The following is a 56,527-nucleotide window of genomic DNA, read 5'->3' as shown; positions in this document are numbered from 1 at the left end:
CGGGCGCCGTCGCATCCGACGACGTACTTCGCTCGGACGGTGCGCTCCTGACCTTCGTGCTCGCCGCTGGTGTACCGGAGCTTGACCGACACCGGGTATTCGCCGTCGCCGGTGTTCTCGAGGTCAAGGAATTCGATGCCGTAGTCCGGCACGATGCGCCCGGGAGAGTTTTTGGCGAATTGCGCAAAGTGGTCCAGCACGCGGGCTTGGTTGACGATCAGGTGGGGGAATTCGCTGATTCCCTGCGGGTCGTCTACGGGGCGAGCCGTGCGAATAATATTTTCGGGGCTGTGCGGATCGGGCTTCCAGAAGCACATCTCGGTCAGGTGATATGCCTCGTCGATGATGCTGTTGGCAAAGCCAAAGGCTTGGAAGGTCTCGACGCTGCGAGCCTGAATGCCGTCGGCCTGGCCGATCTCCAAGCGACCAGGTCGCCGCTCGATGATGCGCGCGTTGACCTCAGGGAATTGCGAGAGCTGAGCGGCAAGGATCATGCCGGCGGGGCCGGACCCGACGATGAGGACGTCCACCGCATCGGGGAGTTCCTCCGGGCGGTCGACGCCGAATCCTGAAGCCTCCTCACGAGTCGGATCGCCAGATACATAGCCGTGATGGTGGAACTGCATGGAGCGGGTCTCCTTCCCCAACCACGATGTTGGAGCCACGATTGCTTCGGTGTGTTCTATATGAGAACGTAGAATTCTCATTCCGAATAGTTTCAGACCATATACGATCTGCGTCACATGTGGCAAGGGTCTCAGAAGGGTGGGTCATGGCGGACTCGAAGGCCAAGGGTGCGGCGTCGCAGACTCTCAGTCGGGGATTGCAGATCCTCGAACTCCTGGATGAAGCCCCTGGTTCGCTAACCATCGACGACGTCGCGGCGGCGCTCGCCGTGCATCGTTCGGTGGCATATCGGCTGATCAGAACCCTTGAAGATCACGGATTTGTGGGGCGCCGCGAGGGTGGTGGCTTGGTGCTCGGTGCACGGCTGGCGGCCCTCGCGGGTGGCGTCGAGCGGGATCTGCAGGCGGTCGCGGTGCCCGAGTTGACCCTTGCGGCGCGCGATTTGGGCATGACGTGTTTCTTGGGTGTGCGCGACCGTGACGAGTGCTTGACTCTGTCGAGCGTTGAGCCACCCAAAGCGATTGCGGTCGTCGCTCAGCGCCCGGGCACGAGTCATCCGCTGCGGCTGGGCGCACCCGGCAAGGTCATCTTGGCTCAAACCGCCGAACATGAGTGGCCGAGCGATGTGACCGACGCTGACCGGGAGCAGGTTCGGCTCGTGCGGGAGCGTGGATGGGTCGAGACGGCCGATGAGGTGATCACGGGGTTGCGCTCCGTGGGGGTCCCGCTGAATCTTCGGGGTGGCCGAGCCGCCGCCGTGGCTACTGTCTTCGTGGGGGATGGTGATCCTCGGGGGATTGCCGAGCGGCTTCAGGAGGTGGCTGAAGCTATTCAGCGGGGGGCTCCCGTGCATTAGGTCAGGTGATGCGCGAAAGGTTGCGCCAACCGAACGTTCGGTTTATGTTGAGTGTGTCCGGCATCACTGTAGTTGTCGGTGTTCGAAAAAGGGACACTCAGCCGCTTCTTCCGGCGGTCAGACATATATGGCCTACTCAAGTTCATATGTGCTTCCGGAGGAAACACCATGCAATCCGTATCCGAAACGATTGCGCGCGCCCTTTCGCGCCACGTTGACCAGTACTTCTGCCTCATGGGCAACGGCAACGCCTATTTCATCGACGCCGTAGAACGCCTAGGCCTCACGCCGACACCCGTCCGCCATGAGACCGCGACCGTGGCCTCCGCGGACGCGTATTACCGCATGACCCGCAAGATCGCCGTCGCCACCGCGACCTACGGAGCGGGCTTCACCAACACCCTGACCTCCCTCGCCGAGGCGGCGCTGGCCCACATCCCGCTCGTGCTGGTGGTGGGGGACCGTCCGACGTCCGGCCCGCGACCCCTCGACGTGCAACAGGATGCCTTGGCCGAGGCGGTCGGGGTGCCGACCTTTACGGTGGGGCGCCACGACGTCGGAACCGTGACGATCCAGGCGCTCGCCGACGCTCGGGACCATTCGCGGCCCGTCGTGCTGGCGATTCCGTACGATCTCTCAGCCGAGCTGATCGGTGAACGGGGCGAAATCATTCCTGCGATCCCGGACCGCGCCACACCGCCGCAGGGTAATGCCTCGGTCCTGCGCGACATCGCCTCCCAGCTCGCTACGGCGGAACGCCCCTTGATCCTCGCAGGTCGCGGAGCGCTTGAGGCCCGAGCGGACCTGCGGGGGCTCGCCGAGACTCTAGGGGCAGATGTCGCCACCACCGTTCCGACTCAGGGCTACTTTCACGCCTTCCAGGACCGGCGGCCGAATTATCGAGATCTGGGGATTTGCGGGGGATTCGCTGCCCCGGTCGCCGCGGAAGAAATCCGTGGGGCCGACGTCGTGCTGGTGGTCGGTGCTGGCCTCAACCAGTTCACCATGGCTCACGGACACGCCTTTGGCGACACCGCCCGCGTGATCCAGATCGACCTCGCCGAAGAACCGACGAATCCGCGCGTGAACCTATCGTGCCGTTCGGACGCGGCGCTCGCTATTCGTGCGATCCGCGAGGAACTGCGGCAGTCGGGGGTTGGCGGACGTCGCGCACGCACCGTGCCGACCGATGCCGAAGCCCAACGTCGGCCCGCCGGTGACGAGGTGGCCCCCGACGGCCTTCTCGACCCCCGCCGGGTCATGAGCCGGCTGAACGACGTACTTCCGCCTGATCGAGTGGTCTTTACCGACGGCGGTCACTTTATGCAGTGGCCGCTGACCTACCTACGCACCCAAGGGCCTGATAGTCACATCACCGTGGGGACCCAATTTCAGTCGATCGGCCTAGGGCTTCCCTCAGCCGCGGGCGTCATCACAGCGGCCGGGGATCGCTTACCCGTGCTGGTCTCGGGTGACGGCGGTGGGCTCATGGGCATTGCCGACGCCGAAACCTTCGTCCGAACGGCCCGCCGCGGCGTCGTGGTGTTCCTCAACGACTCTGGTTACGGCGCCGAGGTGCATCAATACGCTCGCCGTGGAGTTAGCGATGCCGCGATGATGATTCCCGACATCGACTTCGCGGGCATCTTCCAGGCCTTGGGCGCTCGCAGCGCGACCGTCACAAACATGAGGGACCTCGCCGATTTTGAGCAATGGGCTCGTGAAGGCGCCGACGGCGTCTACGTTCTGGACTGCCGCATCACCGGCGATCTCCGGGCCGACTGGATCATCGCCGCGCTCGACGAAGCGCGCCGTCACCATCCGCACGTGGAGGAGATGTTGGGGTTTCAGGCGCCTTCGGCGAGCACCGCGAACCCGGACCCCGCAACAGTCCGGGACGCGGTGCTGACCGACTAACGCCGTACCGCCTTCAGCGGCCGGTCGCGATACCAGGTCACCTCACCGTGCTGGAAGCTTTGCCGCACGCCGCCGTCGGACGTGGGGGTCTCTTCACCGGTGGGGTAGCCGAGCCAGCCATCCTGCCAGCCGTTGCGTTGCCAGTAATCCTGGATCGCGCCATAGGTGGCGTGGGCACCGGTGGATGGTGACCAGTGGATCTCACCGTTGTTGAATACCTGAGAAACCCCGCCCCGCAGGCGAATCTCGTCGGTAGTGGGGTAGCCCAAACGACCGGATTCGTATCCGTGACGTCCATAGGTACCCAAGACCCCTCCGTGGACCTCGTGTACCGCGCCGGTCCGTGCGTCCCAGAACAACGTTCCACCCTGGAAGGTCTGTGACGCGCCTCCGCTTGCCAGTCCGGTGATTTCATCTCCGGTGGGGTAGCCGAGCCAACCTTTTTCCCATCCTCGCTGGGCCCAATACGCCTGAATCGCCCCGCGGTCCACGTGGGCCCCGGTGGACGGCGACCAGTGAATCTGGCCGCCCTGGAAGGACTGTGACGCGCCGCCTTTCAGCTGGTTCTCATCCGTCGTCGGCAATCCGAGGGCGCCGGAGGCACCACCACGGGAGTCGTAGGCACCCTGGATCGCGCCCTTCACGGTGTGGGCTCCGGTCGCGGCGGACCAGTACACCGCCCCGTGCTCAAAGGTCTGCACGCGGGCACCGACGGGGCCGGCGTCGGTCTCCGGGGCGGTGGGTGCGCCGAGCCAGGAGTTTTGCTTCCACTTACCGTCAATGGCCCCGACAGGATGAATGTTCTCCAGCGGGGTCATGTGAATGTAATCGACCTTGTCCACCCGGGCGGGGAAGGGCTGGTCGGCCTTGGGCGGATTGATCCAGGTGGTGTCTTGGGCGAAGGCCAACGAGTCGATGATGGCCTGGTACGGGCGATCATTGAGCGCCGACTGGAACTCCTCGTCGCTCATGCCGAGCGTGGCCGCGGTGGTTTCCGGCGTCTGACCCCAGCTAGAAGGAACCGGCTGGCCATCCAGGAAGTACCGGATCGCGTATCCGTCCCAGGTCATCGAGAATTCGTGCCACGCGCCGGCAATTTGGGTGTCCATCCGGTGGGCATCCCGTTTGGTGCCCGCTCCGCCATTGGGCTGCTTGGTGCAGGTGATGTGTGAGGTGTTGGTGGTGTAGGAGTGCTGACTGAACACTTCCATGGTGTCGAGCTCCGCCAGGGTGGATTTTTCCACGCCCGCCTGGGTGCAGTACGGCTGATCGTTGCGCAGCCACGCGGCGAAGTGGAGGCCGTCGACGACGTCGTCTGACATCCGCGCCCGCACGTCCATGCGGAAGGGAGCGTTGTAGATGAAGCTGGTGTTGATGCGGCCTGAGGTGTACGCCGTCCGAGTGCCCGAAGGGCAGACCGCGCCGCCCGGGCTCACGGTCTCCGCGCTCGGCTCCTGCGAGCCTGACAGGCAGTGGCGTTCGGTGCGAATCTCGAGGTTGCCATCCTTCACCGAGACGTTGTTGGCCGTGTAGATCGTGTTCCCGTTGGCGCCCAGGCTCGATGCCCGGGTCGTGTATACGTTCCACTGGTCCGACGGCAGTTCGGATGGGTCGTTGAAATCGTCGCCGCGGGAGAGGTCATAACTGGGTGCCTTGCGGAAGGTCGTCTCCCAGTGCGTCGTCCCCACCAGAACCGTGGAACTGCCCGCGGACTTGGCGGTCACGGTGATGGGTACGCCGGCCTTGAGCCCGTCAGCTTCGGTGTAAGTGCCGGGTTTGGCGTACGGGAGGCCTTCTTTGGTGATGTTGGCCCCGTCGACGGTGATGTAATACCGAACGCCTTGGTCGGAGGGGATGTAGACGGACTTGGCCGTCTCATTGAAGGTTGGTCCTTTGGGGGTCACCTGCGTGGCGGCCGTCGTCGCCGCCTGTGCGGGAGTCGAGAGGGTTGTCATCGGGGCCCAGGCGAGGGCCAGCGCGAGGGTCCCGGCAGCGGCACAACGAGTGATGGACAGTGCGAGTGAGGAAAGGTGCATGGGGTTCCTTGATGTCAGAGGTTATTTGCGATGAATAACCTGGCAATGACCTGAAAGATACCTCATGGCGCGGTCGGGCGGAAGTCCTAAAAATTCAAAGGACGACGGCGCGGCCGGTTCTGGCCACGCCGTCGTCCGATGAGGTCGCGATGCCCTGCTCTAGGAGTCCTTACGACCGGCGAAAACGAGTGGGCTCACGGACTGAGCCTCCTCGTTGCCGTGCCCCAGCGGGATACCCGTTCGGTCGCGAAGCAACAGGTTGGAGAGGAATCCGAGGACGACGATGCCGCACAAGTAGACGCCAATGGACGCCGTGCTGCCGGTCGCGTTGAGGAGGGACTGGGCGATCATCGGCGCAAAGGCTCCCCCGAGGATCGCGCCGATCGCATAGGAAATTGAGACCCCCGAGAACCGCACCGAGGCCGGGAAGAGCTCGGTGTACGTCGCGGACTGTTGGCCATAGGTCAGGCCCAGGCCGATGGTCAGGATCACGAGTCCGAGGAAGAGCATCCCCAAACTGCCGCTATTGACCAGCGGGAAAAGTGTCAGGATGCCGAGGAATAGGACGACCCAGCCGACCAGGTAGGAGGTCCTCCGGCCGACCTTATCCGAGAACCACCCGCCGACGATGGTGAAGATCAGCCAGGTGACGGCCGATCCGGTCACGGCCAGAAGCACGGGGCCTCGGTCGAATCCGAGAGGGCCCTCAGGGTTCGTTGCGTAGCTCTGGATGAATCCGCCGGTGGTCATATACCCGGCCGCGTTATTACCCGCGAAGATGAGGGCCGCAAAGATCACCAGGACTCCGTGCTTACGGAACAGGAGCCCAATGGGTGCCTTGCGCTCGTCCTTGACCTGCGCAATCTGCTGGAAAACGGGCGATTCTTCGACGCCGTGGCGAATCCAGTAGCCGACGCCGATCAGGACGACGCTCAGCAGGAACGGAATGCGCCACCCCCATGCCATGAACGCTTCGCCTGGCGCGATGGTCGTCATCAGGGCGAGGATGCCCGAAGACATGAGGAGGCCAAGGGGTACCCCGACCTGCGGCGCGGATCCGTAAATTCCGCGACGATCCACGGGCGCGTGTTCGACCGCCATGAGGGCGGCCCCGCCCCACTCGCCACCGGCGGAAATGCCCTGAAGGATCCGCAGCAGAATCAACAAGATCGGAGCCAGAACGCCGATGCTCGAGTGGGTCGGCAGAACCCCAATCAGGGTGGTGGCGGCTCCCATGCCGATCAGCGTGATCATGAGGACTCGCTTGCGGCCCCAGCGATCGCCCAGATGGCCCGCGAGAAATGCCCCGAATGGACGGAAGAGGAAGCTCAACCCGACGCTGAGGAAGGACACGACCAGAGCGGCTTGCGGGCCCATCGGGCCGAAGAAGAGCTTGCCGAAAACGAGTCCCGCCGCCGACGCGTAGAGGAAGAAGTCGTACCACTCAATGCTGGTTCCCACGATGGTTCCCGCGATGACGCGGCGCTGTTCCTTGGCCTGCGCCACGGTTCGGAGGGCCGCCGTGGTGGTTGTGGGGTCATGGTGAAGATCCGACATGCAGACTCCTTTGTCTCGGGTGCCGGTCGCTATGGAATCAACGACGATCACGGAGACTCCCATCACATGCTGTGATCTGGGTAACTTGTGATCTGAGATACGATCATATACGATTTGGGAAGCTAATCAAGAGTTTCAACGAGGAGGCTCCATGGCGGATCCCGCAGCGTTGTCAACGCATAACACCGAGTTTCGAGGCCAAGGCGACTGTGCTGATGTGCCCGTTCGCCCCGGAAAAATCATCGCGGTGCACCTCTCCTACGAATCGCGGGCCGCACAGCGAGGGCGCCGCCCCCAGGCTCCCTCGTATTTCCTCAAGCCCACCAGTTCCCTGGCCGGTTCCGGCGCCGTGATTCAACGCCCGGCGGGTACCGAACTCTTGGCCTTCGAAGGCGAAGTCGCGCTCGTGATCGGGCGCCCCGCTCGCAATGTTCGCCTCGAGGACGCGTGGGATTACGTCGAGTCCGTCACTGCCGCCAACGATTTTGGCGTCTACGACTATCGTGCCGCCGACAAAGGCTCGAACCTGCGCAATAAGGGCCGCGATGGATACACCCCGCTGGGCCCCGATCTCATCGACGCGCGCGACGTCGATCCGGGCCAGTTGCGCGTGCGCACGTGGGTTAACGGAGAACTTGCTCAGAGCGACGGCACCTCCGAGAGTCAAATGATTTTTCCGCTCGCCCAATTCGTTGCGGACCTTTCCCAACACGTGAGCCTCGAACCCGGCGACGTGATCCTGACTGGCACCCCGGCGGGATCGAGCGTCGTGGCACCTGGCGACGTCGTCGAGGTGGAAGTGGACGCCCCGCACGCCAAGGGAACTCCCACCTCCGGGCGGTTGGTAACGCGCGTGGTTGAAGGCCGCGGAGACTTTGATCCGAAGCTCGGTGCCCTGCCGGCCGTGGACGACCGCCAGCGAGAAGAGGCGTGGGGTTCTCGCGAGGCGGCGGGCCTTGCTCCGGAGAATCAGGACGAACCCTCAACCGATGCCACCCCGACCGGACCGCTCCCGGATGACATCCGTGCGCGGCTCCTTCAAACGCCCACCGCGGGACTTTCGGCACAGCTGCGTCAGCGTGGGCTCAACCAGGTCAGCATTGAAGGCGTCCGGCCGGCTCAAGCGGGTACCAAACTCGTCGGGGTCGCTAAAACCCTCCGATTCGTTCCCGCCCGCGAAGACCTTTTCAAGAAATTCGGTGGCGGTTATAACGCGCAAAAACAAGCTTTCGACTCCGTTCAGCCCGGTGAAGTCATCGTGATCGAGGCTCGCGGCGAGGCAGGTTCCGGGACCTTGGGGGACATCCTCGCCCTGCGCGCACGGTCCAACGGGGCGGCGGGCGTGGTCACCGATGGGGGCGTCCGCGATTCGGCGGCCGTCCGCGAGATCGGCTTGCCGGTGTTTTCCACGGCCGCGCATCCGGCGGTTCTGGGCCGGAAGCACGTTCCCTGGGAATCTGATGTCGCAGTGGCCTGCGGAAATGCGACCGTTGTGCCGGGGGACGTGATTGTTGGCGACGACGACGGCGTGATCGTGATTCCCCGTGAGTCACTCGAAGAGGTCCTGAACGCGGCCGAGGCCAAGGAGATTCAGGATGCCTGGGTCGCCGAACGCGTGGCCGAAGGCCATGCCGTGGACGGTCTTTTCCCGCCGACCGGGGAGTGGAAAGAGGCCTACCAGCGGTGGCTCTCCGACCGGGAGACGTCTAACGGTTCCGAGGATGGTCAATCATGACCGAACTCAAGGTTCCCGCCGCCGTCGGCACGAGCAAGGCCGAACGCGCCTATGAGTGGCTTAAGGAGCGGATCGCCCGCCAGGAATTCACCCCCGGATACCGCCTGGTGCTGAACACCATCGGTCGAGAGCTGGATATGTCCGTGGTTCCCGTGCGAGAGGCGATTCGGCGGTTGGAAGCAGAGGGGCTCGTGACCTTCCAGCGCAACGTCGGGGCGCAGGTCGCGATGGTCGACGAGGAACGCTACCGGTACTCCATGGAGAGCCTCGGGATCCTGGAAGGAGCCGCAACCGCCCTCGCTGCGCCGCATCTCACCGCCAAGGATCTGGCCTACGCCCGTGAGTTGAACGAGCAGCTCGCGGCGTCGCTGGACGACTTCGATCCGCACTCCTTCACCGAGACCAACAGGGCCTTTCACCAGGTGCTCTTCGCCAAGTGCCCCAATCTCAGGATGACGGAGCTGGTCGCCGCGGAGTGGGAGCGACTGGGCCACTTGCGGGATTCAACTTTTTCGTTTGTTCCGGGGCGCGCTCGCGAGTCCGTGGCCGAGCACGCGAAGATGCTGGACCTCATCGAAAGCGGGGCCGACGTCGTCGACCTAGAACGCGCTGCCCGAGACCACCGGCACAACACCCTCAAGAGCTACCTCGCCAAACAACGCAGTACGACCTAACTCCAGACTTTTACGGATGTCCTGATCGAAGGGAGCAATCATGATTGCGGAAGAGACACAGCAGCACGCACAGCCCGAAGACCTTCCCGAGGCGATCCGCCACTACATTGGCGGACGCTCGGTGGATTCGGTGGACGGAAGCACCTTTGACGTCATCGATCCGGTAACCAACACGCCGTATATCAAGGCGGCGGCGGGCAAGAAAGCCGACATCGACGCCGCGGTGGCCTCCGCGAAGAAGGCCTTCGAAGAAGGCCCGTGGCCCACGATGCTTCCCCGGGAACGCGCTCGGGTGCTCAACAAGATCGCGGACATCGTCGAAACCCGCGGGGAGCGCCTCGCCGCGATGGAATCTTACGATTCCGGTCTTCCCATCACTCAGGCCCTGGGCCAGGCTCGCCGCGCGGCGGAGAACTTCCGGTTTTTCGCGGACCTGATCGTTGCCCAGCACGACGACGCGTTCAAGGTCCCCGGCCGCCAGGCGAATTACGTCAACCGCAAGCCCATCGGCGTCGCGGGTCTCATTACGCCCTGGAATACGCCGTTCATGTTGGAATCGTGGAAGCTCGCGCCGGCGATTGCGACCGGTAACACCGTGGTGCTCAAGCCGGCGGAATTTACTCCTCTCTCGGCCTCGTTGTGGGCCGGAATTTTTGAGGAGGCGGGCCTCCCCGAGGGCGTGTTTAACCTGGTCAACGGGTTCGGTGAGGATGCTGGCGACGCCCTGGTCAAACACCCGGACGTCCCGTTGATTTCCTTCACCGGCGAATCCGGTACGGGACAAACGATCTTCGCCAACGCCGCGCCCTACCTGAAGGGGCTTTCCATGGAACTCGGCGGCAAGTCCCCGGCCGTAGTCTTCGACGACGCCGACCTCGAAGCCGCGATCAATGCGACCGTCTTCGGCGTCTTCTCCCTGAACGGCGAAAGGTGCACCGCCGGTTCCCGCATCCTGGTGCAGCGGGGAATCTATGACGAATTCGTGGAGCGTTACGCCGCTCAGGCCAAGAGGGTCAAGGTGGGTTTGCCCTCCGACTCGAAGACCGAAGTTGGGGCGTTGGTGCACCCCGAGCACTACGAGAAGGTCATGAGCTACGTGGAGATCGGCAAGTCCGAGGGCAGGCTGATGGCCGGAGGCGGGCGCCCCGAAGGATTTGAGGACGGAAACTTCGTGGCACCCACGGTGTTTGCCGACGTCGCCCCGGATGCGCGGATTTTCCAGGACGAAATCTTCGGACCCGTCGTCGCGATCACGCCCTTCGACACCGAAGAGGAAGCGCTGGAACTGGCCAACAACACGAAGTACGGTCTGGCCGCCTACATTTGGACCAATGACCTCAAGCGGGCACACAATTTCTCGCAGGCCGTGGACGCTGGAATGGTCTGGCTCAACTCCAATAACGTGCGTGACCTGCGGACACCCTTTGGTGGCGTCAAGGCTTCCGGCCTGGGCCACGAGGGCGGGTACCGCTCGATCGACTTCTACACCGACCAGCAGGCGGTTCACATCAATCTCGGCGAGGTCCACAACCCCGTCTTCGGCAAGGCAGAGTAAGCCCACCGAAATCTGTGCGGCGGCAGTCACCCATGGCCGGCCGCCGCACGCCGGCCCTCATTTGGCACACCACCGATTCCATCGATAGAGCAAGGACGCTTGAGATGACCCTCACCAGTACCCCCATCCCCACTCCCTCCGTTCCAGCCCCGGACATCCTCCGGTGCGCGTACATGGAATTGATCGTGACCGATCTGAAGAAGTCTCGCGAGTTCTACGTGGACCTGCTCGGCCTCGTCGTCACGGAAGAAGACGACGAGGCTATTTACCTGCGTCCCATGGAGGAGTTCATCCACCACAACTTGATTCTGCGGCAGGGCCCGGTCGCAGCGGTCCGCGCGTTCTCCTACCGGGTTCGCACCCCCGAGGACGTCGACAAAGCCGAGGCGTACTTCCAGGAGCTCGGTTGCCGAACCGAGCGACGCAAAGAGGGGTTCGTCCATGGCATCGGCGATTCGGTGCGCGTGGAGGATCCGTTGGGATTCCCCTACGAGTTCTTCTACGAGACGGAACATGTGGAGCGACTTGCCTGGCGCTATGAGCTGTATGGCGCGGGTGCTTTGGTGCGCCTGGATCACTTCAACCAGGTCACCCCGGATGTACCACGGGCATGCCGTTACATGGAGGGCCTCGGCTTTCGCATCACCGAGGACATCTCCGATGCGGAAGGCACCGAGTACGCCGCGTGGATGCGCCGCAAATCAACGGTGCACGACACGGCCATGACGGGCGGTGACGGCCCGCGAATGCACCACGTGGCCTTTGCGACGCACGAGAAGCACAACATCCTCTACATCTGCGACAAGATGGGTGCCTTGCGGATGTCGGACCGGATTGAGCGCGGGCCCGGGCGCCACGGCGTCTCGAACGCGTTTTACCTGTACATCTTGGATCCGGACGACCATCGCATCGAGATCTACACGCAGGACTATTACACCGGCGACCCGGACAACCCGGTCGTGCACTGGGATGTGCACGACAATCAGCGTCGCGACTGGTGGGGCAATCCCGTGGTCCCTTCGTGGTACACCGAGGCGTCTCTTGTTCTGGATCTGGACGGCAATCCACAGGAGGTCCGGAAACGTGAGGCCTCTTCCGAGATGGACGTGACTATCGGGGCGGACGGGTTCTCCTACACCCGTCCCGGAGATGAAGACGGAACCTACCGTGGTGAGGCCTCGAAGGGCTTCAAGATCGGTCATCAGCTGTAAGGAGAACAATGCTGGAGAAGAACCAACTCAGCTCCATTGCCGATGATCTGGCGCAGGCTGAGGAAAACCGCACCATGATCCCTCGCCTGACGGCTCGGTATCCCGAGATGACGGTTGAGGACGCCTACGCGGTGCAGAACGAGTGGCGACGTCGGGGTGAGAAAGCGGGACGACGCTTGGTGGGTCGCAAGATCGGTTTGACCTCGAAGGTGATGCAGCAGGCCACCGGCATCACAGAGCCGGATTATGGCGCCATATTCGCCGACCAGGTGTACGAAAGCGGTTCGGTGATCGAGCACGGGCAGTATTCCAACGTGCGCATTGAGGTGGAGCTCGCGTTTGTGCTCAAGGAGGACCTGGACGGCGAGGACGTCACCATTTACGACGTCCTGCGGGCCACCGAATACGTGACTCCGGCGTTGGAGATTCTGAGCTCTCGCGTCGAGATGGAGGGGCGCACCATTGTGGATACGATCAGCGACAACGCCGCTCTCGGGGCGATGGTTCTGGGTGGTCGCCCCATCACTCCCGACGTGACGGACTTACGCTGGGTCGCGGCGATGCTGTACCGCAACGAGACCATCGAGGAGACCGGTGTGGCCGCGGCTGTCCTGAACCACCCGGCCGCCGGGGTGGTGTGGCTAGCCCGCAAGCTCGCGGCTCACGGCGACAAGCTCAAGGCCGGAGAGATCATTCTGGCCGGTTCCTTTACCCGCCCCCTGTGGGTGCATCAAGGAGATACCGTGCACGCCGACTATGGAGATCTGGGGGCCATCACATGCCGTTTCGCGTAGAACTTCCGCAGACCTTCGCCCGCGATGTGCAGGCCGCCGAGAGGCCGCTCGTCGGTATGTGGGTGTGCTCCGGCTCGCCCGTCGCTGCAGAAATCGCGGGTTGTTCGGGGCTGGACTGGGTTCTTATCGACGGCGAGCATTCGCCCATCGGACTGGAAAGCACGGCCTCGTTGTTGCGCGCCGTCGCCCCCTATCCGATCACGCCGATGGTGCGCGTTCCTGTGCTCGACGACGCGACCATCAAGCAGTTCCTGGACCTCGGGACCCAAAACCTGTTGGTTCCCATGATCGATTCGGCCGAGGAAGCGCGTCAGGCCGTGGCGGCCGTTCGTTACCCGACGCGAGGCGTGCGGGGAGTGGGCTCAGCATTGGCGCGAGCCTCGCGATGGGGCGCCGTCGAGGGGTACTTGAGCGCAGCCGAGGAAACGATCTCGCTGACGGTGCAGATTGAGTCGGAAGCTGCGGTGTCGCAGGCTGCGGAGATCGCTGCGGTGGACGGCGTCGACGCCGTCTTTGTGGGGCCGTCGGATCTGGCCGCCTCCATGGACCTGCTCGGTGAACAGACCCACCCGGACGTCACGGCAGCGGTGCTTTCAGTTTTTGAGAAGGTGCGGGCAGCCGGGAAGAAGGTTGGCGTGAATGCGTTCAACCACGAGCAGGCTCGGAAGTATCTCGACGCAGGTGCCTCGTTTGTGCTGGTGGGTGCGGACGTTCAGCTGCTCACTCAGGCCTCGCGGGGGTTGGCGGAGAAGTTCGTTCCGTGACCCCGTGACCCCGGGCGGGGGGCTTAGCGCCACCCGAGTCCCGGTGCCACGTGCGTCAGGATCGACTCCATCACGTGGGCGTTGTAGTCCACGCCGAGCTGATTGGGCACTGTCAGCAACAGGGTGTCGGCTGCCTGGATCGCCTCGTCGTGGCGGAGGCGTTCGATAAGCATGTCAGGCTCGTCGATGTACGAACGGCCGAATACGGAGCGGGTGTTGTCGATGATTCCGAACTGGTCCTCACCGTCGCCCGAGGCCAAGAAATAGCGCTTGTCTTGGTCATTCGTGATCGCGAAAATTGAGCGTGAGACCGAGACTCGGGGCTCAAATCCGTGGTCGTGCTTGGCCCATTCCTTCCGGAATTCCTCAATCTGTTTGCGTTGTTGCACGTGAAACGGTTCGCCGGTTTCGTCGTCTTTAAGGGTTGAGGACATGAGGTTCATGCCGTTCTGGGCAGCCCAACGTGCCGTTGCGTCGGAGCCAGCACCCCACCAGATGCGCTGGCGAAGGCCTTCCGACTGAGGTTCTAGGGGCAAGAGGCCTGGCGGGTTGGGGAACATCGGATGCGGATTGGGCTGGGCGAATTGCCGCCCCGTCATGACGTCTAGCGCCTCCAGGGTGTGACGCCTCGCCATATCCGGGGCGGATTCATGGTCCTGAGGTTCGAAGCCAAAATACTTCCACCCGTCGATGACTTGCTCCGGCGCCCCTCGGGAGAGCCCCAGTTGAAGCCGGCCGCCGGCGATGAGGTCGGCCGCGGCCGCATCTTCGGCGAACGTCATCGGGTTGGAATAGCGCATGTTCGTGTTATGGCTCTCGTTTTCTCGGTCCGCGTCCCTCTACAGGTACCGGCAGACCTGGTCTGGGCTGCATGTGTCGGGGTCCGGGTGCGCGGCGTCGTGCCGGAGGTCGGCGATGGTGCCGTGCAGGGCGGTGAGCTGGGCGATCTGCTGCTCGATCTCGGCCAGGCGCGCGTCGAGGAGGTCTCGCACGTGCTCGCAGGGCGCGTGGCCGCTGTCGCGGATGTCGAGGATTTGGCGGATCTGGGCGAGGGTGAGGCCTGCGGCCTGGCCACGGTGAACGAAGTCGATCCGGGCGACGGCGTCGGGCGCGTAGTCGCGGTACCCGGATGGCGTCCGGTCGGCCGGGGGCAGCAGTCCCTGCTCTTCGTAGAACCGGAGCGTCTTCGAGGTGGTGCCCGCGCGTTCGGCGAGTTCTCCGATGCGCATTGCGGCCTCCGATCATTCGGCAGGGGCCACGCTTGACCTTCCCCTGCACTGGAAGGTCCAGTATGGCTGAAACGGAACAGAAGTCCAAGCCTTGACGGGAGCAGCGATGCCTACGAAGTACGATCTCGCCATCATCGGATCGGGCGGCGGAGCGTTCGCCGCCGCGATTCGCGCGACCATGCTCGGGAAGTCGGTGGTGATGATCGAGCGTGGCACGCTCGGCGGCACCTGCGTGAACACGGGCTGCGTGCCGTCGAAGGCCCTCATCGCCGCCGCCGATGCACGGCACGTCGCCGCCGACGCCGCCGACCGGTTCCCGGGGATCGCGACGACGGCAGGCCCAGTGGACATGCCCGCGCTGATCGCCGGGAAGCAGGCGTTGGTCGAGACGATGCGGGGCGAGAAGTACGCCGACGTCGCCGATTCATACGGGTGGCACGTCCGGCGGGGAGACGCCGGGTTCGCGGGCACCCCGGACGCGCCGGTGTTGGAGGTCACCGCCGCAGACGGAGCGGTCGAGACGATCGAGGCCGAGCACTACCTGGTCGCCACCGGTGCGCGGCCGTGGGCTCCGCCGATCGACGGCCTGGACGAGGCCGGGTACCTGACCTCGACCACGGCGATGGACCTGACCGAGGTCCCCGAGTCGATGCTGGTGCTCGGCGGCGGCTACGTTGCCCTGGAGCAGGCGCAGCTGTTCGCCCGCCTCGGCTCCCAGGTCACCGTGCTGGTGCGGTCCCGGCTCGCGTCGAAGGAGGAGCCGGAGGTGTCCCGGACACTGCAGGAGGTGTTCGCCGACGAGGGCATCCGGGTGGTCCGCCGCGCGGTGCCGACCCGGGTGTCCCGGGACGCGGCGACCGGGCAGGTCGTGGTTACCGCGGACGTGTCCGGCGGCTCGCAGGAGTTCCGCGCCGACCAGGTGCTCGTCGCCCTCGGACGCCGTCCCGTCACCGACGGCTTGAACCTCGATGCGGTCGGGGTGAAGACCGGGGACTCCGGCGAGGTGGTCGTCTCCGACCATCTGCAGTCGTCGAACCCGCGGATCTGGGCCGCGGGCGACGTGACCGGGCACCCGGAGTTCGTCTACGTCGCGGCCCACCACGGCACCCTCGTCGCCGAGAACGCGTTCGCCGACGCCGACCGGTCCGTCGACTACTCCCATCTGCCGCGGGTGACGTTCACCGGACCGGCGATCGGCGCGGTCGGGATGACCGAGAAGGAGGTCGTCGCCGCGGGGATCCGCTGCGACTGCCGCGTGCTGCCCCTGGAGTATGTGCCCCGGGCGGTGATCAACCGCGACACCCGCGGGTTCATCAAGATCGTCGTGAACGCCGATACGAGCGAGATCCTCGGCCTCACCGCCGTCGCCAAGGACGCCGGGGAACTCGCCGCCGCAGGCGTCCACGTGCTCGGCAAGACCATCGCCGAAGTCGCCGACGCCTGGGCCCCCTACCTGACCATGACCGAAGGCATCCGGATCGCCGCGAAGTCCTTCACCACCGACCCGTCACTGCTCTCGTGCTGCGCATGAACGGCAACGCATGCAATCGGGGAGATCTCATCCGGAAGAGGTGCAGACGATGAGCGCCGATCACGACCGCGACGAACGGCGCGCCGGTCCCATCGTCGCCGCAGGGACCGGGCTGCTCCTACTGGCATGCTGCGCGCTTCCGTTGCTGCTCTGCTGCGGCCTGCCGCTCATCGCGGCGGGCGGAGCACTCGCAGGCGTCGGAGGGCTCCTCGGCAATCCCTGGATCATCGGTGCCGGGATCGCCGTCGCGATGGCCGTCACGGCCGGGATGCTCGTCAGGCTACGGCGGCGGCACCGAGGCCGCAGGACTGGCTGCTGCGAAAATCCTTCGACTGCTGATCGGAACCGGTAGCTCGATCGGATCCAGCCATCACCGCCAACGGGGCCACCTCGGCATCCCGCGGCCCTTCCAGGTCTCCACGAGACCGGCGACCCAGCGGACGGACGCGAAGAGTCCGTAGCCGGCCCCGGCGAGGCCCATGGAGACCACGAGCCAGCGACCGATCCCGAGCCACACGCTCCCGTCCACGTCGAGGGCCCACTGAGCGCCCGTGATAAGCCCGGCGACGGCCATCCAAACACCCGCGACGATCACTGCGACCGGCAGCAGCGCGAGGCACATCGACGCGGCGACAGACCAAAGCTGACGGGCCTCCAGCTTCGCCGTTGTGGCGATGATCTTTTCGGCCCGCTCGTTCGCGGCGTCAATCTTGGCTGTTGCCACGGCCCCGGCGTCGGCAGCGGCCCTCTCGATCGACTGCACAGCCTGATCCCGGGCCGTGCTGATCGCGCTCGTCGCCTCGGCGCTGGCTTGGGTGATCGACTCCCGCCAGGCCTTCTGCGCACCGTTCGCGGCCCGCTCGAACTTAGCCCGGCTCTCATCGAGATGCTTGGCGGCAGCCTCGGACTTAGAGGCTGAGCCCTTCAGACTCTCCCCGTTGAGGTTCACGCTCATACCCGCGAGAGTGGACGCGATTCCGGCGAGCAGTTCGCTGTTCTCGTTCGACTCCGGCGGCGGCGACGTTGAGGTCAGCTGATGCGAGATCGCGGAGAGCTGCTTCTCCTGCTCCTCGCTGTCCACCTTCACGAACCCCGCGAGCTTCTTCTGCTGCTCGGTCAGCGTGGCGATCCTCGTATTCTGCGCCTCGACGGCGGCGAGGATCGAGGTCAACAGCTCCATCGTCTCCGGACTGCCGAGCGGCTGCGGCGACTGCACGGGCCCGTTCTGCTGCTTCAGCCTGTCGAGCGCTGCGCTCATGGTCCTGCTCCTTCTGCTGCTGGTGATAGTCGAAGAACGCATGCGCACCCTCTGGGGTGAAGTCCGCCGAGAGGGCGCTGGTGCGCTTACGGCGCTCGGCGCGCCCGGACTCACCTCGGCGGTCCTCGATGTAGAGCGTCCACGTCTCCTTGCCGACGTTCTTGCCCCGCTTGCTCACGGCGGTGTGCAGGCGCATCCGCGGCACCTGCTTCCCGTCGTCGCCAAGCTGCTGGTTCTGCTCCGCGATCACCGATTCGAGGCCGGCCTTGTCCATCGACCGGGGATTGGCCAGAGCGGCGCTCATCCGGTCGCCCATCTCCCGGTCGAGCGACCCCTCGGCGAAGTCCTCGCGGCGCAGCTCCCAGTCCTTCGGCGGGTGCTCCAGCCGCTTTACGACCGAGAGGCCGTGCTCGCGCATCAGCTCGTCGTTTGCCGACTGCACGCCCCGCTGGTTCCCTGCCTTGCGGTCGTGGAACGTGCGGTAGTCCGAGAGCGCCTTCCCGGTGCGGTTGTTGTGGTTGACGACCAAGATGTGGTTGTGCGGCTTGCGGCCACGTCCATCCACATGCGTCACCACGAGGCAGTCCGAGTCCGGGTGCATCCGCTTCGCCAGCAGGTAGCCCAGATCATTCACCCGCTGCACGTGTTCGGGGTTCTTCGGGTCGAACTCCTCGTCGCTGAACGACTGGCGGTAGTGCAGCGCCTCGACCTCGCGCGTCGTGTTCTGCGTGAGCGCCCGAGCGCGCGCCGAGAACGCGCCGGGGCCTCCCGGCACATCGCACGTGATCGCGACGCCCCGCTCGTCCTCCTTGCCCCGGATATAGCGCTCCGTGTCGGCGGCGCTGGCGCTCGGGCTGTAGTGCGTCGTGCTCATGACGCCGTCCGATCACCGAGCAGGGCGCGGACCTCGCGCAGCAGCTCGATCAGCTCGGGCACCTCCGACGACAGCGCCACCGCCTCACCGGCACGTGCTCGGTGGTCCAGGTCGTTGACGTTGATCGCCAGCGGGCGGATCTGCGCGGCCAGCTCGCGCGCGTCCGCCGACACCTGCGCGCGCGCCTCGACGCCGAGCAGGTGCGCGGCCACGGCGGCGTCCAGCTCCTCGCTCCGAGAGGCGTGGAGGGCATCGCGCACGACGGCCCGCACCCACGTGCTCGGAGCCAGCCCGAGCCGCTTCGCACGAGTGCGAAGCGCCGCGAGCGTGGCCTCTCCGAAGTCGGTATCGAGCTTCGCGCGGCCCCCACGACGACGCTTCGCGCCGCCGTGACTCTGCCGCACAGCCTCCGCATCAGCCCGACCCGTGTTCACCTGGGAGTCGGTCTGCTGCTCCACCTGTACGCCAGAGTGGCAAGCAGTAGGCATGTCAGACACATCGCTGACGCTCGTGTCCTCCATGCCTGCTTGCGAGGGGCCTCCGGCCCCCTCGACCCCCTGGAAGAGCGCGTCCAGTTCGGTGCTCATGCGGCACCTCCGATCAGTGCCAGCGGCACGTCCGGACTCCGCACGGCGAGCCCGCTCAGCAGCTCCGCGACCGCGCCGTCCGCGTCGTGGTCGGCCGAGGTCTCCGGACCGTAGGTCAGTTCCCGTGACCCGGCGTTCCGGTGGTACGCGTTCCCGTACATGCCGGGCGTGTGCGCGGCGGCCGGAACGCTGCACTGATGCCACTCGTAGGGCTCGATCCTTCCGATGTGCTGCACGAGGTAGCGGTTGATCTCGTCGGCACGGTAGACCTTCACGACCGAGGCCAGGCGGCGGATGAACTGGTCCAGCGCCTCGTCCACGTTGCCCTTCTGACGGGCGTAGTAGAAGAACTCGACGGGCTCGATCGTCGCCGTGATGACGATGAGACGCGGGGCCACCTCGCCCTTGTTCTTATAGCGCGCCTTCGCCGGGGAGGCGTTGTACGGATCGAGCAGCAGCAGCCAGTCGTTCGCGTCCATCGCCGAGGCGCGCAGATCGTCGAGCAGCAGCACTTCCTCCCCGCGCCAGTCATCGAGGGGGTTCCCCGTGGCGGCCCGGTAGACCTGCCACCGCTCGCCGTGGGCGTTCGCCGCGTTGATCGCCTCGGTGATGAAGTCCGTGGCGAACCGGGTCTTGCCGATACCGGCATCCCCGTGCACGAATACCACGTGCGTCGAGAACTCACCGGCGCGTAGCTTCGCCGCCGCCCGGTACGCGCGGCGTTGACCGTAGGCGGACAGGGCATCGTCGATCTCCCGCTGATGCCGCGAGTAGATGTCGAACAGTTCATCGGTAAGCATGATCTGATCGCGCGTGATCTCGCCCTGGAGCACGCGCTCGCGCATGTCCTCGAAGTTCTCGGCGACGACCTTCTTCTTCACGTGGGCGCGACCCTTGAGCCACGTCTCCCGGCGCTGGGCGTCGATGCCGAGGTAGTCCGGCCCGCGCACCGTGGCGACCTCCGAAGGCGCGTACTGGTGCTTGTCCGCGTACTTCACGTGCGTCAGGTACGAGAGCATGTTGTCGAAGGCGTACCGCCCGCGACCGGGCTTCTCGACGTACTGCGGTTCGACGCCGATGCCAAACGCGAGCCGATCCAGAGGCGCGCTCTTCGCGCGGCTGGCGAACTTGATCACCGCGTGCAGGTGATCCGGCTTCGGCTCGACCACGAGGGTCTTCTCGGTGTCGCTCCAGACCTCGCGCTCGTCCTTGTCGTGCACGATGCCGTAGGCCTCGACGACCTCACAGCCGATCGCCTCGAGCCGCTGCACCACGTAGGCGAGGATCGCCCCGGCTCCCTGCTGGAGCAGCGCGGCCCCGTTCGCGTCCTCGGCGGCCCAGGTCCAGTACGACGGATCGAGGTACTGCGTGAGCCCGATGCTCGTCGGGTTGTTCTCCTGCTTAGCCACGGCGACCACCGCCCAGGACGTCGGAAGGAGCGTGCGGCGCCTTAAATGACCCCCTATTGACCCCCAAATGATCCTGCGGGGTCACGCGGTGGAGCGAAGGCGAAACCGGCAGCTGACCAGGCATGTTGTTGCATGGCGCGGCAATCGACAAGCCCTTGCCGCGCCCGTAGGAACGGATGAGGCTTCCAGAACTCTTGGAGTGCGGAGCACGGATGAGGACGGGCATCACGACGACGGGCAGCCCGCCTCCGGCGGATGCCAGGCCAGGCCCATCGGTCGGGCTGGTCAGGTCAGCGGGAGCGGTGGCGCTGGTGCGTTCGGCGGCGTTCATCGGGCACCACCCTTGCGGTAACGCTTGATGACGGCCTGATGCGTGACGCCGAGGGCGTCGCCGATCTTGGCCCAGGTCACCCCGTCGGCGCGGGCATCGGCGACGGCCATCTCGACGGCCTCCTCCAGCACGGAGCGGAGCACGCCGAGGTCGTAGAGGTGCGCTTCGCTGTCGGCGAGGGTGGGGTCGCCCACACGCCAGCGGAAGCCGTTCACGTGGGCGAAGGCGGCGGAGTTGGCGCTCATCAGCGATCACCACCCATCACGGCGGCGACCGCGGCCCGCTGGCGCGGAGTCAGCGGCGTGCGGGCCAGGCGCTCACCAGCTCGGCGACCGGCGGCGAGGGCGGCAGCGATGACGGGATCGAGCCCATCAGCCTGCGGATCGGGGGTCGAATCCTGGTCGAGCCCAGGGCAGTCCAGCGCAGATGCGCGGGGAGCGTCGATAACGACAGACATCGGAAGTCCTCAAACATGAGTGTGCTTCCGGTTCCCCGCCACGGTAATTGGGCTGTTTGACCGGCTACTCATCCGGGAGTAGTACCGCCAGCTTCAAAGTCTGGCCCCCGGTGGGATCTTCTTGTCTGCAACCATCGTCCCACGAGTCGACTCACCAGTCCACTGACGAGTCGACTCGCGTGTCAGTCGCGACGCGGCTCTATACGAATGAGGTCGGGGTCGAACTTCACGTGACCGGGCGCGATGGGCTCGATGGTCACCGTCACCAGCTCGTCCACGAGCATCCGGCGGCGGTCCACGTCCAACGTCTTCCACTTCGCCTCGACCACCTCGCGGCGCTCCGCGGTGCCGACCGGCTCGTCCACGTCCGCGAGCAACTTCGCCGCCACCGACACCGAACGGTCGAGCAGCTCCGCGTCGATCTCATCGATGCGGGCCTTCACGTCGTTGATCGCCGCCGTGATCTCCAGGACCGGCTGATGGATGTCACGCAGCAGCGGGCTCAGCTCCTTCACCCGCTCGACCAGGGCGTTCCGCTCCGTCAGCAACTCCTCGTGATCTGGCCCATCGTCCTCCTGCGGCATCACGAGGTTGTGCACATCCACCGAGGACAAGCGGGTGAGCACCGCCTCGGTCACCATCGCATCGACGGGCTCGCGCTGGCGGGTGAGATGGAACTGCTCGCCGCAGCGGTACGTCGGCTGCTTGCGACTGTTCGTCCCGGAGACGAGCGTCGCGCCGCACTTCCCGCACAGCCCGATCGTGGACAGAAGGTACTTCGGCTGGTTACCCTGCCTCGCCGACCTTCGCACGTTGTCCTCCAGCTTCGCCACCGCGGCCCGCCACGTTTGCTCGCCGACGATGGGCGGGAACGCGTCGCCCTGCACCGGGTACAGCTCGCCCGACGCGTAGTGCTTGATGTAGCCAGCGTAGAGCGGGTTCGCCAGGAGGTAGCGCACGGCATCGACGGAGAACTCCGACCCGCGGGCGGTGAGATGACCGGCACCGTTCAGATCCTCGCGGATTCGCCGGATCGACAGCGACGGCTCGCCGAGGAACGCGGCGAAGGCCCGCCGGACGGCGTCGGCCTCCACCGGGATCAGCTCGCCCTCTCGCGTCCACCCGAACGCCTTCCAGGCGCTCGTCGGGATGCCCTCGAAGCGTCGGCGCTCGTTCGACCTGATCTGACGCTCCGCCTTACGCCTGGCCTCGAACCGGGCCAGTGCCGCGAGCATCGTCGCTCGGAACTCACCGTCGGCCGTCGAGAGGTCGATCTCGCCGTCCACGGTGACGACCCGCAGCCCCAGGTCAATCAAGGTGTTGAGGTCCTTCGTGCTGCGCAGCAGCCGGTCCATGTCCACGGCGACCACCATCGAGAAGCGGCCCGCGCGGGCGTCGTCCAGCATCTCGGCCCAGCGGGTGCCAGCGCGGCGCTTCTTCGTCGCCGACACGGCGTTGTCCTCGTAGACCTCGACGACGTTCCAGTCCTTGGCCTCGGCCAGCGCCCTGATCTTCCTCAGCTGCGTATCGACCGTCCAGCGGTCGCCCTTGCGGTCCATGGAGGCGCGGACGTACGCGGCCACCTCGTTCGTCTTCCTCAGCGCTACCAGTTCGACCATGCAACCAAGCTTACGGAACGAGTGTCACAACCGCGACATGCTCTAGCGCATGTCGATGACGCCCGTGCCGAGCTCGATCGTGCTGGTCTTCGCGCCTGCTGCAGCGAGCAGGGGAAAGGGCGTGCCGAGTTGTCGGGCGAAATGGTGCACTCGGAAGTAGGCGCCATCGACGCCTAATTCTTCGGCGGCGACGGCCAGGTCGATGCCTTGGGTCAAAGCGTCGCCGGCACTACGGGTTGCTGAGGAGCGGTGTGGAGCCCAGTGGCCGAAGGAGAGGAAGCCGATGCTCTTGCGTGTATTCACATCGATCTCAACCCCGGGCAGGCGCAACCTATTCCGCTTCCACTAGGGCCAACGTCTTGCCTGCCCTGTGGATTTCGAGGGCCTTCGCCTACCAGCGTTGACGGCACGTATATCAGGGTCGCTTCGAAATCGCGGACCTCACCTCCAGGAACGTTGTTACTCTGTGGTCAGCGAGCATGACTGTCCAAGCCATTCGAACCACATCGAGGAACCACATGAAGAGACTCATCGTCGCACCCCATATGGATGACGAAAGCATGGGGTGTGGAGGCTTATTGGCCAAGTATCCGCAAGAGTGCGTCGTCGTGGTGACGGCAAGGGGCAATGAAACCCGACGGCGCGAGTTCCAGGCGGCCATGAGCACTTTGGGTATCACGGAGGTGATCGAGCTCAATCTTCCGGACGGGAGCGTCGGCGAACACATGGCGGATCTCGTCGGCGAACTGGACCGAGTCTGCCGAGACGTTCGGCCCGACGAGCTCTACCTCCCGTTCCCTTCGCTCCATCAAGATCACATTTCCGCGTATGAGGCCGGTATGAGGACGTCGCGTTTGTCGATGTCCCATGATCACTGGAGCACTCCCAGCGTCTACGTCTACGACGTCGCGGTGTACGACGTCAGCCTGTATCCGAGCGACCTCCGCTGGAACGTTTTCGAGCCGCTGACCGAGACTGACGCCGAGCTCAAGGCCGAAGCCTGCCGTTGCTATGAATCCGAAACCCCCGGAGACTCCCATCCGATCAACGCGATCAAGGAACTTGCGGCGGCCGTTGGCAAGGTGCGCGGATTGCCCTTTGCCGAGCAGTATGCACTCGTGAGGCACGTGCGCTCATGAAGGTCACGATTCATCAGCCGGACCTTCTGCCGTACTCCGGGTTCTGGTTCAAAATGGCCACAAGTGATGCCTTCATCGTCTCGAAGCATGATCAGTTCCAGAAGCACGGGTATCAACGTCGGGTGACCATGCGGGATCGCTGGTGCTCGCACATGCTGGAAGGCAAACCGTCGCTCGTGCCGATCACGGACGTCGTCGTTCGGGAGGGCTGGCAACAGCGGCTCGTGGATACCATTTCGGGTAGGTATCGTGGAGCACCCCTGTGGAAACAGCGCGGTGCCGACCTGTGCGAGCGGATCCTTGCCGCTGAAGGGACGCGCCTGGACGAAGTCAATCTTTCCTTGATCTACCTCATCCGTGAACTCCTGGGCCTGACCACGCCGATCCTCTTTACGGACCCGCCGCAAGCTCATGCCAGAGATCGGTTGATTGAGCAGGTTCAGGCTGTGGGTGGGGACGAATACTTGGCCGGTGCGGGCGGACGCGCCTACATGGGCGAGGATCCCGAAGGGTATTTTGCCGACCACGGAATTACCCTGACGTGGTCCGATCACGAACACATCACCGGAGACAGCGTGGTGAGCCTGCTCATGGACCTGGAGGATCCCATGCCAGCGATCCTTCGGCGTGCTGGCGATCAGCAACGTCTTTAGTTCATTTGGGCAATCACGACGAGGGCGACGATCGCGAGCGTGCCGAGAGCAATGGGCGTGAGTGCGATGAGGTGGATCCAGCGGTTGGCAACTATGATCGCGGCGAATTCGCGGAGGAAGGCGCTGGGGACGTAGTAGCGAGCCGTTTTGGCGCCGACGCCGCGTCCCTTGAGTCCCACTCGGTTCATGAAAATGGCCGCACGGTACACGTGATAGTCGCTGGTTGCGACGTAAACCGGGGCCTTGGGGTCATCCATGAGCCGTTGAGAGAAGCGCAGGTTTTCCAAGGTGGTTGTGGACTGATCTTCCACCCGGATGAATTCGTCCGGTATGCCCTGTTCGAGAAGGTACTCGCGCATCGCGTGAGACTCCGGCACCACCTCATCAGGGCCCTGACCTCCACTGGGGATCAACATGGGGGTACGCCCTGCGGCCTGTTCGCGGCGGAACACCATCACGGCGCGGTCCAATCGCGAGGCGAGCAGTGGCGTGACCTTGGTACCCATCAGGCCAGCCCCGAGAATGATCACGTATTTCGGGTGAAAGCGAGCCGAGAGGCGACGGTACGCCAGCGTGGATATGAGGAAGCTTAAGAAGCAGAAAGCGATGTAGCCGGTGGCGTACCACAGCAGGGCGTAAACCATGCCTGCCACCACCGCCACCCAAGTGGCGCCGCTCGCGGCGAGAATGAAGATGACGATGACGCCGAACGGAAGCGCGATCATCCATAGCCCTGCCCCCAGCGCCAACAGATTTTTGGGCCGACGTCCTTCCTTGCGGATGATCGTGGCGCCGTTGATCAGTAAGAACACGATTAGGCTGACATAGCCGACCATGAGGGCAAACATGGCCAGAAGGACCACGAGGCCCATGATGAAAGTCAGCCAATCGAGGTTGGTTTGCGACAAAAGACTCAACGCCGAGTTGAGGATCATCAGCACGCCGACAATGCTGCACGCACCGTAGCGAAGTCGATGGCCGGCGCGCCGAAATCCCGCGACGCAGTAGCCCAGCATTCCGAGCCCGAGCGCAATGTAGAAGAGATGGGTGGCGGTGTGAGGTGAATACATCGTGTCCGTGGGGCAGGAGTTGGTCCGTACTCGAGAGTCGGACTGGGTGTCTCGACTCTATCCAAGCCGGACCCCAAAGTAATTCAGGCACAAAAAAGGTGAGTGGGTTCACAAGATGCCGGCTCTGCCTGTAGCCTGGCTCTCAACGTAACGAACCAGGTTCGTTAAGTTCGTCGGAAATCCCTGCGGACGAGCGGACGAGTTGGTCGTTTCCGAAAGGAGATACCCACATGGCTTGGACCATGCCCGCCGAAACGGCGCCCCACGAACGCACATGGATGGCCTTCCCCTGTGAAGGTCAAACCCTTGGTGCGAGCGATGCCGAACGAACCGAAGGATACGAGGCGTGGTCCGCCGTCGCTCGTGCCATTGCAGAATACGAGCCCGTAACCATGGTGGCCGACCCTTCTGAGGTTTCACGCGCCCGAAATCTGCTGGGTGAAGGTATCGACGTTCTTGAGGCTCCGGTCGATGAGTTTTGGATGCGCGATATCGGTCCAACCTTCGTGCGAGACGACGAAGACCCCGAGCGTCTTGGAGCAGTGGACTGGATTTTCAATGGATGGGGTGCCAACGAGTGGGCGGACTGGGAGAAGTCGGCGAAGCTTGGCCGGTGGGTCGCGGAACACTCCCGAACACCTCAATCCGCCCAGGTCGTTTCCTCGGTTTTAGTCAACGAGGGCGGCGGCATCCACACGGACGGCCAGGGCACGGTCTTGGCCACGGAAACGGTTCAACTGGACCGACGGCGCAACCCCTACGCAGACCGCCAGCGCGTCGAGGCCGAATTTGCGAGGACCTTGGGCGCCCGCAAAGTCATCTGGTTGCCTCGTGGTTTGACGCGCGACTATGACGAGTTCGGCACGAACGGCCACGTGGACATCGTCGCGACCTTCGCTTCACCCGGGACTGTCTTGTTGCACGCCCAGGAAAATCCCGAGCACCCGGATCACGAGGCCATGGTCCAGATTCGGGAAGCTCTGGAAACTCAGACCGACGCCGATGGGCGTCGCCTGTCGATCCTCGAGGTCCCCGCACCGGAACGCCTGAGCGATGCCGACGGCCCGGTGGATTTCAGCTACATCAACCACTACGTGGCCAACGGTGTGGTGGTCGCCTGTTCCTTCGGCGAGGATCGGGCGGACGGTCGAGCCCGAGAAATTCTCTCGGAGGCGTATCCGGGGCGCGAGGTCGTCTCGGTCGAGGCGCGCCCGATCTTCGAACGCGGCGGAGGAATCCATTGCATCACCCAGCAGCAGCCCACCGTGGGTGATCGCTCGTGAGCCGGATCGACGTAGTTGAAGCCAGTATCGCGGAGCTGCGGGCTGCCCTCGAATCAGGCGACATCACCAGCGAGGGGCTGCTCGACGAATACATGGCACGCATGGACGCTTACGACGTCGCCGGGCCGATGCTGAACTCCGTGATTGTGCGCAATCCTCGGGCGAGGTCCGAAGCGCAAGCCTCGGATCGGCGTCGTTCCGAAGGACGCGTGCTCGGGCCTCTGGACGGCATCGTGTACACCGCGAAAGACAGCTACCTCGTCGAGGGCCTGACGGCCGCGGCGGGAAGTCCCGCATTCGGCGAGTTGGTCGCCCAAAGTGACGCATTCACGATTGAGCGGCTCCGTGCCGCCGGTGCGATCTGTGTGGGACTCACCAACATGCCCCCGATGGCCAACGGTGGGATGCAACGGGGGCTGTATGGCCGAGCCGAGAGCCCTTATAAAGCAGACAGGCTGACCTCGGCTTTCGGTTCGGGTTCGTCCAATGGCTCGGGCACGGCGACGGCGTCGAGTTTTGCCGCCTTTGGTCTGGCGGAAGAAACCTGGTCCAGCGGCCGTGCTCCCGCGTCATGTAATGCTCTCTTTGCCTACACGCCGTCGCGCGGAGTGATTTCGGTGCGGGGCAATTGGCCCCTGGTTCCCACCATGGATGTGGTGGTTCCGCACGCTCGTACCGCTTCCGACCTCGCCGAGATTCTCGACGTCGTCGTGGCGGATGACGAAACGGCGCGTGGCGATTTTTGGCGGGTCCAAGACGTCGTGCCGATTCCGAAGGCCTCCGAGGTGCGTCCCGACTCGTACACCGCTTTGGTCCCCGAAAGCGCCGTGGCTGCGAAGAGCTACCTCAAGGGAAAGACCTTGGGGGTTCCGCGCATGTATATCAACCAGGATCCCGACGCTGGCACCGCGGAAAACCCGGGGATCGGCGGCTCGACGGGGCAGCCCATTCGGACGCGCGAGAGCGTCGTGACTCTATGGGAGCGTGCCCGGGCGGACCTCGAAGCCGCTGGCGCTCGTGTCGTCGAGGTCGATTTCCCCGTGGTCACCCGGTATGAAGGTGATCGTCCTGGCGAACCCACGGTGCGCACGCGTGGTTTTGTCACCGGGGAGTATCTTGATCGAGAAATCTCGGAACTCTCAGCGTGGGCCTGGGACGATTTCCTCCGGTCCAACGCCGACCCTAACCTTCCCGACCTGACCTGCGTGGACGGTGACGACATCTTCCCGCACCCGGACGGCGCCTTGGCGGATCGCTACGACGGATTCGACGACGACATCGCGACGTACCCCGATCTGATCAGGGAATGCCCGATCGAGTCGCTGGATCAGATTCCCGAAATTCGTGAGGGCCTGCCAGGCCTCGAAAAAACGCGGCAGGTCGATCTCGAGGAATGGATGGAAGAGCGGGGTCTGGACGCCGTCGTGTTTCCCGCCCTCGCCGACGTCGCCCCCGCCGATATGGACGTCAATCCCGAATCGGCCGATCAGGGGTGGCGTAACGGGGTGTGGGTAGCCAACGGGAACCTGGCGATCCGGCACTTGGGGATCCCCACGGTGACGGTACCCATGGGAACCCTCGACGACATTGAGATGCCGGTAGGCCTGACCTTCGCGGGCCGGGCTTATTCGGATAACCACCTTTTGGAGCTCGGATTCGCCTTCGACGCCTTGGGGCCCCGGCGCACCGAACCGAAACGAACGCCGCGTCTGAATCGCTAACCCCCCAGCGTCAGAACGGCACGTCGTCTTCGCAGTCTTCGCTCATCCCCCTGGTGAGTGGCTCTACTCATTTTCTCTCCCCATAGGAGGAACACATGTCCTCAGAAGCACCCTCCGGAAAGCGCAATGGCACTTCCGGCAACGCTGGCGTCACGATCCACACCTCGACCTCCCCCGTCGTGTCCATGTCGAAGCAGGGCGCCTCCACCACCGTCGATCGAGACATCGCTCGGCAAGCCAAAGGGCTCAGCGCCGCCAGTATCGGTTTGGTGGGGGCGACCGTCATCGGCGTCTCCACCATCGCTCCGGCCTACACGCTGTCGGGTGCGCTCGGTCCGACCGTGTCGGTGGTCGGATTTCACCTCCCGGCTGTGTTCCTGCTCGGGTTCATCCCGATGTTGCTGGTCGCGCTGGGCTATCGAGAACTGAATTCGGCCATGCCGGATTCGGGAACCACCTTTACCTGGGCCACCAAAGCTTTCGGTCCCTGGGTGGGCTGGATGGGCGGCTGGGGTTTGTTGGCCTCCACGATTCTGGTGTTATCAAACCTCGCAGGAATCGGTGTGGACTTCTTTTACCTACTGCTCTCCCAGATCTTCCATAACGACGCGATCGCGGATTTGACGCGCAACATTCCTCTCAACATCCTGACCTGCGTCGTATTTATGACGGGGGCGTGTGTGGTTTCCTATCGCGGCGTCGAAGAGACCAAGAGATTCCAAATATTCCTCGTGAGTTTCCAGCTTCTCGTCATGCTCGCATTCACCGTGGTGGCCTTCATCCACGTCGGAAATGGCACCGCTTTCGACGGTCATATGCCGAGTCTGGAATGGTTCAACCCCCTCCACATAGATTCCTTCTCCGCATTCTCGGCTGGCCTATCCCTCTCGGTCTTTATTTACTGGGGATGGGACACGGTACTGACGCTCAATGAGGAAACCGAGGGTTCGGATAAGACGCCGGGCCGGGCGGCTTTGCTCGTGATCGGCATCGTCGTCGTGCTGTACCTGCTGGTCGCGTGCGCAACGTTGGCATATTCCGGCGTCGGCGATGGTCAACTTGGGCTCACCAACGGAAACATCCAGGAAAACGTGTTCGCCGCCTTGGCCACCCCCGTTCTGGGCCCGCTCGGTATTCTCATGTCCATCGCCGTACTGATGTCATCGATCGCCTCGTTGCAGTCGACGATGGTTTCTCCGGCCCGCACCATGCTCTCGATGAGCTACTACGGAGCGCTCCCTCAGCGGCTCTCCCGAATTCACCCCAAATTCCAAACCCCGAGCGCCGCGACCGTCACGGCCACCGTCATCGCCACCTTGTTTTACGCGATCATGCGCGTGGTTTCGGAAGACGTTCTGTGGGACACGATTTCCGCGTTGGGTCTCATGGTCTGTTTCTACTACGGGCTGACGGCGCTCGCGTGCGTCTGGTATTTCCGTAAGACCGCCTTCTCCTCGGCGCGGACCATCCTGACCCAGTTCGTTGGGCCGCTGTTGGGCGGGGTCATGCTATTGGTGTTCTTCGTGCAGACGACGATCGATTCTTTCGACCCGTCCTACGGGTCCGGTTCATCCCTCTTTGGTATCGGCCTCGTTTTTTACCTTGGAATGGGCGTGCTTGTTTTGGGCGTCGTCGTGATGTTGTTGCTGTCCCGGAAGCTGCCGACCTTCTTCCGCGGTCAGAACGTCATCGCGCCGGGATCTGTGGATCAGTCGTGATGTCGGAGATCGGGCTGCTTGCGGTGTTGCGGGGGCGAACTTTCGGTGGTTCAGGCGGCGGAGAGAGTCTCGCGCAGCCGCCCCTCAAGCCCGTCCATGATGCTGGTGAGGCCGACGTCGAGAGCCTCCTCGGCGGCTTCAGGCCCGCTGAGATGGGCGCGGGCGGCGTACAGCCGGGACATCACCGGAAACTCGTCCTTCTGTTCACCGGGATAGTAGATGTCGGAGGGCGCGGCTGCGTCGATGGCGGTTCCGAGCAGGAACGACTCCAACGTCTCGACGACGCGCAACACTTGGTCTTCCGGCCAGCCTGCGGCGAGGAAACCCCTGGTCACGGCCTCATACATCACCAGGGTCTGAGGCGCTTCGGCCACCGGCGTCAGAGCGAGGGTTGCCACCACGGAGGGTTGGGCTGCAAAGGCCCGGTAGTACGAGCGAGCCCATTTCTCGACGGCGGTACGCCACGCGGATGCGGTTTCGGCAGGATCCTGCGCTCCGCCGGCGACCCGGTCCATGCGTCTCGCCAATCGATTCAGCGGGCGAACGTCGATGCCCCGGACGACGTCGTCCGAGATCTTCGCGAAAATCTCATCGCGAGATTCCACGTGGTTGTACAGCGAGGAGACCGCGACGCCAAGGCGCTTGGCCAGCATCGTCATCGTGAAGTTTTCCCCGTTGGTCTCCATGAGATCCCGAGCCGTCCGCACGATCGTCTCGGAATTCAGGATGCTGCGGGGCGGTCGCCCTCGTCGTCTCGTCGCCTTGGTTTCCACACCGAAGACTTTACCCGGCGGAGATTTCCACAAAAACGTGGCAGTAGCCCCCTCCTCACTTCACAAAGGTCAGAGGCACCGATAATATAAACGAAACTGATTCGTTTAGTACCAACGCATTCCCCGAAAGGTCGAATCATGAACGCCAATCCCCATAATCCTCAGCACTCCTCATGGACGGTCCGCGAGTCCGACGTCGTCGTGATCGGCGCGGGACCGTCCGGCTTGTCCGCTGCCACCAAGCTCCGCGAAGCCGGCAAGACCGTCACCGTGGTGGAGGCCCGCGAGCGTGTGGGTGGGCGCACCTGGTCGAAGCACGTGGACGGCGCGTTCTTGGAGATCGGCGGTCAGTGGATTTCCCCGGATCAAACGGTGCTCTCAGACCTCGTCGAAGAACTCGGCTTGGGCACCTTCTCGCGCTACCGCGAGGGCAAAGGCATCTACCGCGCTCCGGATGGAACGGTGACGCAGTACACCGGCGAGATGTTCCCGGTTTCCCAGGAGACCGAGCAGGAAATGCAGCGTTTGATCGACCTTCTGGACGATCTCGCGGCGAAGATCGGGCCGCACGAGCCTTGGGCCCATCCCCAATCGCGCGAGTTGGACACCATTTCCTTCCACCATTGGCTCCGGGAGCAATCGTCGGACGAAGAGGCCTGCAATAACATCGGACTTTTCGTGGCCGGTGGCATGCTCACCAAGCCTTCCCACGCCTTCTCCGCACTACAGGCCGTGCTGATGGCGGCCTCGGCTGGTTCGTTCTCGAATCTTGTGGATGAAGATTTCATCTTGGATAAGCGCGTCATTGGTGGCATGCAGTCCGTCTCCGAGGCCATGGCGAAGCGCCTCGGGGGAGACGTCATCACGGGTCACCCTGTGCGGGTGTTGCGGTGGCAGGAAGAGGGCGAATACCCGGTTTTGGTCGAGGCTGAGGAATTCTCCGAATCGGGCGAGGCCACCGGTGCCGGCGTGATTGTGCATGCCCGCCGGGCAGTCGTCGCGGTTCCGCCCAACCTCTACAGCCGCATTTCCTACGTCCCGGCTCTCCCGCGTCGCCAACACCAGTTGCATCAGCATCAGTCCCTGGGCCTCGTTATTAAGGTGCACGCCGTGTACGAGACCCCGTTCTGGCGGGCTAAGGGACTCTCCGGTACCGCATTCTCTGCCGATTCCCTGGTCCAGGAGGTCTACGACAACACCAACGTGGACCCTGCCACCGGCGAGGAAGAAGCGCGTGGAACACTCGTGGGATTCGTGTCCGACGAAAAGGCGGACCACGTCTTCGCGATGTCCGAGCAGGAACGCAAGGAAGCCATCCTCGAATCCATCGCCGAACTGCTGGGCGAAGAAGCCAAGAACCCGGTGGTCTATTACGAGTCCGACTGGGGCAACGAAGAATGGACTCGTGGGGCCTACGCCGCGAGCTACGATCTCGGCGGTCTGCATCGTTACGGCATGGATCAGTCCGAGCCGGTCGGCCCGATCCACTGGTCCTGCTCGGATATTGCCGCGGAGGGCTACCAGCACGTTGACGGAGCCGTCCGGATGGGGCAAAAGACCGCCGCCGTTATTGTGGATTCACTATGAAATACGTCGTCGGCTATACCGCGGATCAGAAGGGACGCGACGCCCTGAATCTGGGCATCGCGCTCGCGCGGTCCATGAATTCCGAGCTCGATGTGGTGCTCGTCCTCAAAGTGGAGGACGCCTACACCGGCGTGCTCCGGGGAATGGGCAACTACACGGAATTGGTGGAGCGTCAGGCCAAAGAGTGGCTGCGCGAGGCCGCCTCCCTGGTCCCGGAGGACGTCACCGCCAGATATCATCTGCGGCGTTCGGCGAATGTCGCGGCGGGTCTCATGGAGATGGCTGAGGTCGTTAACGCCGGGGCGATCATCGTTGGTGGATCGTCGCACAGCATTTGGCTGTGGCACGGCATCGGATCGGTCGGCAATGCGTTGCTGCACCGCGCCACGTTGCCGGTGATCATGGCCCCCAGTAGTTACAAAGAATCGACGTCGATCACCTCGATCGACTGCGCTGTTAGCCCCAAGGTGGACTCGATCGGCCTGGTTGAGGAAGCCATCGCGACCCTGAATCGCACGGAGTTGCCCGTTCGCCTGGTGTGCATGGTGAACGGTTCCTCCGCTGAAGACGACGGTCGCGCGCAAGCGGCGGTCGAGAAGCTCGTGGCCGATTCCAGCGTCCGTCCGGAGGAGCCCGAGAAGCTGAAGGTCGTCGTGGGTCATGGCCGCGGTATTGCGGAGGCCGTGGAATCGGTCGAGTGGGAGGAGGGCGCGATCCTGATGGCCGGTTCATCCAAGCTGGCTCAGCGCGGTGAACTCTTCCTGTCGACCACGACATCCGCGATACTCTCGCGGCTGCCGATCCCTGTGGTGGTGGTCCCACGCGACTACCACCCGGGGCGGTATGGCTCCGAGTCTCAACCGTGGACCGGTCAGATGAAGGCCATCTAGCCCGGCCAGAGGCGATTCGGGCTGTTCTGGCATATCATGAAACAAATTTTTCCTAATGGTTAACGAGGGTACGATCCCTGCCATAGGACACACGAAAGAGGTTGAGACCATGGCCATCGATGTTGATGCTTTGCTCGCTCGCGTTCCCACCGGCTTGTTGATGGGAGGAACCTGGCGGGATGCCTCCGACGGCGGCACGTACGACGTCGAAAACCCCGCAACCGGTGAGACGATCGCACGTTTGGCTTCGGGCACGAGCGACGACGCCCGTGCCGCTTTGGACGCTGCATGCGAGGTTCAGGGCGAATGGGCTGCAACTCCCGCGCGGGAACGGTCCAACATCCTCCGGCGTGCTTTTGACCTGGTGCAAGAACGCAAGGAAGAGTTCGCGACGCTCATGACCCTCGAGATGGGCAAGCCCCTGGCCGAGGCCCGCGGCGAGGTCGTTTATGGCGGTGAATTTCTTCGGTGGTTCTCGGAGGAAGCCGTTCGTGATTACGGTCGATACGCCCCAACGCCCGAGGGCAACCTGCGGATGTTGACGGTCCGCAAGCCGGTCGGCCCTTGCTTGCTCATCACGCCGTGGAATTTCCCGCTGGCCATGGGAACCCGGAAGGTCGCCCCTGCCGTGGCAGCTGGTTGCACGATGGTTCTCAAGCCGGCCCGGCTTACCCCTTTGACGAGCCAATACTTCGCTCAGACGATGCTCGACGCCGGTCTGCCGGCGGGTGTCCTCAACGTCGTCTCGGGTGCTTCGGCTTCGGCGATCTCCAATCCGATCATGGAAGATTCCCGGTTGCGTAAGGTCTCCTTCACCGGGTCGACGGAGGTCGGCAAACAGCTGATGGCCAAGGCCGCGGAGAACGTGTTGCGCACCTCCATGGAGCTCGGTGGGAACGCGCCGTTCATTGTCTTCGAGGACGCTGACCTGGACGACGCCGTTGCTGGGGCGATGGGTGCCAAAATGCGGAATACCGGCGAGGCCTGCACCGCGGCCAACCGGTTCCTCGTGCACGAATCCGTGGCCGAGGAATTCGGCCGGAAATTCGCCGCGAAGATTTCGGAGCTCACCATGGGTAACGGACTGGACGAGAAAACCACCTGCGGTCCGCTCGTCGAGGCCAAGGCCTTGAAATCCATTTCCGAGCTCGTCGACGACGCCACCGAACGCGGGGCGAAAGTGCTCGTCGGAGGGAAGGCAGGGGAGGGTGCCGGCTACTTCTACGAGCCGACCGTCCTGGCCGATGTGCCAAGCGACGCCCGAGTCATCACCGAGGAGATCTTCGGTCCGGTGGCACCCATCGTGACCTTCTCGACCGAAGAAGAAGCGATGAAGCTGGCCAATGCCACGGAGTTTGGTCTGGCCTCGTACGTGTACACGCAAGACACCTCGCGCATGTTCCGGGTTTCCGACCATCTCGATTTCGGCCTCATGGGCTTCAACGCGGGCGTTATCTCCAACGCGGCCGCGCCGTTCGGCGGAGTCAAACAGTCCGGCTTGGGCCGCGAAGGCGGGGCCGAAGGCCTCGACGAATACACCACAATCCAATACATCGGCATCAAAGACCCCTACGCAGGGCACTGATACCCCCCCGACTTTCACCCAGATATTCAGTAGGAGGAACCTTATGGTCACCCGACTCAAGAACTTCATCAACGGCGAATTCGTGGAATCTTCCGCGACGGAGACCCTCGACATCGTCAGCCCCGTCACCGGTGAGACCGTCGCGGTCTCCCCGATTTCGACCGATCAGGACATTGACGCCGCCTACGCCGCGGCCGCGAAGGCCTTCACGACCTTCCGCAAGACGACTCCTTCGGAACGTCAAAAAATGTTGCTGGACCTTGCCGATGCCATGGAAGCCAACTCCCAGCGTCTGGCCGACGCCCAGTACCGAAACACCGGGCAGCCCCGGGAGACCATCCTCTCCGAGGAGGTCACCGGAGGCGCAGACCAGATCCGGTTCTTCGCCGGTGCTGCCCGTGCCCTCGAGGGGAAGGCCGCCACGGAGTACGTCGAGGACCACACCTCGTACGTACGCCGCGAGCCGATCGGCGTCGTCGGACAGGTCACTCCGTGGAACTACCCGCTGGACATGGCGATTTGGAAGCTCGGGCCGGCACTGGCCGCCGGGAACACGGTGGTCCTCAAGCCCTCCGACACCACCCCGGAATCCACCCTCGTTCTGGCCGAGCTGATCTCGGAGATTTTCCCCGCCGGCGTCGTGAATATCGTGTTGGGCGACGGACAGGTGGGCGCCAAGGTGGTGGGGCACAAGACCCCTCGCCTCGTCGCGATCACCGGATCCGTTCGGGCTGGTCGGGCCGTCGCTGAGTCTGCGGCGAAGGACCTCAAGCTGACCCATTTGGAGCTCGGCGGCAAGGCGCCCGCAGTCGTCTTCGCCGACGCCGATCTCGAGCGCACGGCCCAAATGCTCACGGAGTTCGGATATTTCAACGCGGGGCAGGACTGCACCGCCGTGACCCGAGTGCTCGTTGAGGAGTCCGTAGCTCAGGAGTTCACCGCATTGTTGGTCAAGGCCGCCAAGGCGACCAAGACCGGTTCCGAGGTCGACGCCGAGAATTATTACGGCCCCCTCAATAATGTGAATCATTTCCGCACCGTCATGGGTAAGCTCGAAAACCTGCCCGAGCACGCGGTCGTTGAATGCGGCGGCAAGCAGCTGGGAGAAAAGGGCTTCTTCATCGAACCGACCGTGATTTCTGGCGTCCGCCAAGACGATCCGATCGTTCAGGAAGAGACCTTCGCTCCGGTCCTGACCGTGCAGACGTTCACGAGTGAGGAAGAGGCCCTCGAGCTGGCCAACGACGTCGACTACGCCTTGGCCTCCTCCGTGTGGACCTCGAATCACGGAACCGCGATGCGGGTCTCCCGTGACCTCGATTTCGGCTGCGTCTGGGTCAACACTCACGTGGTGCTCGCCGCGGAAATGCCGCACGGCGGATTCAAAGATTCCGGCCACGGCAAGGATTTGTCCATGTACGCCGTCGAAGAGTACACGCGCGTCAAGCACGTGATGCACGACCTCAGCGCCTAACCGTACTTCGCCAGAAAGAGGCTTCATTCATGACCGAGATTTCATACCGTCTCCCTCAGGAGATCCGACTCAACGGGCAGTTCCCCGGCCCCAAGTCGAAGGCCCTCGCTGATCGCCGCGCCAAGGTTGTGCCGGGCGGCGTGGCCTCGTCCGTTCCGGTGTACGCTGCGGACGCCGACGGCGGCGTGATCGTCGATGTCGACGGAAACTCGCTGGTTGACCTGGGCTCCGGCATCGCCGTGACCTCGGTCGGCGCATCCGCCCCGAAGGTCGTCGAGGCCGTTCAAGAGGCGTCGCAGCACTTTACGCACACCTGCTTCATGGTGACCCCGTACGAAGGGTACGTTGCGGTGGCGGAGAAGCTCGCCGAAGTCACCCCCGGTGATTTCGAGAAGCGTTCCGTGCTGTTCAACTCCGGTGCCGAGGCCGTGGAGAACGCCGTCAAGGTGGCTCGAGCGGCCACCGGGCGCAACGCCGTCGTCGTGTTCGACCACGCGTATCACGGCCGGACGAACCTCACGATGGCGCTCACGGCCAAGGCCGCGCCCTATAAGCGTGGGTTCGGTCCGTTCGCCTCTGAGGTGTACCGCGTGCCCATGAGCTACCCGTACCGCGAACCCGCGGAGATTGACGGGAAAGAAGCCGCCGAGCGCGCGATCTTGCAGATCGAGAAGCAAATCGGCGGACAGGACGTTGCCGCGATTCTCATTGAGCCCATCCAGGGTGAGGGCGGATTCATCGTTCCGGAGGAAGGTTTCCTGCCTCGACTGGCCGAGTGGGCGCGTGAAAATGGCATCGTGTTCATTGCCGACGAGGTGCAGGCGGGATTCTGCCGCACGGGTAAGTGGTTCGCCGTCGATCATGAGGGAGTCGAACCCGACCTGGTGACGCTCGCTAAAGGCATCGCGGGAGGCATGCCGTTGTCCGCGGTGACCGGCCGTGCCGATCTGCTCGACGCCGTGGGCCCCGGTGGCCTGGGTGGCACATACGGCGGCAACCCCGTTGCGTGCGCCGCCGCCTTGGCCTCGATCGAGACCATGGAGGAGTGGAACCTCAACGAACGCGCCGCCTCTATTGAGAAGTCGGTTCGCAGCGCGCTCGAACCGTTGGTCGATGAACTCGACATCGTGGGTGAAGTGCGTGGCCGTGGCGCCATGATGGCCGTGGAGCTGGTTTCGGATTCCGTGTCCAAAAAGCCGCATCCCTCAGCCGCGAAGGATATTGCGGCCTACTGCCTCGAACGCGGCGTCGTAATCCTGACCTGTGGAACGTACGGAAACATCATCCGTTTGCTTCCCCCGCTCACGATCGGCGACGACCTCCTCGACGAGGCCTTGGCGGTTCTCGTGGAGGGCATCCGCTCGGTCTAAGCCCGAGAAGCCCCGAACATCACGACGACGGTGCGCGACCTTCCGAGGGAGGGAGCGCACCGTCGACGTATGTGAAGTAAAAGGACGTGTCATGTGCAAGTGGGCGCACGTCATCAATAAATATTTTCAAGAAAATGCGACAGGGGCCGTGCAAATTGACCAGAATATCCTCCATGAGTCATTCCCCCTATGATGAGCCCGTTTCGCCTCAAACCTCGATGGGTTCTACTGCTCGCCGTATTCGGTCCGGTGCACCGAACGGACACAAGCTCAAATCGCGACACGTCACGATGATTACCCTCGGTGGAATCATCGGCGCGAGCCTCTTTGTGGGCTCCGGCAACGTCATCCGATCTGTGGGCCCAGCCGCCGTGGTCTCGTACCTCATCGGCGGCTTGTTGGTTTTCCTCGCGATGCGCATGCTCGGCGAGATGGCGGCCGCGCGTCCGGCCATCGGTTCGTTCATGGAGTACGCGCGAGAAGGGCTCGGCGACTGGGCGGCTTACCTCGTGGGCTGGCTTTACTGGTACTTCTGGGTGGGCGTCCTCGCGTACGAGTCCGTTCTGGGCGGAGAGACCCTCCACGGCTGGTTCCCGGCGATTCCGGCCTGGGCGGGATCCTTCGCCCTCTTGGCGCTCTTCGTGGGCACCAACCTGATCTCGGTGCGGACCTTCGGCGAGGTGGAGTTCTGGCTCGCGAGCATCAAAGTCATCTCCATTGTCGTCTTCCTCGTGGTGGGCGTGCTCTTCGCGCTGGGATGGTGGCCGCACGCGGACTTCTCGGTGGGTAACCTCTGGCAACATGGAGGATTTGCGCCGCACGGTTTCGGGGTGGCCTTTACCGGCGTCGCCTTGGTGATTTTCTCCTACTTCGGGACCGAGATCGCCGTGATGGCCGCGGCCGAATCCGAGGACCCCGCCAAGGGAATTCGGCAGGCCACGTCCACGGTGATTTGGCGCATCCTGTTGTTCTTCGTGGGTGCGGTCCTGGTGATTACCGCCGTGATTCCGTGGGATGAACTCCCGGTGCCGAGCGACGTTTCGCAAGCTCCGTATACCCTGGCCTTTGCGAAGTTTGGGCTTCCCGGGGCCGACTTGGTGATGCAGCTGATCATCTTCACGGCTGTGCTCTCGGTGTTGAACTCCGGCCTCTATTCGGCCTCGCGCATGTTCGCGGCCCTCGCAGACCAGGGATTCGCGCCCAAATTTGTGACCCGCCGTTCTCGCGGAGGCGTCCCTTATATGGCGCTCTTGGCCTCGACGACCGGTGGCGTGGTGGCCACCATCGTTAACTTCGCCGCACCGGATTCCGGTGTCTTCGACTTCATCATGAATTCCGCGGGACTCGTCGCACTCTTCGTGTACGTATTCATTGCGCTCACGCAAATGAACCTGCGCCGCAAGATGACGTCCGAAGAGCGTGCGGGGCTCAAACTCAAGGTGTGGTTCCACCCGTGGCTCAACCTGCTTCTGATGGCAGGCGTCGCGTTTGTTCTGGTGGTCATGCTGACCACGCCGGATGGCCGGAGCCAGGTGTGGACGAGCCTCATTGCGACCCTCGTATTGTTGATTTTCTGGCCCCTCGTCCGTCGCGGGCTTAAGAAGCGGAAGGCGACTCAGCGCGGCTGAGTCGCAGTGGGCCGTCGTCGGTGAAGCGCTTCAAAAGTCTTGCGAACGTAGTCTTCTCGTCGGCCGTCCACCCCGACGTTCGCGCGTCGATAGCTCTCCTGAGCCGAGAACGAGCCATGTCCATCGCCTCATGACCCGCAGGGGTGAGGGAAAGCAGCGCTTGACGTCCGTCGTCCGGAGAACGCTCGACCCGGAGGAGACCCTGCGCGGCCAGGGACGAGCAGCGGCGACTCACGACGCTGCGGTCGAGGCCCAGGTGACGGGCCACCGTTGCCGCGTTGACGGACTCCTCTATTCCGAGACAGCGCTCCAAGGCGCTCAGGGTCGTGTACGTTCCCGCATCGAAGCCCTCGTGAATTCCGGCGGTGAGTTCGGCGTAGAGGGACGTTCTGAAACCTTGGTTGAGTATTGCACCTAGCGCTGCGGAGATCTCATGTGCTTCCTGTGACATAGCCGAATTATATGTGCAATATGCACATATTTGATATGTTCTGTGCATGATGCACATAACTGAGGTGGGCCGGCCCCTGATGAAAAAGATGCTTGATGAGATATTCAACCAACGGCGGGTGCCCCTCGAAGAGATCGTTGAGACGTATTTCGCCCGGGGCTACCGGCAACGGACCAATGGGTCGTGGTCAACCCGGGATGAATTCGTTTCCCATCTTTCGAGGGTGCGCGACGTCGTCGAAAGCATGGATATCACCGTGGCGAGTGAACTCGTCGAGGGTGAGCGGTACGCGGATCACCACATCCTCCGAATCCACAAGAGGAATGGCGAATCGACCGTTCAGGAAGTGTACGCATTCGCGCGTCGAGATCAGGACGGACGGTTCCTCGAGCTTCAAGAGGTCACCCTGATGACTGTGGGCTCAGAAACGGATCGAGGGCTCGGGCAGGCCTAGATGCCCTGCCACGAGCCCTCGATGTGCGGTTACGCCGACTTGGTCCAACGCCACCTGTAATAGGCGATCCATGCGGCATTGAGTGCTACGGGTGCCGCCACTTTCGTGAGGCGAGGGGCCAGGCCGTGGGCTAAACCTGAGGCGACGGCGGTTCCTGCGGTCAGTGCGCCAAAGCGGGTCAGTCGGTTGACAGCGGACCAGCCCAAGAATTCCTGGAGATCCGCATCCCGAAGGCCCTGCTCCCGGGCATAGGCGGCGTACGGAATGTCTTCGACGAGCCCGGAGATTACGGCGCGAGCACCGTACTTCTTGGACTCACGTTCCACCAGGGAGAGTGTTTCGGCGGTGATGCCGGGACGGTCCAAGAATTCATTGCGGGTGCGGCGCTTGCCGAGTTCTTGGGCGCGGTAATACGTCAGTGCGCCTCCCACAAGGGAACCCGCCGTGGCTGAGATGGTGGCGGAGAGCCCGCGCCGGGCATGACGCACCGCGAGGTTGGTGGTCCACACCTCGGGGGAGATGACGCCCAAGGCACCGTCGGCGATACCGAGGCCGAAGGCCACCACATGAGCGCGGAGTGCGCCCGAGCGAGCAGAATTCGAGCCGTTCTTCGCGGAGCCGTTGTGCGTTCCTCGCGACCTCGTGGATCGCTCGGCGACGGCCTTCTGACGTTCTTTGGCCTCGTGACGGCGCTTTTTGGTCTCGTCCGGCGAGAGGGAGATCTGCCACTCGCTGCGACGCTTCTGTTTTTTCGGGACAAACCCCATCTGTGCTCCTTCGATTGGTGTCCTCCATTCACCCTACCCGCCGCTTATGCTGGACCTATCAATCGCTCGTCCGCAGAAAGCAGGAGTCATGGAGGAGAGCACTCGCCGCACTGACCGACCTCGAACCGCGCCCTGGGCCCGAGTCTCCGTTCCTTGGGAGACGGTGGAATCCGTGGGCCGCGGAATTCCCGACAACACGCGACATGCCTTAGTGAAGGTCGCCGATGCAGCCCATCGAGCCGGAATCCCGCCACGGAAGCTATCGCTGGTGGCCGCCGGAAGCGGGCTCTTGGCGGCGCTGACCTTGGCCCTCAGCGCGTGGGCCGGATCGGACCTAGCGCGATTCTGGTGGTCGTTGCTCGCCGTAATCCTCCTGGGGCTCCGGCTTGCGGGAAACGTGGTGCTGGAATCGCTCCGAACCAAAGTGGCGGGGAACCGTCGCATCGGAGACATTCCGGTGAACCTTATCGACGCGGCCGCCGATGTTCTCTTGCTGCTTGCCGCGGGCGCTGCCACACGTCAGGTTTGGCTCACGTCGGATCATCTCGACACCGGTCTGACCCTAGCCTGGACCGCAGCCCTGCTGGCCGTCGTCGCCCCGTACCTCACGGCCCTAGGGGAACTGGGGGAGATCGGCACCTTCCTGCAAGGGCCGATGAATAGTCGTCGAACCATGTACGTGCTCATCGCCGCCGGCATCCTGAGTTGGTTTGAAGCCTTGGGATCGGCGAGGGGATATGTCTTCGCTGTGGCGCTCGTGGTGATCGTTGCGGGATGGGTGACGACGATCGTGTTGCGCCTGTGGTTCATGGGCCAGGAACTCACCATCCGTCGGGCCGAAGCGGCCGGTCGAATGACCCCGGCGCAGGATTCTCAGACAGATTTCTCCAAGGCCGCGTCTCGCGAGGAACTGGCAACCCGTCGAATCGACTTGGTCCGACCGGAAACCCCGGCATCCAACCTGCGCAGGCCTCACTCGACACGCGTCGAAGATCCCACGAATGGACCGAAGCCCGCTTAAACCGCTGAGGGTGACGACGTCGATGTACTACCCGACGTCGTCACCCTCAAGAGGTTTAGTTACCAGCCCGATTTAGCTCTTGCTGGGCTTCGGCTCCGAGGACTTGGATGGCTCCGGAGCCGAAGACGACGGGCTACTGCTCGGCTTCGAGTTGTCATTCGAATTGTTATCCGAAGAGGAACCTGACGATGGGGACGACGACGGCGCAGGCGCCGGGGTCGCCTTGGGGCCGGAAGAAACGGTGATCGTCACCGTCGATCCCTGAGGGACCGAGGTGCCAGCCTGGGACGACTGCCGAATCACGGTTCCGGCGGGTTCGCTGGAATCTTGGTTCACAATTTCCGTCGAGAGCAAGGTGTCTTGGCTCGTCAGTGTGGCAATGGCGGCGTCACGGTTGAGCCCGACGACGCTCGGAACCTGAACCTTGCCAGTGGAGAGGATCAGATCCACCGTGCTCCCGGCGGCCGCCTGACCACCGAGTTTGGGTTCGGTCCCGATCACCATGCCGGCTTGAACCGACGCGCTATTGGCGTTTTGTACTCGTCCCGCTTTGAGCCCCAACTCCTCCAGCCGGGATCGCACGTATGCTTCGGACTGCCCCGCGAGGTCATCGGGAATCGTCACCGAGGAAGGTCCCTTGGAGACCTTCAACGTCACCGTAGAGTCCTTCTCGACTTGCGTCCCGTCGACCGGGTCGGTGCCGATCACGTGGCCGGACTCGACCTTGTCGGAGAAGTCTTCCTTGACGTTGACCTTGAGGCCTTCATTGCGGAGGTTGTCTTCGGCCTGCTGTTCGGCCTGATTCGCGACGGTTGGGACGTTCACGTAAACGGGCTTATTGAGCTGGTTTTGGTAGTAGAGCCAAGCTCCCAAGGCCGTGGCCGCGAGCAGGAAAATGATGAGTCCGAGGATCACGTTTTTCCAGGCCGTACGGCGTCGCTTCTTCGCCGCAAGGGCCTTATTTCGCTCGTACTCGTAGAGTTCCTCGTCGGTGTACTCGTCCTGAGCCGACGGAAAGAAACCGGAGACGTTGGCGTCTTCCATCTGAGTTTCTGAGCCGTCGCTCGTGGTGTACCCGGAGTCGTCGTCCGGGCCGGCGTTTTCGCTCGAGACCAGTGAGGATTCGTAGGCTTCGTCATCGTTGGCTTGTTCGTGTCTGTCGGCGGCCCGCGACGCCGCAGCCCCCGCACCGGCAGCGGCGACTCCCGCGGCAATTCCGGTGACCCCGCCGATCGCTTGCGTCGGTTCTTCCTCGTTGGAACCGGCGTGGTCAACACTGATGCCGTGTGAGGCGTTGTCGAGGGCGTACGCAAAATCCTCGGCCGACTGGAAACGGTCGGCCCGGTTTTTCTCGAGGGCCTTGAGCACGAGCGCGTCGAGGGCGGGGGAGATGTCCTTGCGGAATTCGCTCGGCGGAGCGGGAGTTTCGCGCAGGTGTTTCCCCACAATGTCGACGCTGGAGTCGCCCTCGAAAGGGGGACGCCCGGCGAGCATCTGATACAGAAGGCAACCCACCGCGTAGAGGTCCGAACGTTCGTCGACGGTCTCGCCGCGCGCTTGCTCGGGCGAGATATAGCGGGCGGTTCCCATGATGGTCTGGGCTTCGGTGAGCGGCTTGGCGCTTTCCGTCATCGCTCGGGCGATGCCGAAGTCCATCACCTTAATGCGTGAGGGTCGGTCGAGGGCACGGTCCTCTTCGGTGCGGTCCAAAACCATCACGTTCGCGGGTTTGACGTCGCGGTGAATGATGCCGTGCTCATGGCTGTAGCGCAAGGCGTCCAACACGCCATCCGCGTAGCTCAGGGCGTGATCAAACGGGAATTGACCCTCGCGGGACATCGCGGCCTTCAACGTGGTTCCGCTGAGACGCTCCATGACGATGTAGGGGACGGCGTCGGCATCATCCTGATCTTTCAGAATGGTGTCGTCACCTTCGAGGGTGTCCGCCTTGACCTGAGGCATGGGCGCGGTCGCATCAGGGTCGGCGTGGGCTTCCTCGGCCGTCATGGGCCGAAAGGTGCCGGTATCGAACACGGCGACGACGGTCGGATGGTTCAGCGACGCAATGGCCTCAGCCTCCCGGCGGAACCGGGTGCGGAACACGGCGTTTTTGGCATGCTCGGGTCGCAACACCTTGATGGCTACCGGGCGACCTAGGCGGGTATCTTCCGCGGCGTACACCGTGGCCATGCCGCCGGAGCCAAGAATCTCTCCGAGCTCGTACCGGTTATCGAGAATGCGAGGGACGCGCACTGTCATAGAGATTCCATCACCCGTTGGTTCCGTGGGTGGTGCCTGCGGCCTGCTCACCCTGTTGGTTCGAAGAATTCTGCTTCTGTCCTGCAGCGTTCGGGCTGGAGGACTGCGAAGTGCTTGCTGACGACGGCGTGGGGTTCGCGGTCTGCGAGGGGCTGGAGGACGGCGTCGGTGTTGGCGTCGAATCCGATCCCGTCGAGACGTAAACATCCACGTTCGAGCCGACAGTCACCTTGGTGCCTTCCGCGGGCGTGGTACGGATGACCTTGCCGGCAGACTGCTCATTCGAGGCCTGTTCGTGTCGTGTGACGTTGACACCCATCTTGGTGATCTCCTGGATCACGGAATCCGCGTTCTGCCCCACCATGGAGCTGGGAAGGCTCACCGTTTCAGGTCCCGTTGAGTACACCACCGTGACGTTGGATCCCACGGCAACCTCGCCGCTCGGGGAAACATCCAGCACTGAGTTTTCGGGTTGGTCTGAATTCTGGCCCTCGGAACGCACCGTGAGCCCCAGGCTGGCCAGCTGAGAGACGACGTCGTCGAGCTTCTTACCCTTGTACTTGCTCACGTCCACCGAAACCATTTTGGTCGAGCTGGAACTCGATCCTGAAGGCTCCTGGGACGACGTCGTCGACGAGGCTGCCGAGGAAACGGTGCCGTTGGTCCCCGGCGACGCCTCTGCCCCGGTTCCGGAGCCTGCCTGGACGATCCACCAGATGCCCAAGCCAATTGCGAGGAGCAAGACCAGCACCGGGACGAGCCACTTCCAAACGGCGGACCCCTTGGACGACTTGGAGTCTCGAGAATCCGCGTAGTCGCCCTGGTACTTCAAGGACCGGGGCTCGCCAACCGTCGGCAACTGCGAGGTGGTCGGCTGAGTCTGGTAGCCGGCGGCGGAGGCGCCCGAGCCGAACCGGGTGGTGCCCCCGTTATTCATGGCCTCGGTTGGGGCCGTGAGCGGCTGGGTCACACCGGTATCCGTGCTCATGGGCAGGTAGGTCGAGAGGCCCGGAACGGCCTTGACGGCCGCCTTGAGGTCATTGCGGCGAATCGCGTCGACGGCGCTTGCAAGCGTCGTCGCATTGGCCGGCCGCTGCTCCGGGTCCTTGGACAAGAGGCACATGATCATGGCCTGAGCGGGAACCGGCACAGACTTCGGCAACGGCGGCGGCGGGTCATTGACCTGGGCCAGTGCGATCGCAATCTGGGATTCGCCGGTGAACGGGCGCTTCCCTGCGAGACACTCGTACCCGATGATGCCCAACGAGTAGAGGTCCGACGACGCGGTCGCGGTCTGTCCCGTGGCTTGTTCCGGGGCAAGGTACTGAGCCGTGCCCATGACTTGGCCGGTTGCCGTGAGCGGCACCTGATCCGCCAGTCGCGCGATGCCGAAATCGGTCACCTTAACGCGGTTGTCGGGCGTGATCATGATGTTGCCGGGCTTGACGTCTCGGTGCACGAGACCCTGTGCGTGTGCCGCAGCGAGAGCTCGTGCGGTCTGGGCGATGATGTTCAGCGTTCGGTCCGCGGTGAGCGTCTTCTCCCGCTCGATGATGTTCGACAGCGGTTCGCCGGGAACGAGCTCCATGACGAGGTATGCCGAGCCTTCTTCTTCGCCGTAATCGAAGACGTTGGCGACACCGGGGTGGTTAAGCAACGCCGTGTGGCGCGCCTCCGCCCGGAAACGTTCGAGGAATCCGGGATCGCCGGTGTATTCCTCCTTGAGAATTTTCACGGCGACGATGCGACCGAGGACTTTGTCCTTGGCCTTCCAGACTTCGCCCATGCCACCGACGGCGATGCGCTCGGTCAGGCCGTAGCGACCGCCGAGGGTCGTGGAAGATGAGGGCCTCACTGATTCAACACCGCCTCAAAGAGTTGCTTGGCTCCCGGGCTTGTCAGTTGGGCACCGGTGACCGCATCTACGTCTTCGTAGACAATAGCAACAGCTAGCTGCGGATCGTCGGCCGGAGCGAATCCGGTGAACCACGCTTCGTTATTTCCTGCGGTTCCAGTTTCGGCCGTACCGGTCTTTCCGGCCACCTTGGTGCCGTCGATCTTGGCGCCGGAAGCGATGCCATTGTCGACGTCACTGACCATCCAGTCACGGACCTGATGCGCCACGTCGGGGGACGTTGACTGCCGCAACTGCTCGGCCGAGAAATCGTACAGGGTGCTCAGGCTATTGGACCGAACCGCTTTCACCATGTTCGGCTTCATCTGGACGCCGTTATTGGCGATGGCGGAGGACATCATTGCCACCTGAAGAGGGGTGGTTTTGACGTCATACTGACCGATCGAAGACAACGCAAGCTCGCTCTTGGACATGCCACTGGGGAAGTTGGATGGAGTAACGCTCATCGGGATGTTGAGCTTTTGGCCGTACCCGAAATTTTGAGCTGTCTTGGCAATCTTATCTTCCCCGAGGTCCATTGCGATCTGCGCGAACGGGGTGTTGCACGACTGTTCCAGGGCCCACTGGATGGACGCCTTGTCGCGTGTGCTGCACTGGCCATTCACGTAGTTCGGCAAAGTAGTGCTGGTGCCGGGCAGGGGGAGGTTCTGCGGATTGTCCAGCGTGGAATCTTTGTTGTACTTCCCGGATTCCAGGGCGGCGACGGCGTCCATGATCTTGAAGGTGGAGCCAGGGGAGTAGAGGTCCCCGCCGATCGAACGGTTGAACAAGGGCTTATCTTGATCCTGGTTCAGTTCCGAGTACGCCTGAATCACTGACTTGGAGTCGTGCGCTGCGAGCTGGTTGGGGTCGTAGCTCGGCGTCGACACCATGGCCTTGATTTCGCCCGTCTTCGGGTTCATCGCGACGATGGAACCCTTGTGACCTTGCATCAACTCGGTGGCTTTGGCTTGAAGCTTGGGGTCGATGGTCAGTTCGACTGAGGCACCGCGAGTTTCTTGGTTCGAGAACATTTGGGCGATGCGGTCGTAGAACTGCGAATCTGACTTGCCCGAGAGCTCGTCGTTGAGCGCGGATTCGAGACCAGTGGATCCGTAGACCATGGAGAAATACCCGGTCAGGGCGGCGTACTCGTCTGTCTGGGAGTATTGCCGTTGGTAGCCGAAGCTGTCGTCGGTGGGCACGGACTGAGCGATGGGAGACCCATTGACCAGGATCGAACCGCGCGCAGAACCGTACTCGTCGTAAAGCTGGCGGCTATTCCAAGGGTTCGCCGTCAGCGCGTCTGCGTGGAAGTACTGAACGTATGTCAGGGAACCGACGAGCAGGATGAATACTCCTGCCGCAGCAAGCCACGTCCTACGAATGGCCTGGTTCACGAGTGACCTCCTGCTGAATGTGGGGAAGAAGCAGTTTCCTCATGAGTGGGTTTTCCAAGGCGGGAGATGGCTGCGGTGGCACCCAGCTCCCCGGTGTCGGCGATCGGCTCGGATTGCGCGTCGTCGTTGACCACGCGCGGCGACCGAGCAGAGTGAGAGATCGCCAAGAGTAGACCGGCAATAGTCCAGTTGGCGAGCAACGATGAACCACCGGCAGACATGAACGGCGTCGTCAGACCCGTCAGAGGGATCAAACGCGTGACGCCTCCGACGATGACGAAGAGCTGCAACACCATGGCGGCGGATAGGCCGGCCGCGAGGAGCTTGCCGAAGGCATCGGGGGTGCCGATCGCGGCGCGGAATCCTCGCGACACCAGGAGCAGGAACATCATGAGAATGGCGCCGAGGCCGAGGAGCCCCAGCTCTTCGCCGATCGTCGTGATGATCATGTCCGAATTCGCAAAGGAGACGAGGTCCGGCCGTCCGTTGCCAAGCCCCCTGCCAAAGAGCCCTCCAGAAGCCAGACCGAACAGTCCTTGAACGATCTGCCCGGATCCGCCGATTTGCTGGTTGTACACCGCAGGGTCGAAGGCATGCACCCATGAGTCGATGCGGACGGTTACGTGGCTAATGGTGTTGTAGGCCAAGACGAGGCCGACGGCGACCATCACCAGTCCCAAGACCACCCAGGTCAGGCGGTTGGTCGCGAGATACAGCATCGCGAGGAAAAGGCCAAAGAAGAGGATCGCCGAGCCGAGGTCGTGCTGAACCACCAAGACCCCGATGCTCACGAGCCACGCCACGAACAAGGGTGCGAAGTCCCGGAACCGCGGCAAACGGACCTTGCCGATCTTCTTCCCTGCCAGCAAGATCAGGTCGCGGTTCGCCGAAAGATAGCCGGCAAAGAATATAGCGAGCGTGATCTTGGCGATCTCGCCTGGCTGGAAGGTCCGGCCGCCGATGGCGATCCAAAGGCGCGCCCCGTTGATTTCCTGACCCAGGCCGGGAACCAAGGGGAGCAGGAGTAAGAAGATCGAGACGGCGAGACAGATGTACGTGACTCGCAGGAGAATTCGGTGGTTGGTCAGGAACCAGAGGACCGCTGCGCAACCGACCATGGCGAAGGCGCTCCAGGCTGTCTGCGAGCCGATGACGGATGACGTCGTGGTGAGGTCGATCCGGTAGATCATCGTCAATCCAATGCCGTTGAGCACGACGACGATGGGCAGGATGAAGGGGTCCGCATATTTGGCTTTGACGTGCAGGATCACGTGAATCAGCAGGGATCCCACGATCAGAACCAGGGCGGCTCCGATGATGTGGCCGTCCCATGCGGCCGTCCGTTCGAGGTCCACCAGGCACATGGCCCCAATGCCGATGATCCAGGAAATGAGCAACAGGAAGAGCTCGAAGAACCGCCGAGGTTTGGGCACTTGCGGTTCCTCGGGGGAAATTTGGTCGGCGCTGTGCGCACTGTGAGTTTGGGTGCTCATGAGCCGTCCCCTCCTGAACCGCTGGAATTGGATGGTTGCCCGTTACTGGATGGCGCCGCGCTGGACACCGTGCCGTGAGGCGTGGGTCGCGCAGAGGTGGAATCTTTGTCGAGGCTGAGGTCGGAAATGATTCGTTTGGCCTCGTCCACGGAATTCGCGTGAATACCGCTGGTCACTCGGCTCTTCGAGTATTCCGGAAGGTCCTTGACCTTGACGTCGGTGTCTTGCTCGATGCTGTTGAGATGGATCGGTCCGAGCGACTGGTCCACCCCACGGTAAATAGCGACCTTACCGTCGTTCTCGCCGACGTAGTACTGGTTATTGACCCAGGCGAGACCCGCCCATGCAGCACCCGCGAGCAACACCACGATGAACGCCCAAATGAAGAGGGCAAGTCCCCATCGCCGCTTGTGGCGATTCGGATGGTCCATCTCCTCGAGGAGCTCATCGGGAATCTCTTCGCCCTCGTCGGAATCGATCGACGTGGTTCGGGCCAGGGTGGCTCGCCGTTGCACGGTCGAGTCGGTCACGGTGGGAATCTGCCCGGTGTGCGTCGCGGATGCCGCGGCCCCGACCAAGAGGTGAGGGCGCTCGGAGAGCTCGCGTCGCAGGACGGAAGCCGTGCTCTCGTCCTGCTTCTGCGCTTCCTCGAGGTCCATACCGGAGCGCTGGGTCATCACGTTAAGGACGGAATCCGAGAAGGAATCGCCGCGCCACCGGCCGTGACGCAAGGTGTGGCCTGGCTTCCCGCCATGTTGGCGCGGGAGTCGACGTCGCCAGGGGGCACGGACGGGGTCGTCGTCCGAATCGTCCTGCGAGATGTCGCTCGCGCCCGTCTCGGGGTTCTCTTCTTCCCAGGGGGCGGTGGAGGAATCCTCATCCAGGAACTTGGGCCATTCCTGATCGGTGTCCCGCACGTCATTACCGGAATCATCGATGGCCGAAACACCCGCACTGGCTGGCATTCCCTCGGGCTGGGGCTCCTCGGAAACGCCCTCTTGGTGCTCGTCGGCGCGGCTATCTTGACCGACGGCGTCCAGGCGGCTCGTGACGGCATTCGCGAGATTGGATGCCTCGTTGACCTCCACGATCGCGATGGTGACGTTGTCTGGTGCGCCGCCGTCGAGCGTGAGTTCCACCAGGGACTCGCAAATATGCTGCAAGTCGTTGGAGGAGCCGAGCAAAGACTTGATGACCTCGTCGGACACAACACCCGAGAGACCATCGGAGCACAATAGCCAGCGATCGCCGACTTGGGCGTCCACACGCTTCAGCTCGAGTTCGGGGGAGGCATCCGTGTCGCCCAGCACCCGCATGATGACGTTCTTGTGGGGGTGGTTCTCGGCGTCCTCAGGCCTCAGACGTCCTTCTTCGACCAGCCGCTGCACGAAGGTGTGGTCCGTGGTGATCTGCTCAAACGTGTCCCCGCGGAGCCGATATGCGCGCGAATCGCCGATGTGGGCAAGCTCGAGTTCGTCGCCGTCGACGAGGAGTGCGGTGCACGTGGTGCCCATCCCGGCCAGGAGGGGATTGAGCTTCACGAGCTGGTTCAGGATGATGTTCGCCGTTTGAATCTCGTCGGCGAGGAATGTTCCGGCATCGCCGTCGTAGTCGCTACGGTCCAGCGGGGTCAGATCCAGGACGGTCGAAGCGGACGCGACGTTGCCGCCCACGTGGCCGCCCATGCCGTCGGCGACGACGGCGAGGTAGCGACCCGCGTAGGCGGAGTCGTCGTTCTTGCTGCGAACGCGACCGGTATCGGAACGCGCGGCGTAGCGGAAGGCGATATTCATCGAAGTCAGGGCCTCAGTTCGAAGACGGTTCTACCCACGGTGAACTGAACGCCCGGTTCGATGAGGCTCGCGCGAGTGAGGCGCTGACCGTTGACAAAGATGCCGTTGGTGGACCCAAGATCTTCCAAAAACCAGCGGGATCCTTGCGGGAAGAGGCGTGCGTGGTGTCCGGAACAGTAGTCGTCGTCGAGGGGGAGGGTGCAGTCTTGGGCTCGCCCGAGCATCACCGGGGATTCGCCCATATCGAGAATCGTGCCGGATCCGGGGCCTTGAACAATGGTCAGGCGGCTCGGACGCTTGGGTGCCTGTTGCTTTTGCGATCCGGTGGTCGTCGGCGCCTTGGAAGACGACTTTTTACGACGGCGTCCCGGTAGGGAGGTGAATCTCAACGTTTGACCGATGCCGAGATCCCGGCGTTGTCCTGCGAGGATCACGAAAATAAAAACCCAAAGAAGGGCGAGAAACCCGAATCTGAGGAGCGTTACGGTCAGCTCTGAGGCCATTAGTGACTACTCCTCGGTGCTAGCAAACGGAAGGTGATCTTGGTTCGCCCCATTGTAATGACCGTTCCGTCCACAAGTTCGTGACGTCCACGCAAGCGCGTGCCGTCGATGGTGGATCCGTTGGTGGACCCAAGATCGACGGCGAGGAAGACGCCGTCTTGATTAAGAATCTCCAGGTGACGCCGGGAGACTCCGGTGTCTTCGATCGTGATGTCGGCTTCCGAGGAGCGTCCTAAAACGATCGAGGTCGCCTGGATCGAGAAGCGCTGGCCATTGATATCAAGAACGGGCTTGTAGTTCGTCGGGCTGCGGCGAGACGCTCCGTGACCGCCGGGCGCGTTCATGACCTGGGTGGCGTCGGGCGAGGAATACTGCTGGGCCTGATCACGCCTACTCGGCGTACGAGGGGCGATGCGCGACGACCCACTCGGAAGCGAGCTATTCGACGCCGCAGCAGCGGCCACAGGGGCGGCATATGCGGCATCGGAGGAGTGGCCGTAATCCGGGGCCCCACCGGGAGCATAGTGCTCGGAACGGTCCGTGGGTGCTTGAGTGGCCTGGCGGCCCACGGGGGATTCGGGGCGGCGGCCGTAGTCCTGTCCGCCGTTGTACCGCGTTTGCTGCCGGGCCGGCGATGCCGCGGCACTTGCCCTACCGCGTCCCTGTCCGGCGGAGCGCCCCGAGCGCTCCTGAGAAGAAAGGACCAGGAATTCGCCCTTCTGCAACTCATCGGATTTGGTGCGTGTGAAGGTCACGCGGACGGCGCCGCGCAAGGTGTATCCCTGGGAACGCGCATGGCGAATCGCGACGTCGCAGAGTTCCTCAGCGAGTTCATAGCCCCAGTCTTGGGCGCGGGGGAAGTCTGCGTCGGAGAATTCGACGGTGAATACGTTGGGCGCGATGGTGCGGCCCTCTGCGATTGCGTAGGACTTCTTGTCCATTTCGGAACGCAAGCGACTGGCGACGTCTACCGGCTCGATCCGGCCTTTTGACCCCGCTTTGAAGACGCCTCGGACGGCCTTTTCGAGGCCACGCTCGACGTTTTCAATGAGTCCCATGGTTGCCTCCTGGTCTATCGGTCACGGCCCGGGCAACCCTAATTCTGGGTATGGGGCACCGCCACCGCGTACGGCCTCGATCCCTAGGATAGTAGAGACCCAGTCTGAATAGAGGGTGAAAGGCGGAACTTGCCTATGAATGCAGGCCGCATGTGGATTTGACGGCATTCGCGTCGGGTCCATCCAGGGCTGTGGATGGCTGGTCTCGGCCACGTTGCGCAGGACGGTGAGACCGGTCAATACGTGGCTAAGGACACCAGGACCTGGATTAGACACCTTCTGGAACCTCTGGGTAAGATGTTCAACGTTGCCTTTCGCGTGTCCGGATGTTCGGAGCGCGAGTCACTTGCGCGAGTGGCGGAATTGGCAGACGCGCACGGTTCAGGTCCGTGTGCCCGAGAGGGCGTGGGGGTTCAAGTCCCCCCTCGCGCACCAACACAACGGCTGGCCATCAAGCGAGATGCTTAATGGCCAGCCGTTTTGTCGTCCAGCGGCCTATCCACCCCCTGCCGCTGATTCACTCCTGGTTGGTCAGGGCTTCCTGAGTCGCCTTCTGGATATCGTCGCCCGCGCGGAGCGGCCTTTTTGCGAAGATCCCTTCATGAGCCAGGACTGGTCGACGGTCGCCCGCCAGCTCGGGGTACTTTTCTTCCAGTTTTTCGCGCTTTTCGATGGTGCGTCGCCAATGGGCGACGGCGTCGGGATGACCGCCACCGATACTTTCCCAACTGTGCGGCATTTGCTCCCGTGACGGTCCGGCGTCCGCAGAATTGCCCATATGGACGGCGGACATGAGTTTCCGAGTGGGGGCCTGGCATATAGGACACGGCGGATTGTCCGCGTTCATGGAGGCCAGCCCAGCTTCGAAGCGATGGTCCCGTCCACAGCGGAAGTCGTGCAGGATCATGAGTAGAACCCCTCCGGCGCCCAACGAATGTCGTTGGCGGCCTGGTCGGCGTCGTGACCGAAGAAAACTTCGGCTTCTTTTTCTTGGGCAATCTTGCGGAGCTTCTCGACCGAATCAAGCCAGGCCAAGTTGTTCCACACGATGGCAGCGCCGACGGCGGGCGGTCCCCAGGAGTCGCGCATATAGACGGCATCGGACGTAAAAATTTTGGTGCCGTCGTTGGGCAGATCCAGCATCAGAGACATGGTGCCCCACGTGTGGCCGGGTGTTTGGATCACGCTGACACCGGGCAGGATCTCTTCATCGCCGTCGATGCCGCCGATGTCCAGACCCTCGTAGTCGGAGGGAATGTGGGCGCCTTGGTTGTAGCCCGTGATGCCCTTGACGCCTTCGAGTTCGGCCGAGCTGGTGACGATTTTCGTCTTGCCGTTATCGAAAGCTTTGGCGTTGGCCGCATGGTCGAAATGCAGGTGGCTGAGGACCAGTAGATCGATGTCTTCAGTGGTCAATCCCATCTGGGCGAGACTGTGGTCGAGGTATCCCGCTTCGGGGTCTTCGGCGTCGTCTACCACGGGGAAGAAGCGGTCGAAGGTGGTGGGCTCCCAGCGTTTGGCCCAGTCGCGTGGAACGCCGGTGTCCCACAGCATGCGGCCTTCTGGTGTTTCGACGAGGATGGCGTGCGTGGGGACCAGGCCGAACTCACGCGGGGTGTTTCTCTCTTGAACTGGCTTGATAATGCGGTCCGGCTTCAAGAGGAGCCACGTATAGTCGGCCTCCATGTCGCCCGAGTGGAGTACATGCGCTTTGATGTCCATCGGTTTTCTGCCTTCTGTCGAAGATATGACTTAAGCCACATTTCCAGCCGACCAGCGTTTCGTCAACCTACATATTTTTGTAGCTGATCGTCATATAGTGAGATTCAGGCCACATCAAATCGGTGGTGGCTCGGAAGGAACTGTTATGAAAATTCGTGCGGCTGTACTTAACACCATGGACGCCGAGCGCCCCTTCTCGGAGTCCCGCCCCCTTTCGATCGAAGAGCTCGAATTAGATGAGCCGCAGCAGGGAGAGGTTCTCATTCGGATGACCGCCGCGGGTGTGTGCCACTCGGACCTCTCGGTGGTGGATGGCAATCGGCCGAGGCCCCTTCCGATGGCGTTGGGGCACGAAGGAACCGGGATTGTCGAAGAAGTCGGGTCTGGGGTTGAAGGTCTCGAAGTTGGGGACCACGTGGTCACAGTCTTCTTGCCGCGATGCGAGGATTGCGACAACTGCCGGACCAACGGCAAACTACCCTGTTCCCGGGGCACCGAGACCAATAACGCGGGATACTTGCCTGGCGGGGAGCATGTGGTTCGTCTGCACCGCCCCGATGGTTCGGAAGTCCTTCATCACTTGGGGGTTTCCGCCTTCGCAACCCATGCCGTGGTGAACCAAGCCAGCGTCGTCAAGATTGGTGCGGACGTTCCCGCCGAAGCGGCTGCGCCCTTGGGTTGTGCGGTACTCACCGGCGGTGGCGCCGTCGTCAATGCCGGGCAGCCCGAAGATGGCGAAACGATCATGGTGGTGGGTCTGGGTGGTGTGGGGATTGCCGCCCTGCTCACTGCCGTCGGACTGAAAAAGGGGCGAGTCATCGCGGTCGACGCCCAAGAGGACAAGCTCACTCGCGCCACGGCACTCGGGGCCGATGAAACGTACACCCCAGCGCAGGTTGCTGACCAGGGAATCAAGGCCGATCTGGTGATTGAAGCCGCGGGTCATCCGAAAGCCTTCGAGACCGCGTTCGAGGCCACGGCGGTCGGTGGGCGAACGGTCACCGTTGGACTTCCCAGCCCGAAGGCCGAATCCGTGATTCACCCGGTGGTTCTCACGGCCGAAGCCCGTACGGTCATGGGGAGTTATTTGGGTTCCGCCGTGCCGTCACGTGACATCCCGCGGTACGAAGATCTGTGGCGTAAGGGTGAGCTTGCGGTTGAAGAGCTGGTCTCCTCGCGTATCTCTCTCGAAGACATCAATGAAGCTATGGACACCCTGGCGGACGCCAAGGCCATCCGCCAGGTCATCATCTTCGACGACGGGCGGGACCCTCAAAACTGAGGTCAGGGCAACGGAGGCGTGACAATGAGAGGCGGGGATTAATCCCCAGGCGTCGCCTCTGTTTGTCATGAGTTTAGATAAATTGCTCATCCATGAGGCTCGGATTAGCGAGATATATTGCAAGATTAGACATTTCCAAAATACTACCTAGCTCTACCAGGGGTTTATGGGCTGGTGGGATGTTTTGGCCGCTCCCTCAACATATTCTGTCAATATGAACCGCAACGAAACATTGGACATGACAGATCAATACGCACCCGAGCAAGGGCCGCACCGGGAACATTTGGTGCCGGTGGTCAATAATGACACGGGATTGGGCACCGCGAGCCTTGTATTGGGAATCGCCTCGATTTTGGCGGGATGGCTCGTGATTGCGCCAGTGATCGGTTTGGTGGCTCTTCACAATTCGGGGTGTAGGTGTGGTCTGAATCCGCCGGCTTCGAGGAGTGCGCGGGCGATGTAGTTGGTGAGGTTGCGGAAGCCGAGGGCCAGGCCACGCAGGTGCTCGAGGCGACCGT

At 63.2% G+C, this 56,527-nt stretch carries 49 protein-coding genes, 1 tRNA gene and 2 pseudogenes (1 of these 52 cut by a window edge); 25 read left to right on the top strand and 27 right to left on the bottom strand.

Annotated features, from left to right (window positions below; genetic code table 11):
- Positions 1-626, bottom strand: the 5' end (the start) of a protein-coding gene (locus D8M21_RS10680; RefSeq protein WP_048683343.1) for an FAD-binding monooxygenase. It extends 1,261 nt beyond the left edge of the window; only the first 626 of its 1,887 coding nucleotides appear in the window; it begins with the start codon at positions 624-626; the stop codon falls past the left edge of the window.
- Between the two features lie 146 nt (positions 627-772).
- On the opposite strand from D8M21_RS10680, the gene D8M21_RS10675 reads away from it, so the two are divergent.
- Both D8M21_RS10675 and D8M21_RS10670 read left to right on the top strand, forming a co-directional pair.
- Positions 773-1,483 carry an IclR family transcriptional regulator gene (locus D8M21_RS10675; protein ID WP_048683337.1) on the top strand — a complete coding sequence of 237 codons (711 nt, stop codon included), beginning with the start codon at positions 773-775 and terminating at the stop codon, positions 1,481-1,483.
- Between the two features lie 168 nt (positions 1,484-1,651).
- Positions 1,652-3,400, top strand: coding sequence for a thiamine pyrophosphate-binding protein (locus D8M21_RS10670; RefSeq protein WP_065424326.1), 1,749 nt, complete (start codon positions 1,652-1,654; stop codon positions 3,398-3,400).
- On the opposite strand, the gene D8M21_RS10665 is transcribed toward D8M21_RS10670, so the two are convergent.
- Together D8M21_RS10665 and D8M21_RS10660 are read right to left on the bottom strand one after the other, a co-directional pair.
- The gene (locus D8M21_RS10665) at positions 3,397-5,436 is read right to left on the bottom strand and encodes a family 16 glycosylhydrolase (protein ID WP_048683335.1); all 2,040 of its coding nucleotides are present in this window, start codon (positions 5,434-5,436) and stop codon (positions 3,397-3,399) included. The genes D8M21_RS10670 and D8M21_RS10665 overlap by 4 nt on opposite strands.
- Before the next feature lie 159 nt (positions 5,437-5,595).
- Positions 5,596-6,993: an MFS transporter gene (locus tag D8M21_RS10660; RefSeq protein ID WP_048683332.1), complete on the bottom strand. Its 1,398-nt coding sequence runs from the start codon at positions 6,991-6,993 to the stop codon at positions 5,596-5,598.
- A gap of 151 nt (positions 6,994-7,144) precedes the next feature.
- On the opposite strand from D8M21_RS10660, the gene D8M21_RS10655 reads away from it, so the two are divergent.
- From D8M21_RS10655 to D8M21_RS10630, 6 genes are all read left to right on the top strand, one after another.
- Positions 7,145-8,728: a fumarylacetoacetate hydrolase family protein gene (locus D8M21_RS10655; protein WP_048683329.1), complete on the top strand. Its 1,584-nt coding sequence runs from the start codon at positions 7,145-7,147 to the stop codon at positions 8,726-8,728.
- On the top strand, positions 8,725-9,402 hold the full coding sequence (locus D8M21_RS10650) for a GntR family transcriptional regulator (protein WP_048683328.1): 678 nt from the start codon (positions 8,725-8,727) through the stop codon (positions 9,400-9,402). The genes D8M21_RS10655 and D8M21_RS10650 overlap by 4 nt, the downstream gene beginning before the upstream one ends.
- Positions 9,403-9,442: 40 nt before the next feature.
- Complete coding sequence (gene hpaE / locus D8M21_RS10645) at positions 9,443-10,957, top strand: 5-carboxymethyl-2-hydroxymuconate semialdehyde dehydrogenase (RefSeq protein WP_048683324.1); 1,515 nt, start codon at positions 9,443-9,445, stop codon at positions 10,955-10,957.
- Between the two features lie 104 nt (positions 10,958-11,061).
- On the top strand, positions 11,062-12,168 hold the full coding sequence (gene hpaD, locus D8M21_RS10640; RefSeq protein WP_048683426.1) for a 3,4-dihydroxyphenylacetate 2,3-dioxygenase: 1,107 nt from the start codon (positions 11,062-11,064) through the stop codon (positions 12,166-12,168).
- A gap of 8 nt (positions 12,169-12,176) precedes the next feature.
- Positions 12,177-12,962 (top strand): 2-oxo-hept-4-ene-1,7-dioate hydratase, encoded by a 786-nt coding sequence (hpaH, locus tag D8M21_RS10635; protein ID WP_048683322.1) that lies wholly within the window; start codon positions 12,177-12,179, stop codon positions 12,960-12,962.
- A complete protein-coding gene (locus D8M21_RS10630; protein WP_126855859.1) occupies positions 12,947-13,726 on the top strand; it encodes an HpcH/HpaI aldolase family protein in 780 nt (259 codons plus the stop codon). The genes hpaH and D8M21_RS10630 overlap by 16 nt, the downstream gene beginning before the upstream one ends.
- Positions 13,727-13,749: 23 nt before the next feature.
- Here the strand turns inward: D8M21_RS10630 and D8M21_RS10625 are convergent, their stop codons facing one another.
- Both D8M21_RS10625 and D8M21_RS10620 read right to left on the bottom strand, forming a co-directional pair.
- A complete protein-coding gene (locus D8M21_RS10625) occupies positions 13,750-14,526 on the bottom strand; it encodes an LLM class flavin-dependent oxidoreductase (RefSeq protein ID WP_126855858.1) in 777 nt (258 codons plus the stop codon).
- Positions 14,527-14,565: 39 nt separating this feature from the next.
- The gene (locus D8M21_RS10620; RefSeq protein WP_042529932.1) at positions 14,566-14,955 is read right to left on the bottom strand and encodes a heavy metal-responsive transcriptional regulator; all 390 of its coding nucleotides are present in this window, start codon (positions 14,953-14,955) and stop codon (positions 14,566-14,568) included.
- 106 nt (positions 14,956-15,061) lie between these two features.
- Here D8M21_RS10620 and merA point away from each other — a divergent pair, with 106 nt between their 5' ends.
- Together merA and D8M21_RS10610 are read left to right on the top strand one after the other, a co-directional pair.
- Complete coding sequence (gene merA / locus D8M21_RS10615; protein WP_061225165.1) at positions 15,062-16,486, top strand: mercury(II) reductase; 1,425 nt, start codon at positions 15,062-15,064, stop codon at positions 16,484-16,486.
- 49 nt (positions 16,487-16,535) lie between these two features.
- Positions 16,536-16,838, top strand: coding sequence for a hypothetical protein (locus D8M21_RS10610; RefSeq protein WP_081275423.1), 303 nt, complete (start codon positions 16,536-16,538; stop codon positions 16,836-16,838).
- A gap of 18 nt (positions 16,839-16,856) precedes the next feature.
- Here the strand turns inward: D8M21_RS10610 and D8M21_RS10605 are convergent, their stop codons facing one another.
- The 9 genes and pseudogenes from D8M21_RS10605 to D8M21_RS10565 form a co-directional block, all read right to left on the bottom strand.
- Positions 16,857-17,744, bottom strand: a complete 888-nt coding sequence (locus tag D8M21_RS10605) for a hypothetical protein (protein ID WP_038989747.1) — start codon at positions 17,742-17,744, stop codon at positions 16,857-16,859.
- 412 nt (positions 17,745-18,156) lie between these two features.
- A pseudogene (locus tag D8M21_RS11660) lies at positions 18,157-18,618 on the bottom strand (relaxase/mobilization nuclease domain-containing protein); the annotation flags it as partial.
- The gene (locus D8M21_RS10595; protein ID WP_035123391.1) at positions 18,615-19,205 is read right to left on the bottom strand and encodes a hypothetical protein; all 591 of its coding nucleotides are present in this window, start codon (positions 19,203-19,205) and stop codon (positions 18,615-18,617) included. The pseudogene D8M21_RS11660 and the gene D8M21_RS10595, both read right to left, overlap by 4 nt.
- Positions 19,202-20,623, bottom strand: a complete 1,422-nt coding sequence (locus D8M21_RS10590; RefSeq protein ID WP_053446999.1) for a Rep family protein — start codon at positions 20,621-20,623, stop codon at positions 19,202-19,204. The genes D8M21_RS10595 and D8M21_RS10590 overlap by 4 nt, the downstream gene beginning before the upstream one ends.
- Complete coding sequence (locus tag D8M21_RS10585; RefSeq protein ID WP_081046168.1) at positions 20,607-20,945, bottom strand: hypothetical protein; 339 nt, start codon at positions 20,943-20,945, stop codon at positions 20,607-20,609. Before D8M21_RS10585 ends, D8M21_RS10590 begins: the two co-directional genes overlap by 17 nt.
- Positions 20,942-21,190 carry a helix-turn-helix domain-containing protein gene (locus tag D8M21_RS10580; protein WP_035123395.1) on the bottom strand — a complete coding sequence of 83 codons (249 nt, stop codon included), beginning with the start codon at positions 21,188-21,190 and terminating at the stop codon, positions 20,942-20,944. Before D8M21_RS10580 ends, D8M21_RS10585 begins: the two co-directional genes overlap by 4 nt.
- Positions 21,190-21,402: a hypothetical protein gene (locus tag D8M21_RS10575; RefSeq protein ID WP_053446998.1), complete on the bottom strand. Its 213-nt coding sequence runs from the start codon at positions 21,400-21,402 to the stop codon at positions 21,190-21,192. The genes D8M21_RS10580 and D8M21_RS10575 overlap by 1 nt, the downstream gene beginning before the upstream one ends.
- A gap of 182 nt (positions 21,403-21,584) precedes the next feature.
- Positions 21,585-23,021: a recombinase family protein gene (locus D8M21_RS10570; RefSeq protein WP_126855856.1), complete on the bottom strand. Its 1,437-nt coding sequence runs from the start codon at positions 23,019-23,021 to the stop codon at positions 21,585-21,587.
- A gap of 45 nt (positions 23,022-23,066) precedes the next feature.
- Positions 23,067-23,324, bottom strand: a pseudogene (locus tag D8M21_RS10565) (LLM class flavin-dependent oxidoreductase); the annotation flags it as partial.
- A 215-nt stretch (positions 23,325-23,539) separates the two neighbouring features.
- Between D8M21_RS10565 and D8M21_RS10560 the strand changes: the two are divergent.
- Both D8M21_RS10560 and D8M21_RS10555 read left to right on the top strand, forming a co-directional pair.
- Positions 23,540-24,160 carry a PIG-L deacetylase family protein gene (locus D8M21_RS10560; RefSeq protein WP_048683316.1) on the top strand — a complete coding sequence of 207 codons (621 nt, stop codon included), beginning with the start codon at positions 23,540-23,542 and terminating at the stop codon, positions 24,158-24,160.
- Entirely contained in the window at positions 24,157-24,813 is a 657-nt protein-coding gene (locus D8M21_RS10555; RefSeq protein WP_048683311.1) for a WbqC family protein, read from the top strand. The genes D8M21_RS10560 and D8M21_RS10555 overlap by 4 nt, the downstream gene beginning before the upstream one ends.
- Here D8M21_RS10555 and D8M21_RS10550 read toward each other — a convergent pair.
- The gene (locus tag D8M21_RS10550) at positions 24,810-25,883 is read right to left on the bottom strand and encodes a YdcF family protein (RefSeq protein WP_048683309.1); all 1,074 of its coding nucleotides are present in this window, start codon (positions 25,881-25,883) and stop codon (positions 24,810-24,812) included. The genes D8M21_RS10555 and D8M21_RS10550 overlap by 4 nt on opposite strands.
- 230 nt (positions 25,884-26,113) lie before the next feature.
- On the opposite strand from D8M21_RS10550, the gene D8M21_RS10545 reads away from it, so the two are divergent.
- The 3 genes from D8M21_RS10545 to D8M21_RS10535 all read left to right on the top strand — a co-directional run bounded on the left by D8M21_RS10545 (position 26,114) and on the right by D8M21_RS10535 (position 30,605).
- A complete protein-coding gene (locus tag D8M21_RS10545) occupies positions 26,114-27,166 on the top strand; it encodes an agmatine deiminase family protein (protein WP_126855854.1) in 1,053 nt (350 codons plus the stop codon).
- The gene (locus D8M21_RS10540) at positions 27,163-28,887 is read left to right on the top strand and encodes an amidase (RefSeq protein WP_048683303.1); all 1,725 of its coding nucleotides are present in this window, start codon (positions 27,163-27,165) and stop codon (positions 28,885-28,887) included. The genes D8M21_RS10545 and D8M21_RS10540 overlap by 4 nt, the downstream gene beginning before the upstream one ends.
- Positions 28,888-29,072: 185 nt before the next feature.
- The gene (locus tag D8M21_RS10535; protein ID WP_048683422.1) at positions 29,073-30,605 is read left to right on the top strand and encodes an APC family permease; all 1,533 of its coding nucleotides are present in this window, start codon (positions 29,073-29,075) and stop codon (positions 30,603-30,605) included.
- Between the two features lie 50 nt (positions 30,606-30,655).
- Here the strand turns inward: D8M21_RS10535 and D8M21_RS10530 are convergent, their stop codons facing one another.
- A complete protein-coding gene (locus tag D8M21_RS10530) occupies positions 30,656-31,378 on the bottom strand; it encodes a TetR/AcrR family transcriptional regulator (RefSeq protein WP_048683300.1) in 723 nt (240 codons plus the stop codon).
- A gap of 138 nt (positions 31,379-31,516) precedes the next feature.
- Here D8M21_RS10530 and D8M21_RS10525 point away from each other — a divergent pair, with 138 nt between their 5' ends.
- The 6 genes from D8M21_RS10525 (at position 31,517) to D8M21_RS10500 (ending at position 39,912) form a co-directional block, all read left to right on the top strand.
- A complete protein-coding gene (locus D8M21_RS10525; RefSeq protein ID WP_048683298.1) occupies positions 31,517-32,965 on the top strand; it encodes a flavin monoamine oxidase family protein in 1,449 nt (482 codons plus the stop codon).
- Positions 32,962-33,855, top strand: coding sequence for a universal stress protein (locus D8M21_RS10520; RefSeq protein WP_048683293.1), 894 nt, complete (start codon positions 32,962-32,964; stop codon positions 33,853-33,855). The genes D8M21_RS10525 and D8M21_RS10520 overlap by 4 nt, the downstream gene beginning before the upstream one ends.
- A 109-nt stretch (positions 33,856-33,964) precedes the next feature.
- On the top strand, positions 33,965-35,440 hold the full coding sequence (locus D8M21_RS10515) for an NAD-dependent succinate-semialdehyde dehydrogenase (RefSeq protein WP_048683420.1): 1,476 nt from the start codon (positions 33,965-33,967) through the stop codon (positions 35,438-35,440).
- A gap of 43 nt (positions 35,441-35,483) precedes the next feature.
- Positions 35,484-36,914, top strand: coding sequence for a gamma-aminobutyraldehyde dehydrogenase (locus tag D8M21_RS10510; RefSeq protein WP_048683288.1), 1,431 nt, complete (start codon positions 35,484-35,486; stop codon positions 36,912-36,914).
- A gap of 29 nt (positions 36,915-36,943) precedes the next feature.
- Positions 36,944-38,284 carry a 4-aminobutyrate--2-oxoglutarate transaminase gene (gabT, locus tag D8M21_RS10505; protein WP_048683286.1) on the top strand — a complete coding sequence of 447 codons (1,341 nt, stop codon included), beginning with the start codon at positions 36,944-36,946 and terminating at the stop codon, positions 38,282-38,284.
- 173 nt (positions 38,285-38,457) lie between these two features.
- Positions 38,458-39,912, top strand: coding sequence for an amino acid permease (locus D8M21_RS10500; protein ID WP_126855853.1), 1,455 nt, complete (start codon positions 38,458-38,460; stop codon positions 39,910-39,912).
- Here D8M21_RS10500 and D8M21_RS10495 read toward each other — a convergent pair.
- Complete coding sequence (locus D8M21_RS10495) at positions 39,881-40,363, bottom strand: MarR family winged helix-turn-helix transcriptional regulator (RefSeq protein WP_161800294.1); 483 nt, start codon at positions 40,361-40,363, stop codon at positions 39,881-39,883. The two genes, D8M21_RS10500 and D8M21_RS10495, sit on opposite strands and share 32 nt — an antisense overlap.
- A gap of 46 nt (positions 40,364-40,409) precedes the next feature.
- On the opposite strand from D8M21_RS10495, the gene D8M21_RS10490 reads away from it, so the two are divergent.
- Complete coding sequence (locus D8M21_RS10490) at positions 40,410-40,817, top strand: hypothetical protein (protein WP_065424325.1); 408 nt, start codon at positions 40,410-40,412, stop codon at positions 40,815-40,817.
- A gap of 29 nt (positions 40,818-40,846) precedes the next feature.
- On the opposite strand, the gene D8M21_RS10485 is transcribed toward D8M21_RS10490, so the two are convergent.
- Positions 40,847-41,584 carry a hypothetical protein gene (locus D8M21_RS10485; RefSeq protein WP_048683277.1) on the bottom strand — a complete coding sequence of 246 codons (738 nt, stop codon included), beginning with the start codon at positions 41,582-41,584 and terminating at the stop codon, positions 40,847-40,849.
- An 88-nt stretch (positions 41,585-41,672) separates the two neighbouring features.
- Here D8M21_RS10485 and D8M21_RS10480 point away from each other — a divergent pair, with 88 nt between their 5' ends.
- Positions 41,673-42,605 (top strand): hypothetical protein, encoded by a 933-nt coding sequence (locus D8M21_RS10480; protein ID WP_048683274.1) that lies wholly within the window; start codon positions 41,673-41,675, stop codon positions 42,603-42,605.
- 72 nt (positions 42,606-42,677) lie between these two features.
- Here D8M21_RS10480 and pknB read toward each other — a convergent pair whose 3' ends face one another.
- From pknB to D8M21_RS11530, 7 genes are read right to left on the bottom strand one after another with little or no spacing between them, the layout of a single operon-like run.
- Positions 42,678-44,864, bottom strand: coding sequence for a Stk1 family PASTA domain-containing Ser/Thr kinase (gene pknB, locus D8M21_RS10475; RefSeq protein ID WP_048683272.1), 2,187 nt, complete (start codon positions 44,862-44,864; stop codon positions 42,678-42,680).
- Between the two features lie 10 nt (positions 44,865-44,874).
- The gene (locus tag D8M21_RS10470; RefSeq protein ID WP_048683268.1) at positions 44,875-46,719 is read right to left on the bottom strand and encodes a protein kinase domain-containing protein; all 1,845 of its coding nucleotides are present in this window, start codon (positions 46,717-46,719) and stop codon (positions 44,875-44,877) included.
- The gene (locus D8M21_RS10465) at positions 46,716-48,158 is read right to left on the bottom strand and encodes a peptidoglycan D,D-transpeptidase FtsI family protein (protein WP_048683265.1); all 1,443 of its coding nucleotides are present in this window, start codon (positions 48,156-48,158) and stop codon (positions 46,716-46,718) included. The genes D8M21_RS10470 and D8M21_RS10465 overlap by 4 nt, the downstream gene beginning before the upstream one ends.
- A complete protein-coding gene (locus D8M21_RS10460) occupies positions 48,155-49,651 on the bottom strand; it encodes an FtsW/RodA/SpoVE family cell cycle protein (RefSeq protein WP_082156893.1) in 1,497 nt (498 codons plus the stop codon). Before D8M21_RS10460 ends, D8M21_RS10465 begins: the two co-directional genes overlap by 4 nt.
- Positions 49,648-51,444, bottom strand: a complete 1,797-nt coding sequence (locus D8M21_RS10455) for a PP2C family protein-serine/threonine phosphatase (RefSeq protein ID WP_048683262.1) — start codon at positions 51,442-51,444, stop codon at positions 49,648-49,650. Before D8M21_RS10455 ends, D8M21_RS10460 begins: the two co-directional genes overlap by 4 nt.
- Before the next feature lie 5 nt (positions 51,445-51,449).
- Positions 51,450-51,947, bottom strand: a complete 498-nt coding sequence (locus D8M21_RS10450) for an FHA domain-containing protein FhaB/FipA (RefSeq protein WP_048683259.1) — start codon at positions 51,945-51,947, stop codon at positions 51,450-51,452.
- The gene (locus tag D8M21_RS11530) at positions 51,947-53,005 is read right to left on the bottom strand and encodes an FhaA domain-containing protein (protein ID WP_053090033.1); all 1,059 of its coding nucleotides are present in this window, start codon (positions 53,003-53,005) and stop codon (positions 51,947-51,949) included. Before D8M21_RS11530 ends, D8M21_RS10450 begins: the two co-directional genes overlap by 1 nt.
- Before the next feature lie 348 nt (positions 53,006-53,353).
- Between D8M21_RS11530 and D8M21_RS10435 the strand changes: the two genes are divergently transcribed.
- Positions 53,354-53,440, top strand: a tRNA-Leu gene (locus D8M21_RS10435).
- A gap of 82 nt (positions 53,441-53,522) precedes the next feature.
- On the opposite strand, the gene D8M21_RS10430 is transcribed toward D8M21_RS10435, so the two are convergent.
- The gene (locus tag D8M21_RS10430) at positions 53,523-53,798 is read right to left on the bottom strand and encodes a hypothetical protein (protein ID WP_202975624.1); all 276 of its coding nucleotides are present in this window, start codon (positions 53,796-53,798) and stop codon (positions 53,523-53,525) included.
- A gap of 110 nt (positions 53,799-53,908) precedes the next feature.
- The gene (locus D8M21_RS10425) at positions 53,909-54,727 is read right to left on the bottom strand and encodes an N-acyl homoserine lactonase family protein (RefSeq protein WP_048683252.1); all 819 of its coding nucleotides are present in this window, start codon (positions 54,725-54,727) and stop codon (positions 53,909-53,911) included.
- A 145-nt stretch (positions 54,728-54,872) separates the two neighbouring features.
- Here D8M21_RS10425 and D8M21_RS10420 point away from each other — a divergent pair, with 145 nt between their 5' ends.
- Complete coding sequence (locus tag D8M21_RS10420; RefSeq protein WP_048683251.1) at positions 54,873-56,009, top strand: alcohol dehydrogenase catalytic domain-containing protein; 1,137 nt, start codon at positions 54,873-54,875, stop codon at positions 56,007-56,009.
- Positions 56,010-56,527: the final 518 nt, after the last annotated feature.

Origin of the sequence: Kocuria sp. HSID16901, assembly GCF_003989425.1 — a bacterium.
Taxonomy (GTDB): Bacteria; Actinomycetota; Actinomycetes; order Actinomycetales; family Micrococcaceae; genus Rothia; species Rothia massiliensis.
This window is presented reverse-complemented; position numbering and strand designations above follow the sequence as displayed.

What these genes read in the sequence shown, in the direction of transcription:
- gabT (WP_048683286.1), top strand. Translation starts at nt 36,944, where the DNA reads ATGACCGAGATTTCATACCGTCTCCCTCAGGAGATCCGACTCAACGGG.
- D8M21_RS10665 (WP_048683335.1), bottom strand. Translation starts at nt 5,436, where the DNA reads ATGCACCTTTCCTCACTCGCACTGTCCATCACTCGTTGTGCCGCTGCC.
- D8M21_RS10510 (WP_048683288.1), top strand. Translation starts at nt 35,484, where the DNA reads ATGGTCACCCGACTCAAGAACTTCATCAACGGCGAATTCGTGGAATCT.
- D8M21_RS10460 (WP_082156893.1), bottom strand. Translation starts at nt 49,651, where the DNA reads ATGAGCACCCAAACTCACAGTGCGCACAGCGCCGACCAAATTTCCCCC.
- D8M21_RS10545 (WP_126855854.1), top strand. Translation starts at nt 26,114, where the DNA reads ATGGCTTGGACCATGCCCGCCGAAACGGCGCCCCACGAACGCACATGG.
- D8M21_RS10490 (WP_065424325.1), top strand. Translation starts at nt 40,410, where the DNA reads ATGATGCACATAACTGAGGTGGGCCGGCCCCTGATGAAAAAGATGCTT.
- D8M21_RS10550 (WP_048683309.1), bottom strand. Translation starts at nt 25,883, where the DNA reads ATGTATTCACCTCACACCGCCACCCATCTCTTCTACATTGCGCTCGGG.
- hpaH (WP_048683322.1), top strand. Translation starts at nt 12,177, where the DNA reads ATGCTGGAGAAGAACCAACTCAGCTCCATTGCCGATGATCTGGCGCAG.
- D8M21_RS10595 (WP_035123391.1), bottom strand. Translation starts at nt 19,205, where the DNA reads ATGAGCACCGAACTGGACGCGCTCTTCCAGGGGGTCGAGGGGGCCGGA.
- D8M21_RS11530 (WP_053090033.1), bottom strand. Translation starts at nt 53,005, where the DNA reads ATGGGACTCATTGAAAACGTCGAGCGTGGCCTCGAAAAGGCCGTCCGA.
- D8M21_RS10675 (WP_048683337.1), top strand. Translation starts at nt 773, where the DNA reads ATGGCGGACTCGAAGGCCAAGGGTGCGGCGTCGCAGACTCTCAGTCGG.
- merA (WP_061225165.1), top strand. Translation starts at nt 15,062, where the DNA reads ATGCCTACGAAGTACGATCTCGCCATCATCGGATCGGGCGGCGGAGCG.
- hpaE (WP_048683324.1), top strand. Translation starts at nt 9,443, where the DNA reads ATGATTGCGGAAGAGACACAGCAGCACGCACAGCCCGAAGACCTTCCC.
- D8M21_RS10580 (WP_035123395.1), bottom strand. Translation starts at nt 21,190, where the DNA reads ATGAGCGCCAACTCCGCCGCCTTCGCCCACGTGAACGGCTTCCGCTGG.
- D8M21_RS10620 (WP_042529932.1), bottom strand. Translation starts at nt 14,955, where the DNA reads ATGCGCATCGGAGAACTCGCCGAACGCGCGGGCACCACCTCGAAGACG.
- D8M21_RS10525 (WP_048683298.1), top strand. Translation starts at nt 31,517, where the DNA reads ATGAACGCCAATCCCCATAATCCTCAGCACTCCTCATGGACGGTCCGC.
- D8M21_RS10480 (WP_048683274.1), top strand. Translation starts at nt 41,673, where the DNA reads ATGGAGGAGAGCACTCGCCGCACTGACCGACCTCGAACCGCGCCCTGG.
- D8M21_RS10535 (WP_048683422.1), top strand. Translation starts at nt 29,073, where the DNA reads ATGTCGAAGCAGGGCGCCTCCACCACCGTCGATCGAGACATCGCTCGG.
- D8M21_RS10670 (WP_065424326.1), top strand. Translation starts at nt 1,652, where the DNA reads ATGCAATCCGTATCCGAAACGATTGCGCGCGCCCTTTCGCGCCACGTT.
- D8M21_RS10495 (WP_161800294.1), bottom strand. Translation starts at nt 40,363, where the DNA reads ATGTCACAGGAAGCACATGAGATCTCCGCAGCGCTAGGTGCAATACTC.
- D8M21_RS10520 (WP_048683293.1), top strand. Translation starts at nt 32,962, where the DNA reads ATGAAATACGTCGTCGGCTATACCGCGGATCAGAAGGGACGCGACGCC.
- D8M21_RS10605 (WP_038989747.1), bottom strand. Translation starts at nt 17,744, where the DNA reads ATGAGCGCAGCGCTCGACAGGCTGAAGCAGCAGAACGGGCCCGTGCAG.
- D8M21_RS10515 (WP_048683420.1), top strand. Translation starts at nt 33,965, where the DNA reads ATGGCCATCGATGTTGATGCTTTGCTCGCTCGCGTTCCCACCGGCTTG.
- D8M21_RS10585 (WP_081046168.1), bottom strand. Translation starts at nt 20,945, where the DNA reads ATGAACGCCGCCGAACGCACCAGCGCCACCGCTCCCGCTGACCTGACC.
- D8M21_RS10425 (WP_048683252.1), bottom strand. Translation starts at nt 54,727, where the DNA reads ATGGACATCAAAGCGCATGTACTCCACTCGGGCGACATGGAGGCCGAC.
- pknB (WP_048683272.1), bottom strand. Translation starts at nt 44,864, where the DNA reads ATGACAGTGCGCGTCCCTCGCATTCTCGATAACCGGTACGAGCTCGGA.
- D8M21_RS10630 (WP_126855859.1), top strand. Translation starts at nt 12,947, where the DNA reads ATGCCGTTTCGCGTAGAACTTCCGCAGACCTTCGCCCGCGATGTGCAG.
- D8M21_RS10570 (WP_126855856.1), bottom strand. Translation starts at nt 23,021, where the DNA reads ATGGTCGAACTGGTAGCGCTGAGGAAGACGAACGAGGTGGCCGCGTAC.
- D8M21_RS10485 (WP_048683277.1), bottom strand. Translation starts at nt 41,584, where the DNA reads ATGGGGTTTGTCCCGAAAAAACAGAAGCGTCGCAGCGAGTGGCAGATC.
- D8M21_RS10650 (WP_048683328.1), top strand. Translation starts at nt 8,725, where the DNA reads ATGACCGAACTCAAGGTTCCCGCCGCCGTCGGCACGAGCAAGGCCGAA.
- D8M21_RS10420 (WP_048683251.1), top strand. Translation starts at nt 54,873, where the DNA reads ATGAAAATTCGTGCGGCTGTACTTAACACCATGGACGCCGAGCGCCCC.
- D8M21_RS10450 (WP_048683259.1), bottom strand. Translation starts at nt 51,947, where the DNA reads ATGGCCTCAGAGCTGACCGTAACGCTCCTCAGATTCGGGTTTCTCGCC.
- D8M21_RS10610 (WP_081275423.1), top strand. Translation starts at nt 16,536, where the DNA reads ATGAGCGCCGATCACGACCGCGACGAACGGCGCGCCGGTCCCATCGTC.
- D8M21_RS10625 (WP_126855858.1), bottom strand. Translation starts at nt 14,526, where the DNA reads ATGCGCTATTCCAACCCGATGACGTTCGCCGAAGATGCGGCCGCGGCC.
- D8M21_RS10560 (WP_048683316.1), top strand. Translation starts at nt 23,540, where the DNA reads ATGAAGAGACTCATCGTCGCACCCCATATGGATGACGAAAGCATGGGG.
- D8M21_RS10500 (WP_126855853.1), top strand. Translation starts at nt 38,458, where the DNA reads ATGAGTCATTCCCCCTATGATGAGCCCGTTTCGCCTCAAACCTCGATG.
- hpaD (WP_048683426.1), top strand. Translation starts at nt 11,062, where the DNA reads ATGACCCTCACCAGTACCCCCATCCCCACTCCCTCCGTTCCAGCCCCG.
- D8M21_RS10575 (WP_053446998.1), bottom strand. Translation starts at nt 21,402, where the DNA reads ATGTCTGTCGTTATCGACGCTCCCCGCGCATCTGCGCTGGACTGCCCT.
- D8M21_RS10430 (WP_202975624.1), bottom strand. Translation starts at nt 53,798, where the DNA reads ATGTCCGCCGTCCATATGGGCAATTCTGCGGACGCCGGACCGTCACGG.
- D8M21_RS10660 (WP_048683332.1), bottom strand. Translation starts at nt 6,993, where the DNA reads ATGTCGGATCTTCACCATGACCCCACAACCACCACGGCGGCCCTCCGA.
- D8M21_RS10555 (WP_048683311.1), top strand. Translation starts at nt 24,157, where the DNA reads ATGAAGGTCACGATTCATCAGCCGGACCTTCTGCCGTACTCCGGGTTC.
- D8M21_RS10455 (WP_048683262.1), bottom strand. Translation starts at nt 51,444, where the DNA reads ATGAATATCGCCTTCCGCTACGCCGCGCGTTCCGATACCGGTCGCGTT.
- D8M21_RS10655 (WP_048683329.1), top strand. Translation starts at nt 7,145, where the DNA reads ATGGCGGATCCCGCAGCGTTGTCAACGCATAACACCGAGTTTCGAGGC.